54 protein-coding genes (2 of these 54 only partly in view) are annotated in these 55,746 nt (G+C 58.4%); 22 read left to right on the forward strand and 32 right to left on the reverse strand.

Going from position 1 to position 55,746, the window contains the following annotated elements; all coding sequences use genetic code 11:
- From MMW58_RS26085 to nrdG, 3 genes are all read left to right on the forward strand, one after another.
- Positions 1-569 carry the 3' portion of a MurR/RpiR family transcriptional regulator gene (locus tag MMW58_RS26085; RefSeq protein WP_045853313.1) on the forward strand. 175 nt of this gene lie to the left of the window's left edge, so 569 of the gene's 744 nt are visible here — the last part of the coding sequence; its start codon lies beyond the left edge, outside the window; its stop codon occupies positions 567-569.
- 367 nt (positions 570-936) lie between these two features.
- Positions 937-3,075, forward strand: coding sequence for an anaerobic ribonucleoside-triphosphate reductase (nrdD, locus tag MMW58_RS26090; RefSeq protein ID WP_133601063.1), 2,139 nt, complete (start codon positions 937-939; stop codon positions 3,073-3,075).
- Between the two features lie 264 nt (positions 3,076-3,339).
- Positions 3,340-3,804 (forward strand): anaerobic ribonucleoside-triphosphate reductase-activating protein, encoded by a 465-nt coding sequence (nrdG, locus tag MMW58_RS26095; protein WP_159237522.1) that lies wholly within the window; start codon positions 3,340-3,342, stop codon positions 3,802-3,804.
- Positions 3,805-3,810: 6 nt separating this feature from the next.
- On the opposite strand, the gene MMW58_RS26100 is transcribed toward nrdG, so the two are convergent.
- The 12 genes from MMW58_RS26100 to pmbA form a co-directional block, all read right to left on the reverse strand.
- Positions 3,811-5,721 (reverse strand): BglG family transcription antiterminator, encoded by a 1,911-nt coding sequence (locus MMW58_RS26100; RefSeq protein WP_241722415.1) that lies wholly within the window; start codon positions 5,719-5,721, stop codon positions 3,811-3,813.
- A 23-nt stretch (positions 5,722-5,744) separates the two neighbouring features.
- Positions 5,745-6,896 carry a lactonase family protein gene (locus MMW58_RS26105; protein ID WP_241722416.1) on the reverse strand — a complete coding sequence of 384 codons (1,152 nt, stop codon included), beginning with the start codon at positions 6,894-6,896 and terminating at the stop codon, positions 5,745-5,747.
- Positions 6,897-6,982: 86 nt separating this feature from the next.
- Entirely contained in the window at positions 6,983-7,723 is a 741-nt protein-coding gene (gene dagF / locus MMW58_RS26110) for a 2-dehydro-3-deoxy-phosphogluconate aldolase (RefSeq protein WP_041143765.1), read from the reverse strand.
- Positions 7,720-8,838 (reverse strand): DgaE family pyridoxal phosphate-dependent ammonia lyase, encoded by a 1,119-nt coding sequence (locus MMW58_RS26115; protein ID WP_133601065.1) that lies wholly within the window; start codon positions 8,836-8,838, stop codon positions 7,720-7,722. The genes dagF and MMW58_RS26115 overlap by 4 nt, the downstream gene beginning before the upstream one ends.
- Positions 8,822-9,955, reverse strand: coding sequence for an amidohydrolase/deacetylase family metallohydrolase (locus tag MMW58_RS26120; RefSeq protein WP_241722417.1), 1,134 nt, complete (start codon positions 9,953-9,955; stop codon positions 8,822-8,824). The genes MMW58_RS26115 and MMW58_RS26120 overlap by 17 nt, the downstream gene beginning before the upstream one ends.
- 42 nt (positions 9,956-9,997) lie before the next feature.
- Positions 9,998-10,642 carry a DUF4310 family protein gene (locus MMW58_RS26125; RefSeq protein ID WP_032689791.1) on the reverse strand — a complete coding sequence of 215 codons (645 nt, stop codon included), beginning with the start codon at positions 10,640-10,642 and terminating at the stop codon, positions 9,998-10,000.
- A 13-nt stretch (positions 10,643-10,655) separates the two neighbouring features.
- Positions 10,656-11,432 carry a DUF4311 domain-containing protein gene (locus MMW58_RS26130; protein WP_041143762.1) on the reverse strand — a complete coding sequence of 259 codons (777 nt, stop codon included), beginning with the start codon at positions 11,430-11,432 and terminating at the stop codon, positions 10,656-10,658.
- A gap of 21 nt (positions 11,433-11,453) precedes the next feature.
- A complete protein-coding gene (locus MMW58_RS26135; protein WP_041143761.1) occupies positions 11,454-11,753 on the reverse strand; it encodes a DUF4312 family protein in 300 nt (99 codons plus the stop codon).
- A 2-nt stretch (positions 11,754-11,755) separates the two neighbouring features.
- The gene (locus tag MMW58_RS26140; protein WP_045853321.1) at positions 11,756-12,118 is read right to left on the reverse strand and encodes an SFCGS family glycine-rich protein; all 363 of its coding nucleotides are present in this window, start codon (positions 12,116-12,118) and stop codon (positions 11,756-11,758) included.
- 11 nt (positions 12,119-12,129) lie between these two features.
- A complete protein-coding gene (locus MMW58_RS26145; protein WP_041143759.1) occupies positions 12,130-12,468 on the reverse strand; it encodes a glycine dehydrogenase in 339 nt (112 codons plus the stop codon).
- Between the two features lie 301 nt (positions 12,469-12,769).
- A complete protein-coding gene (cybC, locus tag MMW58_RS26150; RefSeq protein WP_045853322.1) occupies positions 12,770-13,159 on the reverse strand; it encodes a cytochrome b562 in 390 nt (129 codons plus the stop codon).
- A 111-nt stretch (positions 13,160-13,270) separates the two neighbouring features.
- Positions 13,271-14,623, reverse strand: a complete 1,353-nt coding sequence (pmbA, locus tag MMW58_RS26155) for a metalloprotease PmbA (RefSeq protein WP_041143757.1) — start codon at positions 14,621-14,623, stop codon at positions 13,271-13,273.
- A 94-nt stretch (positions 14,624-14,717) separates the two neighbouring features.
- Between pmbA and yjgA the strand changes: the two genes are divergently transcribed.
- The gene (gene yjgA, locus MMW58_RS26160; protein WP_041143756.1) at positions 14,718-15,269 is read left to right on the forward strand and encodes a ribosome biogenesis factor YjgA; all 552 of its coding nucleotides are present in this window, start codon (positions 14,718-14,720) and stop codon (positions 15,267-15,269) included.
- Between the two features lie 575 nt (positions 15,270-15,844).
- Positions 15,845-17,053 carry an aldose 1-epimerase family protein gene (locus MMW58_RS26165; protein WP_241722418.1) on the forward strand — a complete coding sequence of 403 codons (1,209 nt, stop codon included), beginning with the start codon at positions 15,845-15,847 and terminating at the stop codon, positions 17,051-17,053.
- A gap of 89 nt (positions 17,054-17,142) precedes the next feature.
- Here MMW58_RS26165 and MMW58_RS26170 read toward each other — a convergent pair whose 3' ends face one another.
- Both MMW58_RS26170 and mpl read right to left on the reverse strand, forming a co-directional pair.
- Complete coding sequence (locus tag MMW58_RS26170; protein ID WP_241722419.1) at positions 17,143-17,664, reverse strand: GNAT family N-acetyltransferase; 522 nt, start codon at positions 17,662-17,664, stop codon at positions 17,143-17,145.
- Positions 17,665-17,727: 63 nt separating this feature from the next.
- Positions 17,728-19,101: a UDP-N-acetylmuramate:L-alanyl-gamma-D-glutamyl-meso-diaminopimelate ligase gene (gene mpl, locus MMW58_RS26175; protein WP_241722420.1), complete on the reverse strand. Its 1,374-nt coding sequence runs from the start codon at positions 19,099-19,101 to the stop codon at positions 17,728-17,730.
- Positions 19,102-19,276: 175 nt separating this feature from the next.
- Here mpl and fbp point away from each other — a divergent pair, with 175 nt between their 5' ends.
- On the forward strand, positions 19,277-20,275 hold the full coding sequence (gene fbp / locus MMW58_RS26180) for a class 1 fructose-bisphosphatase (protein WP_128879238.1): 999 nt from the start codon (positions 19,277-19,279) through the stop codon (positions 20,273-20,275).
- 43 nt (positions 20,276-20,318) lie between these two features.
- On the opposite strand, the gene yjfF is transcribed toward fbp, so the two are convergent.
- The 4 genes from yjfF to ytfQ form a co-directional block, all read right to left on the reverse strand.
- A complete protein-coding gene (gene yjfF, locus MMW58_RS26185) occupies positions 20,319-21,317 on the reverse strand; it encodes a galactofuranose ABC transporter, permease protein YjfF (RefSeq protein ID WP_041143751.1) in 999 nt (332 codons plus the stop codon).
- A complete protein-coding gene (gene ytfT, locus MMW58_RS26190) occupies positions 21,304-22,329 on the reverse strand; it encodes a galactofuranose ABC transporter, ATP-binding protein YtfT (protein ID WP_095104341.1) in 1,026 nt (341 codons plus the stop codon). Before ytfT ends, yjfF begins: the two co-directional genes overlap by 14 nt.
- A 9-nt stretch (positions 22,330-22,338) precedes the next feature.
- Positions 22,339-23,841 (reverse strand): galactofuranose ABC transporter, ATP-binding protein YtfR, encoded by a 1,503-nt coding sequence (gene ytfR / locus MMW58_RS26195; RefSeq protein WP_133601071.1) that lies wholly within the window; start codon positions 23,839-23,841, stop codon positions 22,339-22,341.
- Positions 23,842-23,915: 74 nt separating this feature from the next.
- Positions 23,916-24,872 carry a galactofuranose ABC transporter, galactofuranose-binding protein YtfQ gene (ytfQ, locus tag MMW58_RS26200; protein WP_133601072.1) on the reverse strand — a complete coding sequence of 319 codons (957 nt, stop codon included), beginning with the start codon at positions 24,870-24,872 and terminating at the stop codon, positions 23,916-23,918.
- A 391-nt stretch (positions 24,873-25,263) separates the two neighbouring features.
- Here ytfQ and ppa point away from each other — a divergent pair, with 391 nt between their 5' ends.
- The 3 genes from ppa (at position 25,264) to MMW58_RS26215 (ending at position 29,184) form a co-directional block, all read left to right on the forward strand.
- Positions 25,264-25,794 carry an inorganic diphosphatase gene (ppa, locus tag MMW58_RS26205; RefSeq protein WP_041143747.1) on the forward strand — a complete coding sequence of 177 codons (531 nt, stop codon included), beginning with the start codon at positions 25,264-25,266 and terminating at the stop codon, positions 25,792-25,794.
- Between the two features lie 224 nt (positions 25,795-26,018).
- A complete protein-coding gene (gene yncE, locus MMW58_RS26210) occupies positions 26,019-27,089 on the forward strand; it encodes a 7-bladed beta-propeller protein YncE (RefSeq protein WP_133601073.1) in 1,071 nt (356 codons plus the stop codon).
- A gap of 85 nt (positions 27,090-27,174) precedes the next feature.
- A complete protein-coding gene (locus MMW58_RS26215) occupies positions 27,175-29,184 on the forward strand; it encodes a TonB-dependent receptor domain-containing protein (protein ID WP_241722422.1) in 2,010 nt (669 codons plus the stop codon).
- Between the two features lie 47 nt (positions 29,185-29,231).
- Here MMW58_RS26215 and MMW58_RS26220 read toward each other — a convergent pair whose 3' ends face one another.
- From MMW58_RS26220 to tamA, 3 genes are read right to left on the reverse strand one after another with little or no spacing between them, the layout of a single operon-like run.
- On the reverse strand, positions 29,232-29,576 hold the full coding sequence (locus MMW58_RS26220) for a gamma-glutamylcyclotransferase family protein (protein ID WP_133601075.1): 345 nt from the start codon (positions 29,574-29,576) through the stop codon (positions 29,232-29,234).
- 2 nt (positions 29,577-29,578) lie between these two features.
- On the reverse strand, positions 29,579-33,355 hold the full coding sequence (gene tamB / locus MMW58_RS26225) for an autotransporter assembly complex protein TamB (RefSeq protein WP_241722423.1): 3,777 nt from the start codon (positions 33,353-33,355) through the stop codon (positions 29,579-29,581).
- A complete protein-coding gene (gene tamA / locus MMW58_RS26230; RefSeq protein ID WP_159237512.1) occupies positions 33,352-35,085 on the reverse strand; it encodes an autotransporter assembly complex protein TamA in 1,734 nt (577 codons plus the stop codon). Before tamA ends, tamB begins: the two co-directional genes overlap by 4 nt.
- Before the next feature lie 210 nt (positions 35,086-35,295).
- On the opposite strand from tamA, the gene msrA reads away from it, so the two are divergent.
- Positions 35,296-35,934, forward strand: coding sequence for a peptide-methionine (S)-S-oxide reductase MsrA (msrA, locus tag MMW58_RS26235; RefSeq protein WP_045853335.1), 639 nt, complete (start codon positions 35,296-35,298; stop codon positions 35,932-35,934).
- A 172-nt stretch (positions 35,935-36,106) separates the two neighbouring features.
- Positions 36,107-37,450 carry a polyamine export protein PaeA gene (gene paeA, locus MMW58_RS26240; protein WP_133601078.1) on the forward strand — a complete coding sequence of 448 codons (1,344 nt, stop codon included), beginning with the start codon at positions 36,107-36,109 and terminating at the stop codon, positions 37,448-37,450.
- 75 nt (positions 37,451-37,525) lie between these two features.
- Here the strand turns inward: paeA and MMW58_RS26245 are convergent, their stop codons facing one another.
- Complete coding sequence (locus MMW58_RS26245) at positions 37,526-37,732, reverse strand: DUF1107 domain-containing protein (protein ID WP_041143739.1); 207 nt, start codon at positions 37,730-37,732, stop codon at positions 37,526-37,528.
- A gap of 318 nt (positions 37,733-38,050) precedes the next feature.
- Here MMW58_RS26245 and MMW58_RS26250 point away from each other — a divergent pair, with 318 nt between their 5' ends.
- On the forward strand, positions 38,051-38,608 hold the full coding sequence (locus tag MMW58_RS26250) for a YtfJ family protein (RefSeq protein ID WP_133601079.1): 558 nt from the start codon (positions 38,051-38,053) through the stop codon (positions 38,606-38,608).
- Here the strand turns inward: MMW58_RS26250 and cysQ are convergent.
- Entirely contained in the window at positions 38,598-39,341 is a 744-nt protein-coding gene (cysQ, locus tag MMW58_RS26255) for a 3'(2'),5'-bisphosphate nucleotidase CysQ (protein ID WP_045853338.1), read from the reverse strand. The genes MMW58_RS26250 and cysQ overlap by 11 nt on opposite strands.
- A 191-nt stretch (positions 39,342-39,532) precedes the next feature.
- On the opposite strand from cysQ, the gene MMW58_RS26260 reads away from it, so the two are divergent.
- The gene (locus tag MMW58_RS26260) at positions 39,533-41,476 is read left to right on the forward strand and encodes a bifunctional 2',3'-cyclic-nucleotide 2'-phosphodiesterase/3'-nucleotidase (protein ID WP_241722424.1); all 1,944 of its coding nucleotides are present in this window, start codon (positions 39,533-39,535) and stop codon (positions 41,474-41,476) included.
- 8 nt (positions 41,477-41,484) lie between these two features.
- Here the strand turns inward: MMW58_RS26260 and MMW58_RS26265 are convergent, their stop codons facing one another.
- The gene (locus MMW58_RS26265; RefSeq protein ID WP_041143735.1) at positions 41,485-41,865 is read right to left on the reverse strand and encodes a winged helix-turn-helix transcriptional regulator; all 381 of its coding nucleotides are present in this window, start codon (positions 41,863-41,865) and stop codon (positions 41,485-41,487) included.
- A gap of 89 nt (positions 41,866-41,954) precedes the next feature.
- Between MMW58_RS26265 and MMW58_RS26270 the strand changes: the two genes are divergently transcribed.
- From MMW58_RS26270 to ytfE, 4 genes are all read left to right on the forward strand, one after another.
- Positions 41,955-42,803 carry an SDR family oxidoreductase gene (locus MMW58_RS26270; RefSeq protein ID WP_241722425.1) on the forward strand — a complete coding sequence of 283 codons (849 nt, stop codon included), beginning with the start codon at positions 41,955-41,957 and terminating at the stop codon, positions 42,801-42,803.
- A gap of 80 nt (positions 42,804-42,883) precedes the next feature.
- A complete protein-coding gene (locus MMW58_RS26275) occupies positions 42,884-43,708 on the forward strand; it encodes an AraC family transcriptional regulator (protein ID WP_241722426.1) in 825 nt (274 codons plus the stop codon).
- Positions 43,709-43,783: 75 nt separating this feature from the next.
- Positions 43,784-44,758, forward strand: a complete 975-nt coding sequence (locus MMW58_RS26280) for a DMT family transporter (RefSeq protein WP_241723782.1) — start codon at positions 43,784-43,786, stop codon at positions 44,756-44,758.
- Positions 44,759-44,840: 82 nt separating this feature from the next.
- Positions 44,841-45,503 carry an iron-sulfur cluster repair protein YtfE gene (gene ytfE / locus MMW58_RS26285; RefSeq protein WP_045853343.1) on the forward strand — a complete coding sequence of 221 codons (663 nt, stop codon included), beginning with the start codon at positions 44,841-44,843 and terminating at the stop codon, positions 45,501-45,503.
- 140 nt (positions 45,504-45,643) lie between these two features.
- Here the strand turns inward: ytfE and cycA are convergent, their stop codons facing one another.
- Both cycA and fklB read right to left on the reverse strand, forming a co-directional pair.
- Positions 45,644-47,047 carry a D-serine/D-alanine/glycine transporter gene (gene cycA / locus MMW58_RS26290; protein WP_133601083.1) on the reverse strand — a complete coding sequence of 468 codons (1,404 nt, stop codon included), beginning with the start codon at positions 47,045-47,047 and terminating at the stop codon, positions 45,644-45,646.
- Positions 47,048-47,353: 306 nt separating this feature from the next.
- Positions 47,354-47,974 carry an FKBP-type peptidyl-prolyl cis-trans isomerase gene (gene fklB, locus MMW58_RS26295; protein ID WP_041143729.1) on the reverse strand — a complete coding sequence of 207 codons (621 nt, stop codon included), beginning with the start codon at positions 47,972-47,974 and terminating at the stop codon, positions 47,354-47,356.
- Between the two features lie 347 nt (positions 47,975-48,321).
- On the opposite strand from fklB, the gene MMW58_RS26300 reads away from it, so the two are divergent.
- Entirely contained in the window at positions 48,322-48,984 is a 663-nt protein-coding gene (locus tag MMW58_RS26300) for a LysM-like peptidoglycan-binding domain-containing protein (protein WP_159237508.1), read from the forward strand.
- A gap of 86 nt (positions 48,985-49,070) precedes the next feature.
- Here MMW58_RS26300 and rplI read toward each other — a convergent pair whose 3' ends face one another.
- From rplI to rpsF, 4 genes are read right to left on the reverse strand one after another with little or no spacing between them, the layout of a single operon-like run.
- Positions 49,071-49,520, reverse strand: a complete 450-nt coding sequence (gene rplI, locus MMW58_RS26305) for a 50S ribosomal protein L9 (RefSeq protein WP_041143727.1) — start codon at positions 49,518-49,520, stop codon at positions 49,071-49,073.
- A 39-nt stretch (positions 49,521-49,559) separates the two neighbouring features.
- A complete protein-coding gene (gene rpsR / locus MMW58_RS26310) occupies positions 49,560-49,787 on the reverse strand; it encodes a 30S ribosomal protein S18 (RefSeq protein ID WP_002210155.1) in 228 nt (75 codons plus the stop codon).
- Between the two features lie 4 nt (positions 49,788-49,791).
- Positions 49,792-50,106, reverse strand: coding sequence for a primosomal replication protein N (gene priB / locus MMW58_RS26315; protein WP_041143726.1), 315 nt, complete (start codon positions 50,104-50,106; stop codon positions 49,792-49,794).
- Between the two features lie 5 nt (positions 50,107-50,111).
- The gene (rpsF, locus tag MMW58_RS26320) at positions 50,112-50,507 is read right to left on the reverse strand and encodes a 30S ribosomal protein S6 (RefSeq protein WP_095104382.1); all 396 of its coding nucleotides are present in this window, start codon (positions 50,505-50,507) and stop codon (positions 50,112-50,114) included.
- A 340-nt stretch (positions 50,508-50,847) separates the two neighbouring features.
- On the opposite strand from rpsF, the gene MMW58_RS26325 reads away from it, so the two are divergent.
- Complete coding sequence (locus MMW58_RS26325) at positions 50,848-51,123, forward strand: YdgH/BhsA/McbA family protein (protein ID WP_041143725.1); 276 nt, start codon at positions 50,848-50,850, stop codon at positions 51,121-51,123.
- Positions 51,124-51,185: 62 nt separating this feature from the next.
- Here MMW58_RS26325 and yjfP read toward each other — a convergent pair whose 3' ends face one another.
- Positions 51,186-51,902 carry an esterase gene (gene yjfP, locus MMW58_RS26330; protein ID WP_241722427.1) on the reverse strand — a complete coding sequence of 239 codons (717 nt, stop codon included), beginning with the start codon at positions 51,900-51,902 and terminating at the stop codon, positions 51,186-51,188.
- A gap of 209 nt (positions 51,903-52,111) precedes the next feature.
- Here yjfP and bsmA point away from each other — a divergent pair, with 209 nt between their 5' ends.
- Positions 52,112-52,420, forward strand: a complete 309-nt coding sequence (bsmA, locus tag MMW58_RS26335) for a biofilm peroxide resistance protein BsmA (RefSeq protein WP_041143723.1) — start codon at positions 52,112-52,114, stop codon at positions 52,418-52,420.
- Between the two features lie 138 nt (positions 52,421-52,558).
- Positions 52,559-52,834 carry a DUF1471 family protease activator YjfN gene (yjfN, locus tag MMW58_RS26340; RefSeq protein WP_041147507.1) on the forward strand — a complete coding sequence of 92 codons (276 nt, stop codon included), beginning with the start codon at positions 52,559-52,561 and terminating at the stop codon, positions 52,832-52,834.
- Here the strand turns inward: yjfN and MMW58_RS26345 are convergent.
- Positions 52,825-54,462, reverse strand: coding sequence for an isovaleryl-CoA dehydrogenase (locus MMW58_RS26345; RefSeq protein WP_241722428.1), 1,638 nt, complete (start codon positions 54,460-54,462; stop codon positions 52,825-52,827). The genes yjfN and MMW58_RS26345 overlap by 10 nt on opposite strands.
- Positions 54,463-54,657: 195 nt before the next feature.
- Between MMW58_RS26345 and MMW58_RS26350 the strand changes: the two genes are divergently transcribed.
- A protein-coding gene (locus MMW58_RS26350) for an MFS transporter (protein ID WP_241722429.1) crosses the window boundary here: on the forward strand, positions 54,658-55,746 show its 5' portion. The gene runs 207 nt beyond the window's last position; the window shows 1,089 of its 1,296 coding nt (coding positions 1-1,089); its start codon is at positions 54,658-54,660; the stop codon falls past the right edge of the window.

The raw sequence follows: 55,746 nt of genomic DNA on the forward strand, positions 1-55,746 counted from the left end.
GCTGCGAGGATATTCGCGATCTGCGCAAGCAGCTGGCGCAGGCCAGCGAGCGTCGGACCAGCTGGGTGAGCCCGAACAGCCACGCCCTGCCCGCCGCCTGGCGCGACAGGCTGAGCTATCTTGGCGATACGCTGACCCGGCAGCTGGCGCAGACCTCGGAGGCGGCGGTCGAGAAGCTCAAATCCCGCCTGCTGACCGCGCGCGCCGTGCACTGCTTCGCGCTCGGCGCCCAGGATGTTGCTCTCGCCACGCTGCTGCAGCACCAGCTGCTGCCCTCCGGCATCGCCATCAACCTGTGCCAGGACAGCGCCCTGATGCGCATGACGGCTTCGACGCTGAGCGACGATCACCTGCTGCTGGTGCTGGTCACCGCCGGCGCGGACAATATTTTGCAAAGCGCGACCCTACAGGCGCGAACCCAGGGGGTAACCATCATCGCCCTGGCGCCGGAAAACCACGCCCTGGCCAACATGGCCGCCGGGATTATTCCGCTCCCCGATAGCCCGCAGCTGGCCCGCTACGCCCTGCTGCTGCTGGTCGATCTGCTGAACGATACGCTGATTGCCTGAACCACGCCGCCTGCCGCCCGCCAGGGCGGCATCGCGACATTTTTATGCTTGTTTTTTAGGCAGATAAATTTACATTTAGCGCAAGCGCCCACCATCCGTACTCTCACCTTTTTACTTTGTCCTGCATCAATAAAATCGCAAACATCTTTGATGCAAATCACTACATATAGAACTTAAAATGCGTCCCGGCCCTACATATTGTATTAATCGTCTATTATGTCGACACAGCCCATCGTAATCAGGCGGTGGTGGGATGTGGATAAAACGGGCCGGAACCGCAGGAAAACGGCGGCAGCTATAGCCCCTCGCGACCTCGGTATACCTTCCGCCTCTGTGGATAACCTGTTCTATAAAGTATGGAGTGATCATGACACCGCATGTGATGAAAAGAGATGGCTGCAAAATGCCGTTTAAGTCAGAGCGCATTAAAGAAGCAATTCTGCGTGCAGCTAAAGCAGCGGGAGTCGATGACGCAGACTATTGCGCCACCGTCGCAGAAGTCGTTAGCCAGCAAATGCAGAATCGGGCTCAGGTCGATATTAACGAAATCCAGACCGCCGTTGAGAACCAGCTGATGTCCGGTCCGTGGAAGCAGCTGGCTCGCGCCTATATTGAATATCGCCACGATCGCGATATCGAGCGTGAAAAACGCGGCCGCCTGAACCAGGAGATCCGCGGCCTGGTAGAGCAAACCAACTCGTCCCTGCTTAACGAAAACGCAAACAAAGACAGTAAGGTGATCCCCACCCAGCGAGACCTGCTGGCCGGGATTGTCGCCAAACACTACGCTCGCCAGCACCTGCTGCCGCGCGACGTGGTTCAGGCGCACGAACGCGGCGAGATCCACTATCACGATCTCGACTACTCGCCGTTCTTCCCGATGTTTAACTGCATGCTGATTGACCTCAAGGGCATGCTGACCCACGGCTTTAAAATGGGCAACGCCGAGATCGAGCCGCCGAAATCTATCTCTACCGCCACGGCGGTTACGGCGCAGATCATCGCCCAGGTCGCCAGCCATATTTACGGCGGGACCACCATCAACCGGATTGACGAAGTGCTGGCACCGTTCGTGGCCGAGAGCTGCAAGAAGCATCGTAAAATCGCCGAAGAGTGGCAGATCCCGAACGCCGAAGAGTACGCCCGCTCGCGTACCGAGAAAGAGTGCTACGACGCCTTCCAGTCGCTGGAATACGAAGTGAATACCCTGCACACCGCCAACGGCCAGACGCCGTTCGTCACCTTTGGCTTTGGCCTCGGCACCAGCTGGGAATCGCGTCTGATTCAGCAATCGATTCTGCGCAACCGCATTGCCGGTCTGGGTAAAAACCGCAAAACCGCGGTGTTCCCGAAGCTGGTCTTCGCCATTCGCGACGGCCTGAACCACCGCTTCGGCGACGCCAACTACGACATCAAGCAGCTGGCGCTGGAGTGCGCGAGCAAGCGCATGTATCCGGATATCCTCAACTACGATCAGGTGGTGAAGGTCACCGGCTCGTTTAAAACGCCGATGGGCTGCCGCAGCTTCCTCGGGGTGTGGGAAAACGAGGACGGCGAGCAGGTTCACGACGGCCGCAACAACCTCGGCGTCATCAGCCTCAACCTGCCGCGGATCGCGCTGGAAGCTAAGGGCGACGAAGCCGCCTTCTGGAAACTGCTCGACAGCCGCCTGGAGCTGGCGCGTAAGGCCCTGATGACGCGCATTGCGCGCCTCGAAGGGGTGAAGGCCCGCGTCGCGCCGATCCTCTATATGGAAGGCGCCTGCGGCGTGCGCCTGAAGGCGGACGACGACGTGGCGGATATCTTTAAAAACGGCCGCGCGTCGATTTCGCTGGGCTATATCGGCATTCACGAAACCATCAACGCGCTCTCCGGCAACCAGCATATGTACGATAGCGACGCGCTGCGTGAGAAAGGCATCGCCATCGTCAAGCGCATGCGCGACGCCGTAGAGCAGTGGAAGGAGGAGACCGGCTACGGCTTCAGCCTCTACAGCACGCCGAGTGAAAACCTGTGCGATCGCTTCTGTCGCCTCGATACCGCCGAATTTGGCGTCATCAGCGGCGTGACCGATAAGGGCTACTACACCAACAGCTTCCACCTCGACGTCGAGAAGAAGGTCAATCCTTACGATAAGATCGACTTCGAAGCGCCTTACCCGCCGCTGGCCAACGGGGGCTTCATTTGCTACGGCGAATACCCGAACATTCAGCACAACCTGAAAGCGCTGGAAGACGTCTGGGACTACAGCTACCAGCACGTGCCGTACTACGGGACCAACACGCCCATCGACGAGTGCTACGAGTGCGGCTTTACCGGCGAGTTCGAGTGCACCAGCAAAGGGTTTACCTGCCCGAAATGCGGCAACCACGACGCGGCCCGCGTCTCGGTCACCCGCCGCGTGTGCGGCTATCTCGGCAGCCCGGACGCCCGTCCGTTCAACGCCGGCAAGCAGGAAGAAGTTAAACGCCGCATTAAGCACCTTGGCAACGGGCAAATCGGTTAATTCCGAGCGGTTTAGCCCCTCCCCCTCTCCCCAACGAGGAGAGGGGATCAATCAGTAGTCGATTGACCATTCAGGAGCCGCTCGCGGATCGCGCCGCAAAGCGCTTTTTATCCAGGGCTACCGCCACTATATGGGTTTCCTCAAATCAGTTGGCGTTGTAGCAAGGCGGCAAGCGAGCTAGTCCCGGGGAGCTTACTGTAGTAAGTGACCTGGGCGCACGAGCGCAGCCAACGCCGCTACAGCGTCAAATGAGAAGAGGAAACAATGAATTACCATCAGTACTACCCGGTAGATATCGTCAACGGTCCCGGCACCCGCTGCACCCTGTTCGTCTCAGGCTGCGTCCACGAATGCCCCGGCTGCTATAACAAGAGCACGTGGCGGCTCAACTCCGGTCTGCCGTTCACCACCGAAATGGCCGACCGCATCATCGCCGACCTCAACGACGCGCGCATTCAGCGCCAGGGGATCACCCTCTCCGGCGGCGATCCCCTGCATCCGCAGAACGTATCGGAGATCCTCGCGCTGGTGCAGCGCATTCGCGCCGAGTGCCCCGGGAAGGATATCTGGATGTGGACGGGCTACAGGCTTGCGGAGCTCAACGACGCGCAGATGGCGGTGGTCGACCTGATTAACGTGCTGGTCGACGGCAAGTTCGTGCAGGATCTAAAAGACCCGATGCTTATCTGGCGCGGCAGCAGCAACCAGGTGGTGCACCATCTGCGCTAGCCGCGCTTAAAAGCGGCTGACGCACTCCATTGCCACGGTTTTAAATTCGTCAAAGCTGCCGGTGGCGGCAAGGCGGGTCATCGCGCGTTCGCGCAGGAAAGTCACGAAAATATCGTAGATCGCCATCGCCTCTTCATACTCGCTTTTGCTGATGGCCAGCAGGAAGATGATATGGGCGGTTTCGTCGCCCCAGACTATGCCGTTCGGGGCAATCACGGTGTAGACCACCGTTTTTTTCGCCAGCAGACCAAGGGCGTGCGGCAGCGCAATGCCGTCGCCGAGCATGGTGCTGACGATAGCCTCACGCTCGACAACGGAGTCATAGAACCCGGCGTCGACAAAACCCTCCTCCTGCAGCTGCTGGCACAGTTCGGCAAACAGCGTCTGGCGATCGATGGGGGTGTCGATTACCCGGAAATGGGCCTCGTCGAAATACTTATCCAGCATCCACGGACGGGTTCTGTCCACCAGCACCAGCTTGCCGATCTGATCCAGCTGATAATCCGTCGGGAACGGGGCGATGGTGACCACCGGCTTATCCTTTTCGCCGATGCGCACCGTGGAAATGACGAAATCCTCGGCAACGGCCGCAAGCTGCTCGTACTCGCGCTGCGACAGGGTGGCGGCAATTTCCAGCTGCGGATATTTGCGCTGCAGGGTCGCCTCGATCATCCGCACCATCGCGTTGCTGGTATCGCACACCAGCAGCACGCGCGGCTGGCGCTGGTAGCCGATATTGTAATGACGCTCGAGGCCGACGCCGATATGCAGCACCAGGAAGCCGATCTCGTTTTCGCTGATCGCATAGGGGGTGTACTTCCCCCAGCTGGAGACGGCCGCCAGGGTCATATCCCACGCCATCGGGTAGTGCTGCTTGATGTTATCCAGCAGCGGATTGGGGATCATTATCTGGTAGCGCACCCGGGTGATCATGGTCTTAATATGGGTCAGCAGATCGGCGTGCAGCTGAGCGTCATCGAGCAGGTTGTAGTTATACTGGGTGTTGATATAGCGCAGGATGTAGTTCACCAGCGCTTCGTCGTCATCGGCGCTGATGGTGCCCGGATCGACGTCCTGCACCTGGCGGGCGGCAAGGTGCACGCACAGCCACTCCTCTTCCGCCGCGGAGAGCGCCTTCCCCGCCAGCTGCTGCAGCATCCCGACCAGCTCCCTTGCGGCATCGCGCACGTTCTGCGCCACGTCCTCAGCGCTAAATTCCGCCAGCGGATAGCCCTCGCTGGCGCGACTCACCACCACCGCGCTGTAGAGGCGGATAAAGCGCTCGCCCTCATCCGTCAGACGGACGTGGTGGCGGGTGAGGATCTCCTGCAGCTCGCGCGCCAGCCGGGCGGAACCCTCGGCGCTCAGCCCACCTTTATCGACCGGCAGCGGCAGTCCGCCCTGCTGCGCATGCTCCCACAGGAGATCGGTCAGGCAGGCGCGAATCGACACTTCGCTGCCGAACAGCTTCATGCCGTGGCGCGGGCGCGTCTCGAGGGTCAGCTGGTAGCGCTGGAAACGTTCGCGCACGTCCACCATATCGCTCTGCAGCGTGGCGCGGCTGACGAACCACTCGTCGGCAAGGTCTTCGAGCTTGAGCGAAAAGGCCGAGGTCAAAAAGCGTATCAGCAAAAAGTTGATGCGATCCTGCGCGGTTCGTGGAATATGCTGCGCCTTCGGCGCCGTCTCCGCCAGCGTCTGATACAGCGTCGGGTCGTCGACGTTGAGCCGATAGCCGCTGCCGCGGATAAGCATAAACTGCGCCCCGTAGGGCAGCAGCAGCGCGTTAAGCGCCGTGATATCGGCGCGTACGGTACGGGTAGAAACTGACAGCCGCTGCGCCAGTTCATCCTGCGGCAGCGTTTCGTTTTGCAGCAGGCTAAACAGCTGCGCTAAACGTTGGTTGGGAAATCGCATGTCAGTTCCTTCATCTTTACGGCTCAAGGTTGAGCGGATATCACCATCTGTGACGGGCTGCCTACCGGAGTATAGTCCGGGGCAAAGGTCAGCCTGCCGCTTTTGGGCGCCACGCTGAAACGGGTGATATTATCGCTACGCTGGTTCATGACGTACAGCCACTGCCCCTGATTATCCAGCGTGAGCGTTCGTGGGTAGTCCCCGCGCGTCCAGATATCCTCCTGATGGCTCAGGCTACCGTCCGCCATCACGCTAAAGTGCGCGATGCTGTTGTGCAGGCGGTTCGCCACGTACAGCTGCCTGCCGTCGGCGCTCAGCGCCAGGCCGGCGGCAAAGCTGGTGCCTTTATAGCCCTTCGGCAGCGCGGAGATCGTTTTGCCCTCGCGCAGCAGGCCGCTGGTCTTATCAAGATGATAGAAGGTTAGCGTCGAGGACTCTTCGTTAATCAGCCACAGCCCGTCGCCCTTCGGCGTGAAGACAAAGTGACGCGGCCCGGCTCCCGGCGAAGACGCGGCGATAAACGGCGGATCGTTGGGCGTCAGCTTGCCGCTGGCGCCGTCCATCCGGTACTGATAGATCCGATCCAGCCCCAGATCGGTGGAGTAAACGTATTTCCCGCTGGGATCGGCCGAGATCATATGGGCGTGGGGGCCGTTATGGTCGCTAATGGCAAAGCTGCCCTCAACCGCCGCCGCAGGGCGCGCCGCGCCTGCCGGACCCTGGTCCTGATGCACGTCCACCGCCTCGCCAAGGCGACCGTCTTCCTGCACCGGCAGCACGGCGGTGGTGCCGCTGACGTAGTTTGCCACCAGCAGATGGCGACCGTCCGGCGTCAGGGAGAGATAAACCGGCCCGGCCCCGCCGGAAGAGACCTGGTTTAGCTCGCTCAGCTCGCCGTTAGCCCCCACGCGCCACGCCTGCACCGCGCCCTTTTCCACTTCGCTGGCGGCGTACAGGGTTTTGCCATCGCGCGAAACGGTGAGCTGCGCGACGTTGGGCAGGGAGCTGACCAGCGTTCTGTTGCTCAACGTGCCGGTTTTCGCCTCGACGGTAAAGCGATACAGTCCTTCACCGTTGGGGTTGTAGGTGCCGACCCAGGCGTACTGCGCCTGGGCGCAGGTGCTGGCGGCGAGCAGGGAAAGTGAAGCAACAAGCAGGTGACGAGCGGCAGGCATAGTGACTCCTTGATGGTTCGGTAGGGTAAGGTGGCCGTCCCCCGCCCCGCCCTTGCGGCGGGGTTCGGGGGACGGCAGGGCAATGACTATTTAACCAGCGCCCTGGTCATCTCCAGCAGCTGACGCACGTCCGCCGGACGGGTGTTGCCGCTCTCTTTATCGATAATAGAGCTGTAGATGTGAGGGATGATTTTGCTGACGCCGGCGTCCAGCGCGATCTGCAGGATCTCGCCGTAGTTTTGCAGATCGATCCCACCGGTCGGCTCCAGCCAGAAATCGTGGCGGGCGCAGGCCTGAGCGACGGCGAGGTACTCATCGCGATGCTTCAGGCCGCCCATCGGGAAGTATTTTATCGAGCTGCCGCCCATGTCTTTTAGCAACGCAATGGCGGTTTCCAGCGGCACGATCCCGTCCGCCGCGCCGCTGCTCAGCGGGCCGGTGGAGATCTTCACCATCCCCGGCGTGCCGGTCGGCGACACCAGGCCGTTGACGACGGTTTCGCTCTGCCCCAGCAGCGCGCGGCTGGTGCCGACGCCGGTAAAGACCTGGTTGACGTGCTGCGGCTGCACCTGGCGGGAGATCTCACTGACCATCGCCGACTGGTTTGGATCCCCCGCGCCGAGGCCCACCGACAGCGCGTTATCGATAAGCCGGGCGTATTCACGCATATCGGCCACCGCGCTCGCCACGTCCGGATAGTTTTTAGAGAGCACGCCGACCAGAACATGACCTTCCGCCGCTTCGTAGATGTCGCGGGCGTTGTCTTTGCTGCCCGCCAGGACGTTCAGGCACACGCGATCGCGGTAAAAATTCGGGGTCAGTTTCATGCTTTCTTCTCCATGTTCAGAACTTCGCCGATGCGGCGGGAGACGATCTCCAGCTGCTGTGCGGTAACGCTGCGCACGTCGGCCTCAATAATGCCTTCGTTGGCCTTATAGCCGCGGAAGTAGATGGCGTATTCGCCCTGTTTCAGCGCCTCAACCAGCTCGCCGGTGGCGATGCCGGTCACGGCTTCAGTAAACTTAATTTCCGCGCGCGCGATATCGCGGCCGGCGCTATCCCAGACCACCCGCGCGCTCACCCCGGTGAGGGCGTTGAGCTGGTCAATGAACGGCGTCATCTTCGCCACCATCTCATCGCCGCTCTCCTTGCGCGCCGTCAGGTAGTGTTCAATGGCGCAGGTCAGGCCCAGAATGCCCTCTTTACCGACCTTCATCGCCCGGCCAATGCCGCCTGACTGGCGTTTGACCCACTCGACGTACTGCGTTTTACCGATCACCAGGCCGCTGGTTGGGCCCTCAATCGCTTTGGCGCCGCTGTAAATCACCAGGTCGGCACCGGCGCTGTAGTAGCACTGCAGATCTTCTTCCGCCGCCGCGTCGACGATCAGCGGCAGGTTGTGCTTACGCGCCACCACCACCGCCTGCTCAACGCTGAGCATGCTTTTCTGCACGCAGTGGTGCGATTTGATGTAGAGGATCGCCGCGGTGCGCGGGGTGATCGCCGCCGCCAGCTGATCGGCGGAGCATTCGTTGGCGTAGCCGGCTTCCACTAGCCTGCCGCCGCCCAGCGCCACCATCGTGCCCACCGGCGCGCCGAAGTTAACGTTATGGCCTTTCGGCAGCACGATTTCGTTGTTTTCGATTGGCGTGACGTGGAGGTTCTCCAGCAGCCAGCTGCTGTCTTTCACCAGCACCGCCGCCACCGACTGGGCGATCCCCGCGGAGGCGCAGGAGACAACGGTGGCCCCTTCGACGTCCAGCAGGTTGGCGATGTACTCACCGGTTTTATTGACCAGGTCTTTCATTTCGAAGTAGTGGTTCATACCGCTCATGACGGCGTCGACCACTTCCGGGCGCGGCGTGGATACGCCCAGCGCCGTCATGCGGCCTGATGTATTAATAACCTGTTTTAAATTGTACTTTTCAAAAATCGAAGGCATTTTCCGCGCTCCCTTGTTCGGTCAGATAGCCCTTGCCCGCGCGAATCGCGGCAAGCGGCACCAGAATATTGTCAGCCTGCAGGCTCTCTTTTTCGGCGTCGACCAGTAGCGTCGGCGCATGCTGCAGGGTAAAGAGGGTTAAATCTGCGTCGTAGCCCACGGCCAGGCGCCCTTTTCGCGTCAGGCGCAGCCCGTCGGCGGCGCTGGCGGTAACGCACTCCACCACCTGCGGTAGCGACATGCCGATGGCGAGAAACTTCGACATCACCAGCGCCAGCGAACGTACCGGGCCGTCAATACGGTTGCGGCAGTAGATATCGGAGCTGATGGTCTGCGGCAGGATGCCCAGCGCTATCGCCCGGCGCGCCACCTCAAAGCTGAAGCTGGCGGTGCCGTGGCCGACGTCAAGGCGCACGCCGCGCTTCAGGGCGCGGGTCACGGAGGCGCGCAGCTCGCCGGACGCGGTCAGAATGCGGTTCGGCTTGCCGTTATAGCAGTGGGTGATGATGTCTCCCGCGCTCAGCAGGTCGGCAATTTCATCGAGGTTCGGCGGATTGTTGCCGATGTGCACCATCAGCGGCAGGTCGCCGTTTTCGCGCTGCATCGCCTTCGCCCGTTCCAGCGGGGTAATGCCGTTGTCGCCAACCACGCTGCTGCTCATGCGCGCCTTCAGGCCGACGATAAAGTCTGGGTGGCGCTTCACCGCCTGGCTTACCGCATCGGCATCGACGTTGGCCATATTGGCCAGCTCGTTCTGGGCGATCAGCCCGACGCGGGAGATGTTGAGCAGCGCAAAGACCTCGGTGGCCGCGCTGCGGGTCAGCTGATAAAAGTCGTCGATATCGTCCGCGCCAGTGCTGCCCGCGTCGATGACGGTGGTCACGCCGGTGGCGATGCCCACGCTGTCCGGCTGGTCGTGATAAATCGGCGAGTTCGGGTAGCAGTGAACGTGGGAGTCAATCCAGCCGGCGCTGGCGTAATAGCTGCCGTCCAGCTCAATGGTTTTGCGCGCAGGCGCGCTAATCTCGCCCAGCGCCGCAATCTTCCCGTCCTGAATGGCGATATCGGTCAGGGTATCGTCGACGAGGCGCGCACGGCGCAGGAGTAAATCAAACATGGGTCTCTCCTGTTAAAGCGGGCGCTCGCGCGCCCGCAGGACTTAACCAATTGCAATCGGGAAAAGGGAGCCGAGGATCATCGCGCCAAGGATGGCGCCGCCGGTGATCGGCTTCTGCCAGATGTAAAACAGCAGGGCGCCCACCAGAGAACCGATACCGATAGGAATCGATGCGGTCATCGCGCTGAGGATAATCAGCGGCCCAAGGAAGCGGCCGGAGGCGTTGCCCGCCCCCATCATGACGTCGGCACCGTAGGTGGAGTCGCTCTGATTGATGGTGAACTTACGCGCCAGGATGATGATGTAGCCGACGGCGAGACCCAGCGCCAGGCCGGTAGCCAGCGAGGCGGCAAAGTTAGCCACCGGGAAGACGAAGCCCGCGCCCAGCAGCAGCGCCGGCACGCCGAGGCCGATACCGGTCTGAATCGCGCCGCCGATATCAAGGATCCCCACCAGCGAACCTTCAATGATGCGCGCAAACAGGAAGCTGGCGCCAAACGCCGCGACCGCCCCGTAGGCGCCGGTATCAATGCCCGCTTTCAGCATGGCCACGAAGGCCACTTCGTTAAACGCGCCGATGCCGTAGAGGTAGTACATGTGTGTCCCGGCGAAGACGCCGGAGGAGAGCAGGCCAACGAAGATCGGGAACGACCAGTCGGCATACCAAAAACCTTTATTCTGTTCCATTTAGAGGCTCCTGTTATTTGCCGCTGAGCGAGTTGTGAATCAGATCCAGCCAGTTCGGTACGCCCAGGTGGAAGGACTCCAGGGTCTTAATATCGAAGCCGCGGAAGAAGGCGCTCAGCACGAACAGCGCAACAATGGCGGACATCATCACTTTGGTGACGCGGTGCCAGCCGCTCTCTTCGACGCCCTTACCGATCAGGATGCCCAGCACCAGACCCGGAACGGCGTTACCCATAATCAGCTGCGCGGCGCCGCCGAAAATGGTGGCCCAGAAGCCCGACTTTTTCCCGGCATCGATAGCCGCCAGCCAGAAGATAACCGGCATCACCGTGTTAACCAGCAGGTTAGCCGCGGGAACCAGGACCTTAACGGCGGTAACCTGCAGCGCTTCCGGCACGGAAGAGGCGGTCAGGTTAAGGAAGGAGACTACGAACATGCCGATAACGCCGCAGGCAATCGCCATCTTCTTCGGATCGTGCAGCGTCTCGCCGACGTTGCGGTTTTTCAGCATCAGCGCCGCGGCGCCCCAGTTAGGGATGATGCGGTGATCGACGTCCTGGGTGAAGGAGCCTGCTGCGACGGAAGAAGCCCAGGCGTTAAAGAAGAAGCCGAGGCCAAAGGAGAAGTGGGAAGCCGGATCGCCTTCACAGGAGTTCAGCTCGCCCAACGTACGAAATGCGCCCATCCCTTGCGTGGTGGGCGCATGAAACATACGTGCCGCTCCGGCGCCCACACCGACGCCGACCAGGCCGCCGATAATGAGCGATTTTATTAAAATTATCAGGAACATAGTTTAACCCTATGGTGAGAATCAGGTTTGCGTGACGAAATCCACTTTATCGAGATTAATGGCGGTCACGTTGACGGTGACGTTCAGCTCCACGCTGTAGGTCCGTCGTTCACGGCGCAAAAAGAAGAATAAAAACGCTTCTTTACGCACCGCTTCACGCGCATGAACAACCTCCACATCCTGTGGCTCAATACGCAGTAAGATGTGCGGCGAGGTTTTCATCACCGCCGCCTGCACGTGGTTCAGGGCATCGGCGAACGCCCTTGTCTTGCTCTCGCCTTTGCCCGTAACGCTCACCGTGGTGGTGAATTGCTCTTTCATACTCAGGCGCCGTATTTCTTTTTCCAGGCTTCTACCAGGCGCTCGCCCAGCTCTTCTTTATCCATAAAGCCGAAGCCCAGAACGTTGTAGCCTTCGTTGATAGCGGTGACGCCTTCATCAACGGAACGCATGCCGTATTTCGCTTTGTAGCCATGTTTGTTTTGCGCGGTGATGGCGCCTGCGCCGCCGCTGCCGCAGAAGGAGATACCAAAGGTGGCGTTCTCTGCTTTCATCACGTCGCCCAGCTTCATATCAGCGGCAACGCCCGGTACCACGACTGCACGAGCTCCGGCTTTTTCCGCGCCGGCGGCAACTTTCTGTCCTTTACCCAGGCGATCGCCAATTACTACGGTGATTTGTTCCATTTTTTAGCTCCTTACAGGTTTTCTTTTGCGACTTCGAAGTGGACGGACAGCAGCCAGGACTCTTCTTCTGGCAGGTTGCCGAATTGCGCGACCACTTCGCGGGCCAGCATCATTGAATCTTGTGAAATCTCTTCAAACAGGCTGGCATCCACTTCCGGCAGCGGCTCGCCGCTAATTGACCGGTGGGCCATAGCCCGCACGTGGGAGGTCAGCATCTGCTCCTGGACGGCGTTGGGGATGATGTTACGGCGACCTAGCAGGGTATAAACCTGCTGCAGCATCTTCTCAGCCAGCTGCTCGGTTTGCGTTGCCTGCTCCCCTACGTCGTGTGTTACCGCTCCGTTATTCACTTGTCTTACCCCGTTGATGTCTCTGGGGACAAAACTAACGCCGGGGGTGAGGAGTTTGTAGCGAGTTGTTTTCCACTTCGAAGTGGAAAGGCCGCCGGACGATGCGATCCATTGCACAGAATTGGCCTAAATCTGCCGTTTTCGGCAAAACAGCGTGAGGAGAGTCACAAGAACGTCATTAAATTAGCGTGCGCAAGCGGCCGAAACGGCGGCAGAGAAGAGCGGGAAAATGTGACAGGGATTGGGTTTTATGCGAAGACGACGTGCAGGAGGTATCGGCTGATACCTCCTGGAAAAGATCTTAACGGTACTTCTGGTGGTAGGTATTACGGGTGGTTTTGAACGCTTCCGCAGCGGCCTGCGCCTCTTTGACCTTGCCTTCATTGGCCAGCTTCAGGGCGCCGTCAATCTGGCCAATCAGGATATCGAGGCCGTGGCGATAGTCCTTCATCTCCGCGCTGTCCGCCGCTTTGCCTTCCAGCTTCGGCGGGGTCTCTTTCTGCGCATCGGCCGCGGCGTCACGCATCTTCGTCAGCGCCGCTTTCAGCTCGCCGGCATCCGCGGTCTTCTGCACCACCTGCAGGTTCTGCGCGATGGTATCCATATCCTCGCCCAGATCGGCGGCAAACGCCGACGCTGAACCCATCGCCAGGGCTGAGACAGCCAGCGCTGCTAACAGTTTTTTACGCATTGCTCACTTCCTTTTTTATTATTTAAGCACAAGGAAAAGGCGCCACCTGGGCGCCCTTCTATACCCGTTATTCCTCAGGCCGAGGCCTGAATAATCCGGTATAACACGCCGTTATTGCCCGGCGATTTTCATCTCTGGCAGCAGCACGGAACCACACTGGATGTTGCTGCGCATTTCGATATCGTCGGCGACGGTCACGATATTACGCCACATATCTTTCAGATTTCCGGCGATGGTGATTTCGCTTACCGGATACTGAATTTCGCCATTCTCAACCCAGAAGCCGGATGCGCCGCGCGAGTAATCGCCGGTCACGCCGCTGACACCCTGCCCCATCAGTTCGGTGACGACAAGTCCGGTGCCCATCTCTTTAAGCAACTTTTCAAAACTCAGGCCGCGGCCGTTGATTCGCCAGTTGTGGATGCCGCCCGCGTGTCCGGTGCTCTTCATGCCCAGCTTGCGCGCCGAGTAGTTGGTCAGCAGCCACTGCGTCAGAATGCCGTCCTTAATGATGTCGCGACGCTCCGTACGCACGCCTTCGCTGTCGAACGGCGTTGACGCCAGCCCTTTCAGCAGGTGCGGATGCTCCTCAATGGTCAGCCAGTCCGGCAGGATCTGGGTGCCGAGGGCGTCAAGCAGGAAGGTCGATTTACGGTACACCGCGCCGCCGGCAATCGCGCCGACCAGGTGACCAAACAGCCCGGTAGCCACTTCATTGGCAAAAATCACCGGTGCCTTCATGGTCGAGAGCTTGCGCGGCGCCAGGCGCGAAAGGGTGCGGCGGGCGCACTCGTCACCCACCCACTCCGGCGACGCTAAATCTTCGATCGCGCGGCCGATGGTATAGGCGTAATCACGCTCCATATCGCCGTTTTCTTCCGCGATAACGCAGCTGGACAGCGAATGGCGGGTTGAGCAGTAGCCCTGCAGCATGCCGTGGCTGTTGCCGAAGACCTTGATACCGTAGTGGCTGTTGAAGCTGCCGCCTTCGGTATTGGTGATGCGTTTATCGGCCTGCAGCGCCACCTGTTCAGCGCGGGCGGCCAGCTCGATGGCCCGATCCGGCGTCACTTCCGCCGGGTGGAACAGGTCAAGATCCGGGGCGTCAAAGGCCAGCAGCTCTTTATCGGCAACGCCGGCAAACGGGTCCGGCGAGGTATAGCGGGCAATATCCAGCGCCGCCTGCACCGTGCGGGCTATCGCCTGCGGGCTAAGATCGGTTGAGGAGGCGCTGCCCTTGCGATGCTGATGATAAACGGTGATGCCTAAGGCACCATCGCTGTTGAATTCTACGTTCTCCACCTCGCCGTAGCGGGTGCTGACGCTGATGCCGGTGGTTTTGCTGACGGAGACTTCAGCCCCGTCTGATTTACCTGCCGCCAGTTCCAGCGCCGTGGTCACGGCCTCTTCCAGCGCCTTACGCTGCTGTGCAACTTGAGAGATGACTTTCATCGCTAATGCCATAATGTAGGAAGGAGTTAATTGAAGTCTAACAGAGAACCGTTTTTCAGTGCGCGCCTTAACTGGTAACATTAGCCTCTTTTTTAAGGAGCCTGAGATGACAAAGCAGCCCGATGACTGGCTCGACGACGTTCCCGGTGATGACGTCGAAGATGAAGACGATGAAATTATCTGGGTCAGTAAAAGTGAAATTAAGCGTGACGCCGAAGAACTGAAGCGTCTTGGCGCGGAACTGGTAGAGCTGGGGAAAAACGCGCTGGATAAGATCCCGCTCGATACCGACCTGCGCGACGCCATTGAACTTGCCCAACGGATCAAGAAAGAGGGCCGCCGCCGCCAGATGCAGCTGATTGGCAAAATGCTGCGCAGCCGCGACGTTGACCCGATTCGCCAGGCGCTGGACAAGCTGAAGAACCGCCACAACCAGCAGGTTGCGCTGTTCCATAAGCTGGAGATGATCCGCGACCGCCTGATTGCCGATGGCGATGACGCGGTGCCGGAAGTGCTGAACCTGTGGCCAGAAGCTGACCGTCAGCAGCTGCGTTCGCTTATCCGTAACGCGCAAAAAGAGAAAGAAGGCAACAAGCCGCCGAAGTCCGCGCGCCTGATCTTCCAGTATCTGCGTGAGCTGGCCGAAGGCGAAAGCTAATTTAGCTCCCGCCCGCCTGGCTTTCCCGCAGGCGGCACGCCTGTCCGGGCTACCTGATAACGTTTAACCTGTAGCCCGGCATGCGTGCGCATTGCCGGGAAGGCTGGCTTTCCCCCGCCGCCCGCAGGGGCTCTCCCGCTATCGCCGCCGTCAGGCCGTCCTGAGGCTTATGTTCAGCGCCTTTCAGCTTTTTTTGCGCCTGTTTCGCCCCTATTTTGCCCCTATTTTGCTTCTCTTTGCTTTCTCTTTGCCTTCTCTTTGCCTTCTCTTTTGATCCCTGCTGCTTGCCTGCGTTTTTATCCTACCTGTACGCCGTTTTGCCGATCGTCAGCAGACGTGACTTTTTGCTGCCTCAGCCGGCAATAAAAGCTGAATCGTTAAAGCTAACTATGTTTAAATTCACATTTTTTCGGCAAAAATAATAAAACATTGCATTAAAGCAGGACTAAAGTCGCAGTTAAAAACAGAAAATCGCGCATATTCTCACCAGGTGAGGCGCTTCACATTTTCATCAGCCGCTAGCTATTAGATTTCCCTCATTGATAACAATATCGATTCAGCAAAAAGGGACGAAAATGAAAAAAATAGTAGCATTGACCGCAGTAGCGATGATGATCTCTGGGCAAGTCGCGGCAAAAACCTGGGTGCTGACAAGCGCTGAAAGCAGCATAGAGAAAGGAAACTGGCAGGTAAGCAGTGACCAGCTGAAGATAAAAGATCGCCATTTCAGCATCGAGCAAAAAGTCCTTCATGGCGGCAAGCAGGAGGGGAGTAAAGTTATCGTGATTCGCAGCCAGGACGGGCTGACTATCGCGCTCAGCCCGACTCGCGGGATGAATTTACTCAAAATCGAAGGTTTCGGCACGCGGATGGGCTGGGATTCGCCGGTCAAAGAGGTGGTTAACCCGGCCTTTATTAATCTGGAAAGCCGCAACGGGCTGGGCTGGCTGGAAGGTTTCAATGAGATGATGGTGCGCTGCGGCTACGAATGGACCGGTCATCCGGTCACCGCCGACGGGCAGATTTATACCCTGCACGGCAAAGCCGGGAACACGCCGGCCTCGCAGGTTGAGGTCGAGGTTGCCGATAGCGCGCCGTATGAAATTCGCATTCGCGGGCTGGTGAAGGAGAGCACCTTCAAGAAGGCCGATCTGCAGACCATGACCGAGCTGCGCTACGTGCCCGGCAGCAACAGCTTCAGCCTGCACGATGTCTTAACCAACCATGCCGATTATCCGCATGATTATCAGATAATCTACCACAGCAATTTCGGTACGCCGATTCTCGAAGAAGGCGCGCGTTTCCTTGCGCCGATGGCCAGCATCAGCCCGTTCAACGACTATGCCAAAGCCGGTTTGAAAACGTGGCAAACCTATGCCGGCCCGACCAAAGACTTTGACGAGATGGTGTTTAACATTCAGCCGCTCGCCGATGACCATCACCAAACGCTGGCGGCAGTGGTTAACAAGGCTGGCGATAAAGGCGCGTCAATTCAGTTTGATACCCGCCAGCTGCCGGTCCTGACGCTGTGGAAAAACACCGATAGCCAAAAACAGGGCTATGTTACCGGCATCGAGCCAGGCACCAGCTATGCCTATCCGGTGACAATTGAGCGCGAGCAGAAACGCGTGAAGCAGCTGCAGCCGGGCGCCAGCGCGCAGTTTGATCTGACCTACACTCTGCTGCACAACAATAAACAGGTTGCCGAGGTTGAGCAGAGGATTGCGGCAATCCAGGGCGACGCGAAGGTTGCGGAAAACGACGCGCCGATCGCCAAAGAGTAACCTCCCGGCCGGCGCGGCCCCCGGGCTTACCGCAGAGGCAGCGCCGACACCGCACATCCCCTTCCCGGCGCCAGCGCCGGGATATCGGTTTAGGCCATCACCACCTGGCGCAGCTGCTGCGCAAAGCGCTGGTACTGCGCCTCGTCAATCGCCTGCGGGTAGCTCAGCACCATCAGCGCATGATCGGCGATGCCGCAATGATAGGTCGGGTGACGATGCGGCCACGGGTTGTCGCTAAAGCCCATCGCGGCGTAAAACTGCAGCCGCCGGCGGGCAATTCCCGTGGTGAGCGGATCGATCTCGAGGATGGTCAGCGGCGCACGCTTAATTATTTCCGCCAGCAGGCGCTTGCCGTAGCCGCGCGAGCGCAGGCCGTCGTCAATCGCCAGATGCTCAATGTAGCCATAGCCCGCAAACTGCCAGCTGCCGCTCAGCCCGATAAACTCGCCGTCATCAAACCACGCCTCCAGCGCGTAGTGCGGGTCGCGCAGCGCGCGCTGTTTAGCCTGCGGCTCGCGCTGCTCGTGCCAGGGAAAAGCCTTGACGTACAGCGCGTCGAGGGCGGGAAAGTGCGGAGAATCGGTCGAGGTCAGTTTTTCAGAAGTGAGCATGACAAAATCCAGGATGGCAAAAAGTCTGCCCTCGCGCGGAGGGCAGAGAGACGATAGTCGGAACTACTCTGCCGCAGCCGCCTTGCTGGCCAGCTTATCCAGCAGCTTCTGATGAATGCCGCCGAAGCCGCCATTGCTCATCACCAGAATGTGGTCGCCCGGGTGGGCGGTTTTGATGATCATATCCACCAGCACGTCGACATCGGCGCTCCAGTGGGCGGGCTGCACGCAGGCTTCAGCCACCTCGGCGACCTGCCACGGAATATGCTGCGGCTGGAGCAGGAACACTTCATCCGCGCGGCCCAGCGACGGCGCCAGATCGTCTTTGCAGACGCCCATTTTCATGGTGTTCGAGCGCGGTTCGAGCACCGCCAGAATGCGGGCGGTGCCGCCAACTTTGCCGCGCAGCGCCTGCAGCGTCGCCAGGATCGCCGTCGGGTGATGGGCAAAATCGTCGTACACGGTGACGCCGTTCGCTTCGCCGCGCAGCTCAAGGCGGCGGCGGGCGTTGATAAAGCTGCCCAGCGCGTTGGCGGCGTCCGCCGGCACCACGCCGACGTGGCGGGCGGCGGCAATCGCCATCAGGCCGTTGTGCATATTATGCTCGCCGACCAGCGCCCACTTCACTTCCCCGACCTTCTCGCCGTCAAGCCAGACTTCCCACTGCGAGGCGTCGGTGTTGAGCTTTTTCGCCTGCCAGTGGCCCTGCTCGCCGACCAGCTCCTGCTCGCTCCAGCAGCCCATCGCCATAGTCTGTTTCAGGTTGATGTCGTTTTCCGGCAGAATAATTTTGCCCTGACCCGGGACAATGCGCACCAGATGATGGAACTGCTTCTGGATAGCCTTCAGGTCATCAAAGATATCCGCGTGATCGAACTCAAGGTTATTGAGGATCAGGGTTCGCGGGCAGTAGTGAACAAATTTCGAACGCTTATCAAAGAAAGCGCAGTCATATTCATCCGCTTCGATAACAAAGAACGGGCTGTCGCCCAGACGCGCGGAGACCTCGAAATTACCCGGCACGCCGCCAATCACAAAGCCGGGCTTATAGCCGCAGGCTTCGAGGATCCAGGTCGCCATGCCGGCGGTCGTCGTTTTGCCGTGGGTGCCCGCCACCGCCACAACCCAGCGATCGCGCAGGACGAAATCATGCAGCCACTGCGGGCCGGACATGTACGGAATGTTGTTTTCCAGCACCGCTTCGACGCACGGATTGCCGCGGGTCATCGCGTTACCGATGATCACCAGATCCGGCCGAGGCTCCAGCTGGCTGGCGTCATACCCTTGAATAAGATCGATCCCCTGGCTTTCCAGCAGAGTGCTCATTGGCGGATAGACGTTAGCATCCGACCCCGTTACCTCATGACCGAGGGAACGCGCCAGCATCGCCAGCCCCCCCATAAACGTGCCACAGATACCTAAAATATGAATGCGCATTCGTCACTTCCCTCTTTAATCTGGCGCACATTTTACCCTTATGTTCGGCATCAGAGAAATGCATTTCAGGCGAATCCGTTTTTTGCTGGCGCGATTCACCTGTGCGTATTTTTTTTATTCTTTGTTAAGATTGTTGCGTTCGTTTTACTTCACATAAACATGCAGGGAACGGGTTATGAAAACGTTAGGTGAATTTATTGTCGAAAAGCAGCACGAGTTCTCCCACGCAACCGGCGAGCTAACTGCTTTGTTGTCGGCGATAAAACTAGGCGCCAAGATCATCCACCGCGATATCAACAAGGCCGGTCTGGTCGATATCCTGGGTGCCAGCGGTGCTGAAAACGTGCAGGGCGAGGTGCAGCAAAAACTCGATCTGTTCGCCAATGAAAAATTGAAGGCCGCACTGCGAGCGCGCGATATTGTTGCCGGGATCGCCTCTGAAGAAGAAGACGAAATCGTCGTCTTTGAAGGCTGCGAACACGCAAAATACGTGGTGCTCATGGACCCGCTGGATGGTTCCTCTAACATCGACGTTAACGTCTCTGTCGGGACTATCTTCTCCATCTACCGTCGCATAACCCCGGTCGGCACGCCAGTCACCGTCGAAGATTTCCTGCAGCCGGGCAGTAAACAGGTCGCCGCAGGCTACGTGGTTTACGGCTCCTCCACGATGCTGGTTTATACCACCGGCTGCGGCGTGCACGCCTTCACCTACGATCCTTCTCTTGGCGTATTCTGCCTCTCCCAGGAGCGCATGCGCTTCCCGGAGAAAGGCAATACCTACTCCATCAACGAAGGCAACTACATCAAATTCCCGATGGGCGTGAAGAAGTACATTAAGTTTTGCCAGGAAGAGGATATCGGCACCCAGCGCCCCTACACCTCGCGCTATATCGGCTCACTGGTAGCGGATTTCCACCGCAATCTGCTGAAGGGCGGCATTTATCTCTACCCAAGCACCGCCAGCCACCCGGACGGCAAGCTGCGCCTGCTGTACGAATGCAACCCGATGGCGTTCCTCGCCGAGCAGGCGGGCGGTAAGGCCAGCGACGGTAAAGAGCGTATTCTCGATATCGTCCCGGTTAGCCTGCACCAGCGCCGCTCCTTCTTCGTCGGCAACAACCATATGGTTGAAGACGTTGAAAACCTGATTAAAGAGTTCCCGGACGCGTAACGCTTCTGACTTCCCCTCTCGCCCGGCGAGAGGGGAATTTACGCTAGCGATTCGCCGCCCCGCTCACCCGCGATACCGGCGAGTTCTGGCGGTTTTCCCACAGCACCGTCAGCCCGCGCTGCAGCGCAATAAAGATAAACAGCAGAATGCCGATCGCAATTTTCGTCCACCACGAGCTGAGCGTGCCGTCGAAGTTGATATAGGTCTGAATCAGCCCCTGAATCGCCACGCCGAACAGCGTGCCTAATACCGTGCCGACGCCGCCGCTGAGCAGCGTGCCGCCAATCACCACCGACGCAATCGCGTCCAGCTCAACGCCAACCCCGGCCAGCGCGTAACCGGCCTGGGTGTAGATAGAAAAAACGATCCCCGCCAGCGTCGCCAGCCCGGTCGAGAGCATGTAGATGCGGATGGTGGTCCCACGCGTCGAAATCCCCATCAGGTTCGCCGAGACGGCGCTGCCGCCAATGGCGTACACCTGATTGCCAAAGCGGGTGCGGTGGGCCATAAAAATGCCCGCCACCACCACCAGCAGCATCAGCAGCCCCATCGCGCTCAGGCGACCGCCGCCGGGAATGGTCCACGCCAGCCCGGAGAGCGTGTCATACACCGGATGATCGATAGGGATGGACTCTTCAGAGACCAGGTAGCTCACGCCGCGCAGGAAGAACATCCCGGCGAGGGTAATAATAAACGCCGGGATCTTCAGCGTATCGATAAGCCAGCCCATCAGCGCGCCAAACGCGCAGCCCATTACCAGCACCAGCGGGAACGCCAGCAGCGGCGTAATTCCCCAGACGCCAATCGCTTTTGCGAGGAACACGCCGGTGAAGGCGATCACCGACCCGACCGACAGGTCGATGCCGCCGGAGAGGATGACGAAGGTCATCCCCACGGCAATAATGCCAAGAAAAGCGTTATCGGTGAGGATATTGCAGATCACCCGCGTCGAGGCGAAGCCGGGAAACTGGGTCAGGCAATAGAGGTAGCCCAGCACGAATACGGCAAGGGTAATCATCAACGGCAAGTTACGTTTTATCACGGCCGCGTACTCCTTTCAGTAAGCTGATAAAGCGCGGCGACTGCACGATCAGTACGCACAGCACCACCACCGCTTTCACTACCTGGTTAAGCTCCGGCGGGAAGCCCGACAGCAGGATCCCGGTGTTCATCCCCTGGATAATCAGCGCGCCGACTACCGAGAGCAGAAGGTTAAAGCGCCCGCCCATCAGCGAGCCGCCGCCGATCACCACCGCGAGGATGGCGTCCAGCTCCAGCCAGAGTCCGGCGTTGTTGGCATCGGCGCCGCGGATGTCCGCCGCAACGATGATCCCGGCGATCGCCGCGCACACGCCGCTCAGCACGTAGGCCAGCATCACGACGATGCGGGTGTTGACCCCGGCATTTTTCGCCGCCCGAATGTTAATCCCTACCGCTTCAATGAACATCCCCAGCGCAGTTTTGCGGGTGAACAGCCAGAACAGCAGCAGCGTTGCGGCAGCAATCAGCACCGGCGTCGGCAGCAGCAGCAGCGAGCCGCTGCCGAGCCACGCCAGAGGCGGCGAGTCGAAGGTAACAATCTGCCCGGAGGTGATCAGCTGCGCGACGCCGCGCCCGGCCACCATCAGGATCAGCGTGGCCACGAACGGCTGAATCTTCAGCACCGCCACCAGGATGCCGTTCCATAGCCCGGCCAGCGCGCCCGCCCCCAGCGATACCAGCAGCACCACCGGCAGGCTGTGCCCGGCAACGGTCATCGAGGCGGCGGTCGCGCCGGCAATCGCCATCACCGCGCCGACCGACAGGTCAATCCCGCCGGTGGCGATAACCAGCGTCATGCCAATCGCCAGCAGCGCGACCGGCGCCGCGCGGTTAAGAATATCAATCGGGCTACCGAACAGACGCCCTTCCTGGAGAACAATCTGGAAAAAGTGCGGCGCCACCAGGCTGTCGACGGCCAGCACCAGCAGCAGCGCAATGATTTGCGGCATACCCTTCGGCCAGCTGAAGCGACGCTTCGTTTGGCCGGTTTGCGGAAGAGATCCTGGCATCATGATTTACTCCTATGCCGCAATTGCGTTCATGATCGCCGGAACGGAGAGCTCCCCGAGCGGGATCTCCGCCACCTGTTTGCGATCGCGCATGATAATGACCCGATCGGCATAGCCCACCAGCTCTTCCAGCTCTGACGAAATGACCAGCAGCGCCAGGCCATCGGCGCACAGGGTTTCAATCAGGCGGATGATCTCGGCATGCGCGCCGACGTCTATCCCGCGGGTCGGCTCATCGAGGATCAAAAATTGAGGTTTGGTGAGCAGCCAGCGGGAAAGCAGCACCTTCTGCTGATTGCCGCCGGAAAGAAACTCGATCGGCTGCTCGGCGCTGGGGGTTCGAATCCCCAGCTGGCGGATAAAGCGTTCGGCAATCTCATTTTGCTCGCGTCGCGGAATCGGACGCAGCCAGCCGCGCTGCGCCTGCAGGGCCAGCACGATGTTCTCCCGTACCGACGCCGCGGCGATAATGCCGTCGGTTTTTCGGTCTTCCGGGCAAAAGCCGATCCCGAGGCTGGAGGCCTGATGCGGCGAGCGTAGCGTCTGCGGCTTGCCTTTAATCCACGCTTTGCCGCTATCGGCCGGCTTGATGCCAAAAATCACCTCCGCCGTTTCGGTGCGTCCGGAGCCCAGCAGTCCCGCCAGGCCGACGATTTCGCCGGGGCGGACCTCGAGGTCGAACGGCGCGATGGTGCCCTTTTTACCAAAGCCTTCAAAGGCGGCGATCGGCTTGTCGCTCAGCAGGGTGCGGCCCGCGCGCTGTAAAGCGTTATGCTCCAGCTCGCGCCCCAGCATCATTTTCACCAGCTCAATCTGCGGCAGTTCGCGTGTTTCCCGGCAGCCGACGAAGCCGCCGTTGCGCAGCACGGTGATCCGATCGCTCACGGCGTACACCTGATCGAGAAAGTGGGTAACAAAAATCAGGCTGACGCCGCTGTCGCGCAGCTGGCGCATCAGGGTGAAGAGCATCTCCACCTCCTGGGTATCCAGGCTGGCGGTAGGTTCATCGAGGATCAGCACCTTAGCCGACAGGTCGATGGCGCGGCAGATAGCAACAATCTGCTGCATCGCCACGGAAAAGCGGTTAAGCGGTTCACGAACGTCAAGGGAGAAGCCGTAGGAGGCCATCAGATCGGTGGCGCGCTTTTCCATCTCTTTGCGCCGCAGCAGGCCAAAACGGCGGGGCTCGCGGCCGATAAACAGATTGTCCGCCACCGACATATTCGGCAGCAGGTTCACTTCCTGATAGACGGTACCGATGCCCAGCTGCTGCGCGTGGGCGGTATTTTTCGGCGCAATGGCCTGGCCCTCAAGCCAGATAGTGCCGCGATCCGCGTGATAAACGCCGGTGAGCGCTTTGATCAGGGTCGATTTCCCCGCGCCGTTTTCACCCAGCAGGGCCATGATCTCACCGCGCCGCAGGCTGAAATCGACGTTATCCAGCGCCTTAACGCCGGGGAAAAATTTGCTCAGTCCCTCGGTACGAAGGATCTCCTGGTGTACTTCGCCGTTCATGGTTTCCCCTCCCCTAACCCTCTCCCCACCGGGGAGAGGGAACTAAACCGAGCGTCCTGATGGCCTACGCTCACTCAATAGCCCATGTTTTTCTTCTTCTCCAACTGCTCTTTCGCCGTATCCGGCAGGAAGAGCGTCGATTTGGTGATGGTCAGCTTCTCAGGCAGGGTGCCGTCTTTCTTGAATTTCTCCAGCGCATCAAACGCCGGCCCTGCCATATTTGGCGTCAGCTCAACGTTAGCGTTCGCTTCGCCGGCGATCATCGCTTTGTAGATATCCGGTACGCCGTCTATCGAGCCGGTCAGAATATCTTTGCCCGGCTTCAGCCCGGCCTCTTTAATCGCCTGGATGGCGCCGATGGCCATGTCGTCGTTATGGGCGTAAACCATGCAGATGTTCTTGCCGTTGTTTTCCGCTTTGATAAAGCTCTCCATAACCTCTTTCCCCTTACTGCGGGTAAAGTCGCCGGACTGGGAGCGAATAATCTTGATGTTCGAGGCCTTAGCGATGGCCTCAGCGAAGCCTTTTTTGCGGTCAATGGCGACGCTGGCCCCGACGGTGCCCTGCAGCTCAACGACGTTGCACGGCTTGCCGTCAACGGTTTTCACCAGCCAGTCACCAATCAGCTGGCCTTCCAGCACGTTATTGGCGGTGACGGTGGTCATGTAGAGATCTTTGTCTTTTACATCAATAGAGCGGTCGAGCAGGAAGACCGGGATTTTGGCCTCTTTGGCCTCCTTCAGCACCGGCTCCCAGCCCGTCGCCACGACCGGGGCGATAAAGATGGCGTCGACGCCCTGCGCAATGAAGGAGCGTACGGCTTTAATCTGGTTTTCCTGTTTTTGCTGACCGTCGGCAATCTTCAGAGTAATACCGCGCTTAGCGGCCTCCTCCTTCGCGACGTTGGTTTCTGCCGCACGCCAGCCGGATTCAGACCCGACCTGCGAAAATCCTACGGTCAGAGGGGCAGCTATTGCCATAGATGACATAGCTGCGGAAACTGCTGTGACAAGAAGTAAGCGCTTCCACATAAGGCGATCCTCGTAGGGTTATTGTTAGTGAAATCGTTATCTGCGGAATTACTATAGACAATCAGAAATGTAACTGGATGAGTTACATCACACTTCAGAAAAGTAAATTTTATGTTGATTAAAGCCATTTACTGCGTCTTACAGCCGATAAGACGATCGGCATATCAGCAGGTGGTTAAATTTAAAGCTCCTTATCAGCACCGGAAGATTTAGTGTAATCGCTTACATAAAAGTATGAAAAATGTGGCTATATTTATGGATTTTAGGCTCGTTTAGCAGGGAAAAATTACGCTATCTTTCCGCCCCCCTGAATGAAAAGAAGCGAAGACATTCGATGTGAGTTGGCTATAATACCGGGCACTTGTTTGCTATACATTTTAAAGGAACAGACATGAGCTTACTCAACGTACCTGCGGGTAAAGATCTGCCGGAAGACATCTACGTCGTTATCGAGATCCCGGCGAACGCAGACCCAATCAAATACGAAGTCGACAAAGAGAGCGGTGCACTGTTCGTTGACCGCTTCATGTCCACCGCGATGTTCTATCCGTGCAACTACGGCTACATCAACCACACCCTGTCTCTGGACGGTGACCCGGTTGACGTGCTGGTCCCGACTCCGTATCCGCTGGAGCCAGGCTCAGTGATCCGCTGCCGTCCGGTTGGCGTACTGAAGATGACCGACGAATCCGGTGAAGATGCCAAGCTGGTTGCGGTACCGCACACCAAGCTGAGCAAAGAGTACGATCACATCAACGACGTGAACGACCTGCCGGAACTGCTGAAAGCCCAGATCACCCACTTCTTCGAGCACTACAAAGATCTGGAAAAAGGCAAGTGGGTTAAAGTTGACGGTTGGGACAATGCTGCTGCGGCGAAAGCTGAAATCATTGCTTCCTTCGAGCGCGCTGCGAAGAACTAAGTTCGCCTCTGCGTGAAGCCAGACCCTGAACGCCGGCTGCCGGCTAGTAAGGGTTTTTTTATGTCCGCTGTTCACCCCTGCCCGTTTATTTCCCCCCTGCGGACAAACCTGCGGCCAGACTTGCGCCTACCAGAATAGGAAGTCGGCCGGCTACATTTGCAATTGCGAATGAAATTAAAAATCATTATCATTTTCAGTTCGTAAATAAATGTGAATAAACGTCAATGAACCTCCACAATGTGAAGACCCTAAAGCTCTGTTCCGGCATGGCGCTGACCGCGGCCCTGCTACTGACCGGCCTGACCGCAACGGCCGCCGCGCTTCCTGAGAAAGATTTCCTGACTCGTGAAGTGGGTCATGGCGTCTATGAGCTGGCGGTAGACGCACAGCAGCATGCGCTGTTCGCCGCCTCCGCCCCTTCGTTTGATAAAGACAAAACGACGGGGCAGATTTACAAGCTGGACCTGGAAAGCCTCACCACCGTTGAAGTCATTAAAACCAGCCGGCGGGCGTTTGCCACCGCTCTGGACGACGCAAATCATGTCCTGTACGTCGGCAATACCCTCGAAGGCTCGGTCACGCTAGTCGATACCCGCAGCGGCAAGGAGCTGGCGGTGCTGCAGCTCAGCGAGGCGAGCGACCCGAAAGCGATTATCCATACGCGTGAAATGGTCCTCGATAAGCAGAACCATCGCCTGTACGTCTCCGGCGTCGCGGAGAAGGGCGTTGTCTGGGTGGTCGATACCGCCAAGCGGGCGAAGATTGCGACCATCAGCGAGATGGGCGAATACCCAACCGGCATGGCGGTCGATCCGCTAAAAAACCGGCTCTACGTGGTGAACGGCAGAAATGGCCTGATCGTCATCGATACCACCAGCAATAAAATTATCGACCGCTTTACCGTCGCCGCGGATAAAAAGCGCTTTTTCCTTAATATCGCCGTGGATGCCAAAAATAGCCGCGCCTTTATTACCGACCCGGATTTACCCAATGTATTAGTGGTCGATATTCGTAACGGTAACGTCCTTTCTAAAATTGACGTGATTAACTCCCTGGCCGTTATTTATAACGAGAAGCGTCAGGAAGTTTATATTACCCACCGCAACGCCAAACTGATAACCATCGCCGACAGCGAAACCGGCAAGGTAAAACAGAGTATTCAAACTACCGCCCTGCCCAACAGTCTTGCACTTTCCGCCGATGCGAACACGCTGTACGTCAGCATTAAACAGCCCGAAGAGCTGATAGGTAAAAAGCCTGACTACGTGATGAAAATCGACCTGACTCAATACTAATCCTCATCACGCGTTATTTTTCACCTTGTGGCGGCGTACCGTCACGAGGTGATGTCGTTATTTTCTCTTTGCAGGTGTCTATATTATGAAAACGCGTCAACTGATTACCCTTACGGGGATCGTCGCCCTATCCGGCGGAGTTATTTTGCCCTCTCAGGCGGAAGAACTCAGCGAAACCTCGCGCAGCGGCGAAGATCAAATGGTGGTGACCGCCACCGGCTTTGCGCAGGAAAAGCGTGAAGCACCGGCGACCATCTCGACAATCGATCGCCAAACGCTGGATATTCAGCCCGACCGCAACGTCGGCGAGGCGATAAAAAACCTCCCCGGCGTGTCGGTGTCGAGCGGCAGCGAAATATCCTCGGGCAGCATCATGATGCGCGGCATGGATCCTTCCTACACCGCCTTCATGGTGAACAGCGTCAAGCAGAATACCGGCGAATCTCGCCCCTATGGCCAGGACCTCGGCACCGAAGCCAGCTTCCTGCCGCCGATGGAGGCGATTGAGCGTATTGAGGTGATTCGCGGCCCGATGTCCTCCCTCTACGGCTCAGATGCCATCGGCGGGGTGGTGAACGTCATTACCAAAAAGCCTTACGGCGTGAAGGAGTGGACCGGCGCCCTTGCCGCCAACACCTGGCTCCAGGAGCACCGTGATTTTGGCAATACCAGCCAGATGAATCTGTTCACCATGGGTCCGCTGATCCCCGACGTCCTCGGCCTGAGCCTCGCGGCCGACTGGCTGGATCGTCGCGATGACGAACGCGAAAACTACTTCGGCAAGCACAACCGCAAGTCCCTCGATATGACGCTCGGCCTGGCCGCCAGCGAGAACAACCTCTTTGACCTGAACGTGGTCACCGGCGAGCAGGAGAAAAATCGGACCTGGCAGCGCGGCACGCCCTGGACGTGGCGCTTCGACCGCGACGCCTTAACCCTGACGCACTCCGGCTGGTATGCCGACGATACCGTCGCCACCACCAACTACATTAATTATGAAAAGGGCCGCTCAAAGTACGTCTATGACGGGCAAACGCCGCAATACGTGCAGACGGAAAACTACGTTGCCAACAGCCAGACAACCCTGAGCCTGGATAACCACAAGCTGACCGTGGGCGCGAACTTTACCCGCGAAGAGCTGAATGACCGCTTTGATATCGCCAACAAAACCCTGCCGGGATCCACCCCGGTTACCAAAGTGAGCCGCAACGGCTGGGCGCTGTTTGCCGAAGACGGCTGGACCCTCGGCGATTTCATCCTGACCACCTCAGGGCGCCTCGATCGCGATGATAACTTTGGTACCCACGTCACGCCTAAGCTGTACGGCAACTGGGCGTTTAGCGACGCATGGGCGCTGAAGGGCGGGGTCTCTGCAGGCTATAAAAAGCCGGAGCTGCGCGCGACCTCCAGCGACTTTATTACGCCGCACGGCTCAACGGTACCCTATCCCTTCCTGACGGTCGGCAACGACGACCTGAAGCCGGAGAAAAGCGTTAACTCCGAGCTCGGCCTGTACTGGACGGGCAGCGCCCTGGCGCTTGACGGCACGGTCTTCTATACCCAGTTCAAAGATAAAATTACCGAGCAGAACATCTGCGAAACCTCGGCCACCAGCCAGTGCTCCGTTAACGGCTACAAAGCAGACTCAATCGACAAGTACTTTAACGTCAGCAAAGCGGACGTCTACGGCGTCGAGCTCAACGCTGACTGGCAGATTAGTGCCGATATCAAGGCTAACGCCAACTACACCTACAACCACAGCGAGCAGAAAAGCGGGGCGGAAAAAGGCTATGCCCTGAACGACTACCCGCGCCATATGGCCAATCTGTCGCTCAGCTGGGCGGCAACGCAGAGCCTGGACGCCTGGAGTACAGTGAACTATCGCAGCAGCAACCGCGATAGCGGCAGCCACAATGAGTATGAGGCCTATACGATGGTGGATGTCGGCCTGCGCTATCGCGTGAACAAAAACGCGCAGCTGCTGGCAGGGATCTATAACCTGTTTGATGCCGACCCTAAACGCACCACCTCGTGGGGCGAGTACGGTCAGATAGAGGGTCGACGCTATAACCTCGGCGCGCGCGTCGAGTTCTGATTAGCGCCCGCAAAAAACAGCGCCACCCGAGGGTGGCGTTGTCGTTTTTAATACTGGTCTCTGTCTAACCAGTTACCGCTCTCTATCAGCGTAAACCCCTCAACCGGGCGCTGATAGACATACATCCATGCGCCGCCATACGGCGTCTGGATAAGATGGCGCGCGTATTCGCCGCCTTTGGTACGCAGAGCATCCAGTTCGGCCAGCGTCGATGCGTCAATACGATAGACTTCACCATGTACCGTGCCTTCACCGGGCACCGCGCCTGGATAGTGGCCCAGGCTGTACAGCTGATAATCGTTGACACTATGAGCGCCCAGCCACTGAGCGTTGGTCATCCAGTGGCTGTTGCCTTGTTTGCGTCGTAAACTGCCGTAAACAAATATTCGCATTGCTAAAACTCAAACTGATAGAGCAAATCGAGAGCCTGGTCTACGCCAGACACCGCTTCCATATATAGCTTAGGCATCAGGCGATAGCGTAATGTCAGCGTCGCCAGAGAGTCGAAGATACCGACCCCGTATTTTACCTGCAGACCCGGCAGCACATAGCCGCTGACTACCACCTGGGAAGAGTCGCCTACCCCTTCGGTATCCAGCGCCAGATTGCTTACGCCAAACGTCTCGCCGATTTTACCCACAACCTGACCACTTTGTGCAACCCCCAGTCCAATAAGCATTGACGTCATTGCGGCGCTATCGCTCTGCCCGCTGCTCAATCCCTGGCCGCGCAGCAGATAAGAAAGCGCTTCCTGCTGCGACATGACCGGGTCGGAGAAGATCTCCGCCCGCGGCTGGTCGGCCGAGCCGGTGACGCGAACGCCGGCAATTACGTCGTCTTCTGTGGCATCCGGGTTGCGAATGGCTTCGATATTCAGCGAAGGCTGATCCGGCGGACCGGAGAACAGCAGCTCGCCTTTACGGACGATCAGATCCTGACCGTAGGCGTGGAAGCGCCCTTCAGGAATATTGATCTGCCCGTTGAGGCCCAGACCCTGTTTATCCTGAGCAACTTTTAAATCGCCGGTCAGGCGCGCCTTCAAGCCAAACGCGCTGAGGCGAACGTTGTTACCGACATGGATAGTCAGGTTGCTGTTGATCGGGATACCGGCGCTCTGCGGCTTAATCGGCTGCAGGGAGTCGTTCAGCATAACCTCATCGGAAGAGACGCCGACCGCGCTCTCCGGCACGTCGTTAACCACAATGCGCGCCCACGGAATATCGACGCTACCGTCAAGATTAAACAAGCTTGGCGTCGCGGTAAAGACCACGTCCGGCGAAACGTCCAGGCGCACCATCGGCGGTACCGTAATACGCACCCGGCTGCCCTTCGCCGCAATCTGCGCGCGCCAGTTGTCTATCTGGGTCCAGTCGGCGTTACCGTTCAGGCTAATCTGCCCCTGGCGCGTATTCACCGTTCCCTGCAGCGTCGAACGGGTGCCGTTGAAGTTCATCGCCAGCTGGCTCGGCTGCATATCGAACGGCATAAAGTTACCGTCAATATCCACGCCGTTGAGCTGCATCTGACCAAACAGCTGCGGATTTTTCACATCGCCGCCGAGGCGCAGGTTGGCGTTAAGCCGCCCTTCCGCCTTTTCCCCGCGCGAGAAGATCGGATTAATCATCGCCAGCGAGAAGTTATTGATGTTGATATTGCCGCCGAGATTGCGTCGGCCCTGCGGGTCGGTGACCTGAACCTGCCCGTCAAGCTGACCGTTATTGGTCAGGCGGATCAGCCAGCCGAGCTGCGCGCGGTTGTTGTGCAGATCGGCGGTGAGGTTCAGAGTATCGAAAGCCACCGGCAGCGGCGCATCGTTGACCGTCTGGGTTACCTTCACGTTACGTCCGTTCAGCGTCACCTTGCCCTGCGGCAGCCCCTCTTTGGTGGTGTCCCAGCTCACGTCGGCGTTGCCGCTAAATACGCCGCTGGCCTGGGTGGCTTCCGGCATAAACGGCTTGAGCATCGCGAGGTCGAAACGGTTGAGGTTGACGACCGCCCGTCCGCTCGCGCCCGCATCGATCGCCTGCGGCACGCAGAGCTCGGCGTTCGGGTTGGCCCAGCAGTGCGGCCCAATGCTGATTTTCTGCTCGCGGTTACGGTAGTCCAGCGCGATATTACGCGTCAGCGAAACCGGGCCCACCGGCGTCTGGAAGCGGGTATTGCTCAGCGTTCCTCTCCAGCGCTCCTCTTTGCGGTCAAAGCTCCCCGCCAGAGACAGCTGGCCGGAGACCGGCTCCCCCTGCACTTTAAGCTGCAGGTCATGCTGCTTCTCATTCCCCTTCGCATTGAGCTGCACCAGGCTGATATTGACGCCCGGCTGGCTGATACGATCGATACGCACGTCGAGATTGCCGGCAATCTGATCGCTGGATTTAACGTCGCCTTTGACGTTAACCTGGGCAATCGATAGCTCCTGCCAGCGCAGGGCGCGGGCGGTGATATCCGCCAGCAGCTGCGGCGCCTCCACGGTGCCGCGCACCTTCACCAGCCCTTTCGCCGTTCCGCCAAGGCCCGGCAGGGCGTTGTCGAGATGCGGGGCATCGATGGTGGCGTCGAGATTCAGATCCTTAACCCCCAGCTCGCCTTTCACGTCGGCGCTGTTGGGGCCTAACGCCAGGTGCAGGCCGGGGATTTTCCACTGCATATAGCTATTGCCCTGCAGGGAACCGCTGACATCAACCTTATTCTGCTTCACGTTACCGGTGATTTTCAGCTCCGGCACCGACATCTGCCAGCTGCCGCCGTAGAGGCTGCCCTGGGTTTTGATCAGACCGTTGAGCTTCGAAGGCCAGTCCGGGACCTCTTTGGCCGTATTAATGCCGTCAAGAGTCAGCTCGCCGCGCCAGCTGATCGCCTGCTGCCAGTCGAGCAGCGCCTTCAGCTCGGTTTTCCCTTCCAGCGCGGCAACGGTCAGCTTATCAATATTCACCTGCTGCTCGTTGCCCTTAGCATTGAGGCTGATTTTCGCCGGCGGCAGAGATTGCCCCTTCACCGCGGTGCTCAGCGCCAGGGCGTAGTCGGTCATTTTGCCGCTGAATTTCAGCTGCAAATCGTCGGCCTGGAACTGCTTTTCGCCGCTAAACGGCCAGTAGAGCTGCTTGCTTTTCAGCTCCATATTGAGCGGCAGCCCGGCTTCCGCCAGCTGCGTTTCGGCGCGCAGCGTCATCGCCACCGGGCCGGCTAAATCAACGCCAACCGTCAGCTTTTTACGCATCTCGCCGCCGACCTTCAGCTGCACCTTCTCGCCCTTGAGCGGGTCAATATTCAGCGTACCGTCGAGGGTAATATCCACCGGCCAGCTGTCCTGCAGCTGCGCGCTGCCCGAGGCGGTGACTTTGCCCTGGTCGGAATCAACATCCAGGGTATCGAGCTTCATCTGCCCGTCAATGCTGCTGACCTTCAGCAGCAGGCTGTAGATGGTCATATCGGTATCGCCGGTGATCCGCAGCTGCTCGCCGCGGAACTCCTCGATATTGAGGTTGAGCGGCAGGTGGACATCGGCCATTTCCGGCAGCACCGGCTTCTCAAACAGCGCCTTCATCGTCTCGCCGAGCGGTTTCTCTTCCGGCTGCGGATTCTCTATCTTCGGCTCAACGATCTGCTCCTGCGCCACCTTCGCGACTTTCGGCAGCGCGATAAGCAGCCCCTGCAGCGACGTCGGCGTCAGGGTCAGGTTTTTCTCCTGCCAGCGCAGGCCGGTGGAGAAATCCCGCACCGACACGGCGGTATCATCAATTTTGACGTTAACGTTTTGCAGCGCGACGCGGCTCAGGGTGATGGGATACGGCGTGGAGAGATTCAGCGGCCCTGAATCTTCCTCTTCTGGCGGCGCGGAAGGCGGCATTTTTGCGGTATCGATAGCGACGTAGATATCGCGCAGCGAAATATCGTTGACGCACAGGCTGCTGTCCCACAGGCAGCGTAATTTGACCGCAAGGTGGAACTGACCGGCGGTCACCGCCACGCCCGGCTGGGCAAAGCGCACGTTCTCCAGCGTCAGGTCACGCCAGCCGCCGGTAACCTTGCCGATCTCCAGGCCAGGTACCCAGCGGTCCGCCGCCTTCAGTACGAGGTGCAGGCCGCTGGTAGTGCCGACCAGGAAGCCAACCGTGCCCAGCAGCAGGACCAGAAAGAGCACGACCCCGAGGCTTATCTTCTTCCATAAACTCATAATTCAGGCCCCAGACCGATGTAAAACTGTAAACCGTGTTCGTCTTTGTCGCCGACCGGCGCGGCGATATCCAGCTTGATAGGACCGACCGGCGACTGCCAGCGAACGCCAACGCCGGCGCCGGTTTTGAAGTCGCTTTTGCGGATATCGCTTACTGCCTCACCGCCGTCGATAAACATCGCCCCCCACCACTTTCCGCTGACGTTGTACTGGTACTCCAGCGAGCCGGTGGCCAGCTTCGATGCACCGATCAGCTTGCCATCGTCGTCTTTTGGCGAGATAGATTTGTATTTGTAGCCGCGAATGCTGCGGTCGCCCCCGGCGAAGAAGCGCAGATCCGGCGGGACCTTGTCGAAATTGTCGGCCTCAATCCAGCCGAGGTTACCGCGCACCACAAAACGGTGACGATCGTAGAGGGTGCGGATCCACACGTCCTGCGCCTGGGCGACGACGAAGTTAATATCCGAGCCCCACATGGTGTTGGAGTAATCCACCGAATAGCGCTGGGAATCGCCCCAGGTCGGCATCAGGCCGCCCCGCGAGCGGGTGCGGTTAACCGATACCCCGGGATAAATCAGCATGGTGGTATTGGTGACGTTAGCCTGGGTAAAGTGATCGAGGCTCCAGCGCAGGTTGATAGCGCGCTGCCAGCCGCTCGACATCTCCCAGTAACGCGATGCCGCGAGGGTGGTGGAGTCGGCTTTGGTATCGTTGAGATCCGTGCGCTTAAAGCCGCCCTGCATCAGGTAATACTGTTCCAGCGGGCTCTTCAGCAGCGGGACCTTATAGCTGAAATCAAGCTGCTGCTCCGGTGCGGAGAGGCTGACGCTGGAGGTCAGGCTGTGGCCATAGGAGTTCATCCACGGCTTTTTCCAGGTCGCCTTCACCCGCGGCCCGACGTCGGTAGAATAGCCGATACCGGTTTCGACGGTATTCTCTTTGCGCGGCGCGACCACGCCCTTCAGAGGCAGCACTTTCGTTTTTCTGGATTTTTCAAACTCCGGTGCGACCACCACCGAGCTGAACCAGCCGGTGGCCGCCAGGCGGCGGTTTAGCTCCGCCAGATCCTCGGAGGTATACTCATCCCCCTGCTTAAACGGCACCAGATTTTGCAGGTACTCGTCGCGGATCTGCGACCCGCTGAAGGTCACGGCGCCGAAGCGATAGCGCTCGCCGCTGTCGTAATCGATATCCCAGAAGGCCTGATGACGATCGAGAGAGACCCCGAGCTGGCTTTTATTGAATTCACTATCAAAGTAGCCTTTGCGCAGCGCTACGCGGGTCAAGGAGCTTTTAAAACCGTCGTAATCGCCGTGATTCAGCACGGTGCCGATTGCCGGACGCGTTTTTAACAAATCCAGATAGTCACGGTCGGTTCGCGCACCGCCGCGCAGAATAACGTCGGTGCCGCCAATACGCACCGGTTCGCCGGGCGTCACTTTGGCAATCAGCACCTGCCGCCCTTTTGCCGGCGGCGGACGTAAATCAAAATCGATCGTCGGTTCGTAGTAACCTAGCGCTTTCAGGCCTTCACGGATGGCATCATCAACGCGCGCGCGAAAGCGGCGATCCGGCGTGACTTCATCGCTTTGGATCGTCGATAGCTGGGCACGGACGTTTTTTTGCAGCTCCCCGGATAGCCCCTCAACCTGCAAACGCACGCTCGCGGCGCTAGCGACCCCGCTGACCAGCAAAAGGCTGGTGACACATAACTGGCGGATTTGTAGCACGTTTTCTCCTGAATATCCTTGTTTCCCCCCGAAGGAAACGAAAGCGCCGATCCCCGGCTTAACAAAACCCTAACAGCTAAGGGTTGAAAAAATGACGATAACCCAAATAATTCTTATGTTTAAATCCAGACGTACCGATCGTGTTTATTGTGTAAAAAGACACGCATCGTTACAACCTTAACTACGACTTATGTTTCAGAGAGGCCAACCGTGAGTCTATTTGATAAAACGCATCTTGTCGCCCAGGCGGATGCGCTACCCGGACGCAACACCCCTATGCCGGTGGCAACGCTCCACGCCGTCAATGGCCACTCCATGACTAACGTTCCTGCGGGAATGGAAGTCGCGCTGCTGGCGATGGGCTGCTTTTGGGGAGTTGAGCGCCTGTTCTGGCAGCTGCCCGGCGTTTACAGCACCGCCGCAGGCTACACCGGCGGCTACACCCCTAACCCCACCTACCGCGAAGTCTGTTCCGGTGATACCGGCCACGCCGAGGCCGTACGCATCGTGTATGACCCGCAGGTCGTCAGCTATGAGCAGCTGCTGCAGGTATTCTGGGAAAACCACGACCCGGCTCAGGGAATGCAGCAGGGCAACGATCGTGGTACCCAGTATCGTTCGGCCATCTATCCGCTGACGCCAGAGCAGGATGCGGCCGCCAAAGCGAGCCTGGCGCGTTTTCAGGCGGCGATGCGCGACGCCAACGACCCGCGACAGATCACCACCGAGATAGCCACGGCGAAGCCGTTCTACTATGCTGAAGACGACCACCAGCAGTATCTGCATAAAAATCCGTACGGATACTGCGGGATCGGCGGGATCGGCGTATGCCTGCCGCCACAGGCCTGATAGTGAATATTACCGGGGCGCACAATTAACGCTCTGGCGGCTTTACAGTACCTTACGCTATACTAGGCTGTGTTGTAGCCGGTCCAGTGCCTTCGGACCGGTTTTTTATGTATTCCACATTAGAGTTATCAACTTCCCTTCCGAGGATCTGGCCTCAACGGCTAGATAAACTATGTTAAACAGTATTTTAGTAATACTTTGTCTGATTGCCGTCAGCGCATTTTTTTCGATATCCGAAATCTCGCTGGCCGCCTCACGTAAAATCAAACTCAAACTGCTGGCCGATGATGGCAACCTGAACGCTCAGCGCGTTCTCAAAATGCAGGAAAACCCCGGGATGTTCTTCACCGTTGTGCAAATCGGTCTGAACGCGGTGGCGATTCTCGGCGGTATCGTCGGCGATGCGGCATTCTCCCCGGCCTTCAACGGCCTGCTAAGCCGCTATATGTCCTCGGAACTCTCCGAGCAGCTCAGCTTTATTATCTCCTTTACGCTGGTCACCAGCCTGTTCATCCTGTTTGCTGACCTGACCCCGAAACGCATCGGTATGATTGCGCCAGAAGCCGTGGCTTTGCGCATCATCAACCCGATGCGCTTCTGCCTGATGGTGTTCCGCCCGCTGGTGTGGCTGTTCAACGGCATGGCCAACAATATTTTCCGCCTGTTCAAAATACCGATGGTGCGTAAAGACGACATCACCTCCGACGATATTTACGCGGTCGTTGAGGCCGGCGCGCTGGCCGGCGTGCTGCGTAAGCAGGAGCATGAGCTGATTGAGAACGTGTTCGAGCTGGAATCGCGTACCGTTCCGTCGTCGATGACCTCGCGTGAAAACGTTATCTGGTTCGATCTCCACGAAGACGAGCAGAGCCTGAAGAACAAGGTTGCGGAGCATCCGCACTCCAAGTTCCTGGTCTGTAACGAAGATATCGACCATATCATCGGCTACGTGGACTCCAAGGATCTGCTGAATCGCGTGCTGGCGAATCAAAGCCTGGTGCTGACCGGCGGCGTGCAGATCCGCAATACGCTGATTGTCCCCGATACCCTGACGCTCTCCGAAGCGCTGGAAAGCTTCAAAACCGCCGGCGAAGACTTTGCGGTCATCATGAACGAATATGCGCTGGTGGTGGGGATTATTACCCTGAACGACGTCATGACCACCCTGATGGGCGATCTGGTTGGCCAGGGGCTGGAGGAGCAGATCGTCGCCCGCGATGAGAACTCGTGGCTGATTGACGGCGGTACGCCGATTGATGATGTGATGCGCGTGCTCGATATCGACGATTTCCCGCAGTCCGGCAACTATGAAACCATCGGCGGCTTTATGATGTTTATGCTGCGTAAAATCCCCAAGCGCACCGACGCGGTGAAATTCTCAGGCTACAAGTTTGAGGTGGTGGACATCGATAACTACCGCATCGATCAGCTGCTGGTCACCCGCATCGATAACAAGCCGACGGTGCTGGTACCGAAGCAGTCGGAAACGATGACAGGCGAAAAAGAGTCGGCATAATCGCCGCCTTCAGAAACACTAACGGCTCCCATCAGGAGCCGTTTTTCTTACCGTACAGCTATACCACTTTTCAGATTAAGCCATCTCTGTTTGCAGACGCAGAACCTGACGATTGACCTCGGACATCACAGAAAAATGCTGCTTGTCCTTTACCTTCGGGATAAGGATTTTGCCCTTATCAAACTCAAAAGCGCCAACATCCTTGATATATAACCGTCCACGGAACAGGATCTTCACGTACTTCGCCACTTGCAGCGGATTGTAGCGTTGGAAAATTTTCATTGTTGTCTCCTGCCAGGGTTACGCTCCTGTGGTGCCACACTTAGCCCACGAATCCAGAGCGCAAATTTTAATGCCCTGAAACTATAGTCCAGAACTTCTGTAATACCCAGCATGCATAAGTTTATTTACCTTTTGATGACACTAATTAAGAATTTTCTTTTCATACATACGTAGAAGTGAGTATAAGTCACCGATTTTATTCGGATATGTGCGTTAACACGCAATCTGGCACTCTGATTGCGTGTCATGCCGATAAATCGCACTTATGCTTAAGCCAGACCAAGTGGTCGGATCACCTGTACATAATAAGGAAACATCATGGCCCTACGTAAAATTCTGGCAGCCTCACTCCTTCTGCTTCCGCTGATCGCCTCAGCGCATAATTTTGTCGATGGACAGCGCGTCGCGCCGGTTGGCATCGCCGACCGGGGAGAACTCATTCTGGATAATGATAAGTTTAGCTATAAAAACTGGAATAGCTCGCAGCTGGCAGGAAAAGTGCGCGTGATACAGCACATCGCCGGACGCACGGCAGCAAAAGAGAAAAACGCCACGCTGATAGAGGCGATCAAGGCCGCGAAGCTGCCGCACGATCGCTATCAGACCACCACTATCGTCAATACCGATGACGCGATCCCGGGCTCCGGCGTGTTCGTGCGCAGCAGCATTGAGAGCAACAAGCAGCTCTACCCGTGGTCGCAGTTTATCGTCGATGATAACGGTCTGGCACGTAAGGCGTGGCAGCTGCAGGAGGAGAGCTCGGCCATCGTGGTGCTGGATAAGGACGGCCGCGTTCAGTGGGCTAAAGACGGTGCGCTAACCCAGGATGAAGTGCAGCAGGTTGTCGCCCTGCTGCACAAGCTGCTCAGTAAATAGATACCCGGAAGCCGGGGTTGAGGAAGGATTCACGCGGCGTGTAGTCGAGCGTTCTTCCCTGCCAGTCGTGAACGTGCGCCCCGGCGGCAACCGCGACCGCATGGCCTGCGGCGGTATCCCAGCTATTGGTCGGCCCGAAGCGCGGATAGAGCTGGGCCTGACCTTCCGCCACCAGGCAGAACTTCAGCGATGAGCCGATCGAAGTGGTTTGATGTTCACCGATCTGCTCCAGGTACTCCTCCAGCTCCGGATCGTTGCCGTGGGAGCGGCTGATGACCACCAGCGGAGGCCGGGCGTCGCGAACCTGAATTTGCTTACGCCTGCCGCACTCCTCTTTCCAGGCCTTGCCGTTTTCCGCGCAGTACAGCACCTTCATCACCGGCGCATAGACCACGCCAAGCACCGGTTTACCCTTCTCAATCAAGGCGATATTGACCGTGAACTCACCGTTGCGCTTGATAAACTCTTTGGTGCCGTCCAGCGGGTCCACCAGCCAGTAGCGCTGCCAGTGCTGGCGCACCTGCCACTCCTGAGGGTCTTCTTCAGACAGGATCGGGATATCGGGGGTCAGCGCCAGCAGGCCGCTCATAATGACTTTATGCGCAGCAATATCCGCCGCGGTGACCGGAGAATCATCCTTCTTGCTGGCGACGTCCATCGGCTGATTTCCATCATAGACTTCCATAATGGCATCGCCGGCGATCCGTGCAAGCTGACATACTTGTTCTAACATTCTCCACCTCATCTGGTTGCAGTGGCGTTAACTCGTTGTTTTATTTATATCGCATCGCTGCGAGTTCCGCTATCTGTGATAGCGATGACGGTTTCAATTGTCGTTTTTCTGGCATGATTCACAATTCTGTAAGCAACAGAATGTAAATACATTTTCTTCTGTGCCATTGCTCATAAAAAAGGACGCCTCTGATGATTAAGTTTAGCGCAACGCTCCTGGCCACGCTGGTCGCTGCCAGCGTAAACGCGGCGACGGTCGATTTGCGGATCATGGAAACCACCGATCTGCACGGTAATATGATGGATTTTGATTATTACAAAGACGCCGCTACGGAAAAATTTGGCCTCGTGCGCACCGCCACGCTGATTGAAAAAGCCCGCCAGGAGGTGAAAAACAGCGTGCTGGTCGATAACGGCGACGTTATTCAGGGTAGTCCACTGGGCGATTATATGGCGGCGAAAGGTCTCAAAAGCGGCGATATTCACCCGGTTTATAAGGCCATGAACACGCTGGATTACGCCGTGGGCAACCTCGGCAACCACGAGTTTAACTACGGCCTCGATTTTCTGCACAAGGCCCTCTTCGGCGCGAAATTCCCCTACGTCAACGCCAACATTATCGACGTAAAAACCGGCCAGCCGATGTTCACCCCGTACCTGATTCAGGATACTAAAGTCGAGGATAGCGAGGGCAAGACGCAGACCCTGCGCATCGGCTATATCGGCTTCGTGCCGCCGCAAATCATGACCTGGGATAAAGCCAATCTCGCCGGCAAAGTGACCGTTAACGACATCACCGAAACCGCGCGCAAATTTGTTCCGGAAATGCGCGAGAAAGGCGCGGACCTGGTGGTGGTTATCGCCCACTCGGGGCTCTCCGCCGATCCGTATCAGGCCATGGCGGAAAACTCGGTCTACTACCTCAGCCAGGTTCCGGGCGTTGATGCCATTATGTTCGGCCACGCGCACGCGGTATTCCCGGGGAAAGATTTCGCCAACATCAAGGGCGCGGATATCAAGCAGGGCACGCTTAACGGCGTTCCGGCCGTGATGCCAGGCATGTGGGGCGATCATCTGGGCATCGTCGATCTGGCCCTCAGCCACAGCGACGGCAGGTGGCAGGTCACCCGGGCGAAGGCCGAAGCCCGGCCAATCTACGATCCGGTGGCGAAGAAGTCGCTGGCCGCGGAAGATGGCAAGATGGTGACGGTGCTAAAAGCCGACCACGACGCGACGCGCGAATTCGTCAGCAAGCCTATCGGCCGCGCCTCCGACAATATGTACAGCTTCCTTGCGCTGGTGCAGGACGACCCGACCGTGCAGGTGGTCAATATGGCGCAGAAAGCCTACGTAGAGCACTTTATTCAGGGCGATCCTGACCTGGCGAAGCTGCCGGTGCTCTCCGCCGCCGCGCCGTTTAAGGTCGGCGGACGCAAGAACGATCCCGCCAGCTTCGTCGAAGTGGAGAAAGGTCAGCTCACCTTCCGCAACGCCGCCGATCTGTATCTCTATCCGAACACCCTGGTAGTAATGAAGGTAAGCGGCAAGGAGGTTAAAGAGTGGCTGGAGTGCTCTGCCGGACAGTTCAATCAGATAGACCCAAGCAGCAGCAGGCCGCAGTCATTAATCAACTGGGACGGTTTTCGCACCTATAACTTCGACGTGATTGACGGGGTCAATTACCAGATTGACGTCAGCCAGCCGGCACGCTACGACGGCGAGTGCCAGATGATTAACCCGCAGGCACAGCGCATTAAGGATCTGACCTTTAACGGCAAGGCCATCGACCCTGCGGCCACCTTCCTTGTCGCGACGAATAACTACCGCGCCTACGGCGGCAAGTTCGCCGGTACCGGCGATAGCCACATTGCTTTTGCTTCCCCGGATGAAAACCGTTCGGTGCTGGCGGCATGGATTAGCGCTGAGTCGAAAAAGGCGGGGGCCATCCACCCGGCGGCGGATAACAACTGGCGCCTGGCGCCGATCCACGGCAAGGTGCCGCTGGACATCCGCTTTGAAACCGCGCCAACCGAAAAAGCGGCGGCATTTATCAAAGAGCAGGCGCAGTACCCGATGCGTCAGGTTGCCACCGACGATATCGGCTTTGCCATCTATCAGCTGGACCTGAGCAAGTAGCTCTCTGCTCAGGCAACGGTCTGCTCGTGGTTCGCCAGAACCGCGGGCAGGTTCAGCTCAATCCAGTCGGCCAGCGCCGCCACCTTCTCGCTCACCTGCTCACCCAGAGGAGTCAGGCTATATTCAACGTGCGGCGGAACCACCGGATACGACACCCGGTCGATAAAGCCATCCTGCTCCAGCGCCTGCAGCGACTGGGCCAGCATCTTTTCACTCACTCCGCCCATCTTGCGACGCAGATCGCTGAAGCGATGGGTTCCCGCGCGCAGCGCCACGAGGATCAGCACGCCCCAGCGGCTGGTGACGTGCTTCAATACATCGCGGGACGGGCACTGCTCGGCAAACAGATTGCCGTCGCGCAGCTGTTCACTCAGCGTCGGATTCGCCATTTCATACTTACCTTTTTGTACGTACTTACTAAAAGTTAGCTAAGGTGTTAGCTTACCACAACAGTCAATAAACACGAAGGAGAAGACCCATGATCGCCATTACCGGTGCCACCGGCCAGCTAGGCCACCACGTTCTGCAAGAGCTGTTAAAAACCGTTCCCGCCAGCCAGATTGTGGCGATTGTCCGTAACCCGGCGAAGGCCGAATCCCTCAGCCAGCAGGGCCTCGTCGTCCGTCAGGCGGATTATACCGACCAGGCGGCGTTCACCGCCGCGCTGCAGGGCGTGGATAAGCTGCTGCTTATCTCATCCAGCGAAGTGGGCCAGCGTGCGTCCCAGCATCGCAACGTCATCCAGGCGGCCAAAGCCGTCGGGGTCAAATTTATCGCCTACACCAGCCTGCTGCACGCGGATCAATCTCCGCTTGGCCTGCACGCTGAGCACGTAGAAACCGAGAAGATGCTGGCCGAGTCCGGTATCGCCTATGCCCTTCTGCGCAACGGCTGGTATACCGAAAACTATCTCGCCAGCGCGCCGCCGGCTCTGGAGCATGGCGTCTTTATCGGCGCCGCCGGCGACGGTAAAATTGCCTCAGCAACCCGTGCCGACTATGCCGCCGCAGCCGCCCGCGTCATCGCCGAAGAGGGCCACGCCGGGAAGGTTTACGAGCTGGCGGGCGACGAGGCCTGGACCCTCAGCGAGCTGGCCGCCGAGCTGAGCAAACAGAGCGGTAAGAACGTGGTTTATCAGAACCTTAGCGAAGCCGACTTCGCCGCGGCGCTGAAGAGCGTGGGCCTGCCGGCAGGGCTGGCGGATATGCTGGCGGACTCCGATATCGGCGCCTCTCAGGGCGGCCTGTTTGACGATAGCCATACCCTGAGCCGCCTGATTGGCCGCCCGACCACCTCCCTGGCGGAGAGCGTCAAAGGCATTCTGTAACTGTTGCAAACTGGTTAATTTTTGTAGCATCCCCGCAGGTCATCTCCGATAATCAGGGATGGCCTACGGGGAGAAAGCAGATGCAGGGCGTACCGGAACAGTTCAGCGATGAGAGAGACAGCGCGCGCTTTCGCCATCTGGCGCAGGTGCCGGGCGTGGAGCTGTATCACGCCCATATCTCCCGCTACGCCTTCGAACCGCATACCCACGAAGCCTTCGGCATTGGCGCGATTGAGCTGGGCGCCGAGCGCTTCCGCTATCGCGGCAGCCAGTACGTCGCTGCGGTGAACTCCATCGTCACCATGAATCCCGACGAGCTGCATACCGGCGAAGCGGAAACCGCCGACGGCTGGCGCTATCGGATGGTTTATCTCGATCCCGCGCTGCTGGAAGAGGTGACCGGCGTGCGCCACTGGTGGTTCAGCGAAGTGGTGCGCCAGGATCCAAAGCGCTCGCGACAGCTCTGTCATCTCATATACGGCCTGTGGCACACCGACGATCCTCTGGCCCAGCAGGGCCTGCTGCTCGACCTTATCGACACCTTTCGCCCGTTTGCCCATCACGCGCCGGTGCTGACGGAAGCGGCCCATCGCTTCGAGCGCGTGCGCGAATATCTGCACGATAACTATATGCGCGCGGTCACCCTGGATGAGCTGGCGCAGGTTGCCGCCCTCAGCCCGTGGCACTTTCAGCGCCAGTTTAAAGCTCATTTCCACGTCACGCCCCATCAAATGCTGATGGCTATTCGCCTGTGGCGCGCCAAGGCCTTCCTGACGCACGGGATGCCCGCCGCCGAAGTTGCCGCCGCCGCCGGCCTTACCGACCAGTCGCATCTCACCCGCGCCTTTACCCGCCGCTACGGGATTACCCCGGTGCGCTATCAAAAGCAGGTCATCCGGCGCTAATGCGCAATCTCATACAATATTCCCGCGCCGGCCTCCCCTACACTTTGGCCAACGATAACGATGATGGATGGCAAGATGATTAGCGGCGTGCTGTATGCCCTGCTGGCAGGGTTGATGTGGGGACTGATTTTTGTCGGCCCTCAGGTAGTGCCGGAGTACCCGGCGGTATTGCAGTCAATGGGGCGCTATCTGGCGCTGGGGCTCATCGCCCTGCCGCTGGCGTGGCTCGGCCGCGTGAGGCTGCGCCAGCTTTCGGCACAGGACTGGTGGGTTGCCTGCGGGCTGACGATGATGGGCAACCTTATCTATTATGTTTGCCTGGCCAGCGCTATCCAGCGTACCGGCGCCCCGGTCGCCACCATGATCATCGGCACCCTGCCGGTGGTGCTGCCGGTGTTGGCTAACCTGCTCTACAGCCAGCGCGACGGCAAGCTGCCGTGGCGGCGCTTATTCCCGGCGCTGGCGTGCATTGCGCTCGGCCTGGCGTCCGTTAATATCGCCGAGCTGCGCCAGAACATGGAGGCGTTTAGCTTCTGGCGCTACGGCTCCGGGATCGCGCTGGCGCTAATCTCCGTTGCCTGCTGGGCGTGGTACGCGCTGCGCAACGCCCGCTGGCTGCGCGAAAATCCGGATAAGCATCCGATGATGTGGGCAACGGCGCAGGCGCTGGTGACGCTGCCGCTGTCGCTGGTGGGCTACATCGCCGCCTGCTGGTGGCTGCACGGCCAGCAGGTCAGCTTCCCCCTTCCCTTTGGCCCGCGTCCGCTGGTCTTCGTGACGCTGATGCTGGCCATCGCCGTGCTCTGCTCGTGGGTCGGGGCTTTATGCTGGAACATCGCCAGCCAGAAGCTGCCGACGGTGATCCTCGGGCCGCTTATCGTCTTCGAAACGCTTGCCGGCCTGCTGTATACCTTCCTGCTGCGCCAAAGCCTGCCGCCGCTGCTAACGCTTAGCGGTATCCTGCTGCTGGTATTAGGCGTTATCTCCGCCGTGCGCGCCAGACCGGAAAAGCCGCGGCTGGTGGCGCAGGTCAGCGCGAATAAAAAATAGCCTGGTATCCGAAAGGGGTATTTCCTTGCTGATAAGATGCATTTAAAATACATCTTATATTCTTGATGACGAGGTAATTGCTATGGCTTTCCGTGACCAACCTTTAGGCGAGCTGGCGCTGACGATCCCGCGCGCCTCCGCACTGTTCCGTAAATACGACATGGACTACTGCTGCGGCGGGAAACAAACGCTGGATCGCGCGGCATCGCGTAAAGAGCTGGACGTCGCGGTCATCGAAGCGGAGCTGATGAAGCTTGCGCAAGAGCCGGCAGAGCGCGACTGGCGCGTCGCACCCTACGCCGAGATCATCGACCACATTATCGTGCGCTATCATGACCGCCATCGCGAGCAGCTGCCGGAGCTTATTCTGCAGGCCACCAAAGTTGAGCGCGTGCATGCCGATAAGCCCAACGTGCCGAACGGCTTAACCAAGTACCTGACGATGCTGCACCAGGAGCTCTCCAGCCACATGATGAAAGAGGAGCAGATCCTGTTCCCGATGATTAAGCAGGGCATGGGGACCCAGGCCGCTGGCCCCATCAGCGTGATGGAAAGCGAGCACGACGAAGCGGGTGAGCTGCTGGAAGTGATCAAGCACATCACCCATAACGTGACGCCGCCGCCGGAAGCCTGCACCACCTGGAAAGCAATGTACAACGGCATCAATGAACTGATCGACGATCTGATGGAGCACATCAGCCTGGAAAATAACGTCCTGTTCCCGCGCGCCCTTGCCGGAAACTAAATAAAAAAAGGCGCCCGCGGGCGCCCTCGATACTGTCAGTCTTATTGGCCACTCCGGGTGGCCTTTTTTTATGACGGGCATCCTGCCCGTCCCCCTACGGGCCGTTGCAAGCAACGTTAAAAATCGCTCCCGGCGATTTTTTATTTCGCCAGACGTTTCTTACCGGCAAAGAACCAGCCCACCGCCAGCAGAACAAACCACAGCGGCGTGACGATCAGCGCCTGCCGCGTGTCGGTCTCCAGCGTCAGCAGCACCAGAACGAAGACGAAGAACGCCATACAAACCCAGCACATCAGCTTGCCCAGCGGCATCTTATACTTCGACTGCTCGTGCAGCTGCGGGCGCTTTTTGCGATAGACCAGATACGAGCACAGGATAATGGTCCAGACGAACATAAACAGGATCGCCGAAACCGTGGTGATCATGGTGAACGCGGAAATCACGCTCGGATTCACCATCAGCATCACCACGCCGCCCAGCAGGCACATGCAGGAGAAGGTCAGGCCCTTCGCCGGTACCGCACGTTTCGACAGTTTGGCGAACATCGACGGCGCCTGGCCATCCTGCGCCAGGCCAAACAGCATACGGCTGGTGGAGAATACGCCGCTGTTGGCCGAAGAGGCCGCGGAGGTCAGCACCACGAAGTTAATCAGGCTGGCCGCAGCCGGCAGGCCCACCAGCACAAAGAGTTCGACGAACGGGCTCTTGGTCGGAACCACCGAGCTCCACGGCGTCACCGACATAATCACGATCAGCGCGAAGACGTAGAACATAATGATGCGCAGCGGGATAGAGTTAATCGCGCGCGGCAGGGATTTCTCCGGATCTTTGGTTTCCGCAGCGGTGGTGCCCACCAGCTCAATCCCAACGAAGGCGAAGACCGCAATCTGGAAGCCGGCAAAGAATCCGCTGATCCCTTTCGGGAACCAGCCGCCGTCATTCCACAGATGAGCAAAAGAGGCTTCTACGCCGGTCGGCGATTTGAAGTGCATCATCACCATCACCAGGCCGACGACAATCAGCGCCACGATAGCGACGATCTTGACCATCGCAAACCAGAACTCCATTTCCCCGAACATTTTCACGGTGGCAAGGTTCAGGCTCAGCAGCAGCAGGATAACCGCCAGCGAGGCCACCCAGTCGGAGAGGCCCGGGAACCAGAACTGGGCGTAGGCGGTAATCGCCACGACGTCCGCCATCCCGGTCACCACCCAGCAGAACCAGTAGGTCCAGCCGGTAAAGTATCCGGCCCACGGCCCCAGAAGATCGGCGGCGAAATCGCTGAACGATTTATATTCCAGATTCGACAGCAGCAGTTCGCCCATCGCACGCATGACGAAAAACAGCATGAAGCCAATGATCATATAAACAAAAATGATGGATGGCCCGGCGAGACTGATGGTTTTACCGGACCCCATAAATAAGCCGGTACCGATAGCGCCGCCGATGGCAATAAGCTGAATATGCCGGTTTGTGAGATTTCGCCGCAGCGTTTGTTCCGTCGGAGCCTGCTCTTCAGCAGCGACTTTAACCTGATCTACCATGTGATATTTTCCTGTTGTACCTGTCTGTGTTGTTCAGGCTCTACTGGCCCGTCATTAGTCATCACCCCTGGAAAAGGGCTTATCGATATTAGGTAAGAATCGGAAGGATGAATACTATGATTTAGATATAATGTTAATTTTATGTTTAAAGTGAGTGTTATATCACTCCGGTCACGCGAAACAGCTCACAAAACTACGCCAAAAAATCATTTAAGCAATATTAAACTCTAACTAAATTCAAACTTAAGCGTTTTACGCTATTTTTATTTGCTTCCCCGCCCCTTGGGGAGAGGAAGCCACTACTGCTTAGATAATATCCAGCAGCTCTACTTCAAAAATCAGGGTGCTGAACGGAGGAATCGATGCGCCCGCGCCGCGCTCGCCGTAGGCCAGGTTGTGCGGAATGGTCAGCTCCCATTTTGAGCCAACCGGCATCAGGGTCAGCGCTTCAATCCAGCCGCCGATCACGCCGGTTACCGGGAATTCAGCCGGCTCGCCGCGCGCAACGGAGCTGTCAAAAACGGTACCGTCGATGAGCTTACCGGTGTAGTGCACGCGAACGTGGTCGGTACGCGCCGGGATAGCGCCTTCGCCCTGGGTCAGGACGCGGAACTGCAGGCCGGATTCGGTGCTGTTCACGCCTTCGCGCTCGCGGTTTTCATCGAGGTATTTCTGGCCATCTGCCGCCAGCTCCTGGAAACGTTCGCGGCGTACCGCATCGGCACGTTCGTGAATTTCACGCAGCGCGCGGTGAACGGCTTCTACCGGCACCTGCGGCTGATTGCCTTCCAGCGCATCAGCAATACCGGCTACCAGCGCCTCAGGCAGCAGCCCCTGCAGGCCAGATTCGCTCAGCTGTTGTCCAACCTGCAAGCCGATACCGTAACTTGCCTGCGCTTCGATAGTGTCAAAAGTCGGGGTTGCCATCTTTGTTCCTTTTTTGGGGGGAAAATTCATACTCTATAAACTTCGGCCTGCGGGAAGGCGGCAGGCTCCTGAGCCTTAGCGATATCAATAACGCCATAAGCGAAGCGAGCGGCACTGCCAGCGCACCGGCAACCCGAAAGACGACGAGTATAAAGTGGTGGGCAGCATATCAGCCACAGCACGATGGGTAAAACTTTGTCGCTGGATGATGACAAATCTGAGGGAAACAGAAACAATAGGCAATATCAGGCTAACCTCACGAAACATATCTTTGTCTCGTCCATCAGGAGGTTAGCCATCTATACTCTACGGAGCAGCATAAAAATATGCGGAGCAGGAGGAAAGCCATGCCCGGGCGCTTTGAAATGACACCTACCCTGGCGAAGATCTGGCACGCCCCGGATCATATTCGCATTATGGATCCGCTGCCGCCAATGCACCGTCGGGGCATTATCGCCGGAGCCCTGCTGGTGGTTATCGGCATACTGCTCCCCTCCGAGGACAGCAGCACGTCCGCCCAGGTCAGCCGCGACGCCAGCCTCGATATGCAGTCGCAGTCCCAGCCGCAATCGTCGTCGCAGGCGATGCCGCTGCCGCCCATTACCTCAACCCCTACGGTGAGCGACACCGATCAGATGGCGCCGGTGGCCCCAGAGCCGGTTCAGGACGAGCAGCCGACCGAGCAGCAGAATCAGACCTACTCTCCGCCTCAGCAGCAACAGCAGCAATCTGCGCCGGGCATCGAGCAGCAGTGGCGCACCTATCGCATCGAGTCAGGGAAAACCCTGGCCCAGCTGTTCCGCGACCATAATCTGCCGCCAACCGACGTTTACGCGATGGCCCAGGTCGAAGGTTCGGGAAAACCGCTCAGCTCGCTGCAAACCGGGCAAACGGTACAGATTAGGCAGAATGCGAATGGGGTGGTAACCGGCCTGACTATCGATATCGGCGGTGGGCAGCAGGTGCTGTTTACCCGTCAGGCAAACGGCAGCTTTATTCGTGCGCGATAGTCTATCGCGAATAGATTAGCGTGGGGGAAGGCAGAAAAGCAAAACGCCGGCACAAGGCCGGCGTCTCGACGCGAGCAGAGTAAAAATTACTCAGCTACAACGTTAACAACCAGTTTAGCGAAGACTTCGCTATGAACCTGGAAGTCCACTTCGTGCTCACCGGTGGTGCGCAGAACGCCGTTCGGCAGACGAACTTCGCTCTTAGCGACGGCAACGCCAGCTGCAGTTACAGCGTCAGCGATGTCGCGGGTACCGATGGAACCGAACAGTTTACCTTCGTCGCCTGATTTAGACGCGATGGTAACGTTGCCCAGCGCATTGATTGCTTCAGCACGTGCGTTAGCAGCTGCCAGAACGTCAGCCAGTTTGGCTTCCAGTTCAGCGCGACGCGCTTCGAAGAATTCAACGTTTTTCTTGGTAGCTGGAACAGCTTTACCCTGTGGAACCAGGAAGTTACGAGCATAGCCCGCTTTAACATTAACCTGATCACCCAGGCTGCCCAGGTTTGCTACTTTATCAAGCAGAATAACTTGCATTACCTTATCCTCTTAAAGTCGTTAATAGACAGCGGCCGATTACTGATGACGATCGGTATATGGCAGCAGGGACAGGTAGCGAGCGCGCTTGATGCAGCGAGCCAGCTGACGCTGGTATTTTGCGCGAGTACCGGTAATACGGCTCGGGACAATTTTACCGCTTTCGGTAATGTAGTTTTTCAGCGTAGCGATGTCTTTGTAATCAATCTCTACAACGCCTTCCGCGGTGAAACGGCAGAACTTGCGACGACGGAAATAACGTGCCATTTGGCTAGTCTCCAGAATCTATCAATTCAATCTGCTCGGCATGCAGAACCATTTTGCTCAGGCCGTTCTTTGCCTTGTGGCAAGAAATGAACCCCCGAACGATTACTGCACTACCGACCGTTATACTGTGAGTAATGGCCTGGTTTTGGTGTCCGCTAATGATAACGGGCATTTGGCACCATGCCTGCCGGTGAAAACCGGCTTCCTCCTGCACTGAACGATGCTCAAGCACGAACTGGCAGTGTGGAATTCCTGACGGGCTGACCTTACGAATTGGCGTCCTGCAGATAATGCCGGACAGCTCCAGACGGTTGGTCATCAGGATTACTCTTCAGAATCCCCAGCTTCGGAATCATCGGTGGTTTCATTTGCGAAATCTTCGCGACGCTCACGGCGCTCGTCTTTCGCTTTAACCATCGGAGATGCTTCGGTAACAGCGTGCTTAGTACGCATTACCATGCTGCGGATAACGGCGTCGTTGAAGCGGAAGTTTGTTTCCAGCTCATCGATCGCTTCCTGCGGGGCTTCAACGTTCAGCAGAACGTAGTGAGCTTTGTGCAGTTTGTTGATCGGGTAAGCCAGCTGACGGCGGCCCCAGTCTTCCAGACGGTGGATCGTACCTTCTGCTGCAGTGATTGCACCAGTGTAACGTTCGATCATACCCGGAACCTGTTCGCTCTGGTCAGGATGGACCATAAAAACGATTTCGTAATGACGCATCGAATTGCTCCTTACGGATTATTCAGCCTCCTGTCTGGGTCAGCCGCGGCCCATGGAGGCAAGGAACGTGGTTAAAGGGCGGCTGAAAAATTGACGCGTCATTCTAATTGCGAACCACCATAAACTCAAGCTGATTGCGCAAATAATTCGCACTAACGGCAAAGCCGCGCTAAGTCAGTGATTTAAAATTAATCAACGGCAGCAGCGACATTTTTTTGAACAACTTCATCAGAAATGGTCGCGATGCACCCGGCAGGGAGTGATTACACTTACAGCAAGAGCAATCTGTAGCCCAAGGGAGCCCGGGTTAACGTCAGGACAGTTATAAGGAGCGTAGATTATGAAATACATCCTCATTGCCGTAATGGCTGCGCTTTTACTGAGCGCCAACGCGCTGGCAGCCATCAAAATCGATGGACGTCAGGCACGTAACATGGACGATGTACAGAGCCTGGGCGTTATCTATATCAACCACAATATGGCCACTGAGCAAGAGGCCGATAAGGCCCTTAACCAGCTGAGCGACGAACAGGGGGCAAAATACTTCCAGCCGATACTGATCCACGAACCGGAAAGCAACGGCGCGATCCACGCCAGCGCCGCGCTCTATCGCTAACCACCCTTATCTAACCCCTTCGCCTCCGCTACGGGGACGAAGGGTCCAGCCCGTCGCTGCGCCTAAAGCGTGCGCTTAAAGAACTCAACCGTTTCGGCCAGCGCCTCTGGCGTAATGCGATGGCGCACGCCCTGCTGCCAGACGCAGGTCAGGTTTTCGGCCAGGCCGCTTTGCTGCAGGGCCTGCTGGAGGCGGAAGGTTTCACCCGGCGGCACCACATCGTCCTCATCGCCGTGCCAAAGCAGCAGCGGCCTGCTGGCGAGCGTCGCCAGCTGATGGCTGACGTCCCACTCCGTCAGCTGCTCCGCGTCCAGGGAGGGTGAGGGAAACAGGCTTTGCGCGAGGCTGCCGAAATAGCCGGATCCCATCAGACAGGCGACGCTTTTCAGCTGCGGATGATGGGTCATAATACCCAGCGCCGTCATTCCGCCCATCGATGCGCCGGCGACCGCCAGCCTGTCGTCCGCAATCCACCCCTGCGCGGCGATCGCATCGCGCAGCGCGCTGAATTCGGTGAAGTTCTGTAGCAAAATGGGCCAAAAGCGCTGCATTCGCCCTTTTTCATCGCCGAGGTAGCGCGCGCCATGCTCCGGCGCATCGGGCATAATAACCCGAAATCCCGCCTCCGCCAGCGCCACGGCGAAGTAGCTATAAACCAGCTTCGAAGAGGTGAATCCGTGATAAAAAACGATACACGGCAGAGGCCGGTCTGACGCATTTTGCGGACAGGCATGAAGCACCTCGCCGCCCGCAAGATTACGCACTTCCAGTACAATCATTTATCGTCTCCCGTCTCTAGAGTAGCGGTGTGCCATGGGCTAACATATAGCCAAAGGCGTGGGTTCAGCCACGATTTATAATGTTGAGAACTGGGTTACGCTTTCACAACATTTTCATTCGAAAATCGCGTCAGAGATAACAATTCGGGAACATTCCCCGGAAATGTCATTCAGGCTACCACTACACTGTGACTAACAGGAAACGAGATATGGTTATGCGTAGGTTTACACCGTGGTTACTGGCGATTGTTCTGAGCGGCTGTAGCGCCCTGCAGGGAACGCCTGAAGCCCCGCCGCCTGCGACCAGCCATCCGCAAGAGATTCACCGTAACCAGACCAGCGGGCTACAAAAAATGGGGACGGTGAGCGTGCTGATGTACGGTTCGCCGATGGATGTTGAAGCTGCGCTGAAGGTCAAAGCAGAAGCGGCTAAAGCGGATTACTACGTCATCATAATGATTGATGACACCCTGGTTCCCGGCCAGTGGTATTCGCAGGCAATTCTCTACCGTAAATAACGGTGCGACGCCTTTAACCCCGCTTTACATTGCTTTGCATCCGTTCACGTTCTCCTGTGCATAATAACGTTCAGCCAGTCAAACCCGGCAGAACGTTAGCAACGGACTGCCCTCGGGCCACGCGAAATGGAGCTGACGATGAAACGATCATTTACCCTACCCAGCCTGCTGTTTAACGCTACAACGGCGCATACTGCGGCACAGTCCGCAGAATTTGCCAGCGCGGACTGCGTCACTGGCCTGAATGAAATCGGCCTGATTTCCGTCAACAATATTGCCGGCAGCCAGCAGGACGTCGAGCATGCCATCGCCGTGAAGGCCGATGAGCAGGGCGCCTCCTGGTATCGCATCGTCCAGATGTACGAGGAACAGCAGCCGGACAGCTGGCGGGTACAGGCCATTCTCTACGCCTGAGGCGCCTGGCGCCCGCGTCCGGTGCCGCGCAGCAGCAGGTCATCGAGCGTTTGTGCGTCCAGCCGCATGCCGCCGCGCGGGTCGAGCATCATTCGACACCAGGCCTGAGCCAGCGGCGGCGAGGCGTAGCGCAGCATCTGCGCTCCCGCGCCGAGCCGGTACACCAGCCGGGTTATCTCCCGGCCCTGCTCTTCCGCTGGCCGCCTCAGCAGCTGCTGCAGCTGACGCCATGCGCGATCGAAATGGCGATTCTGCCCTTTAACTTCCGCACACTCTGTCGCCAGCAGCTCCAGCGCCACCGGCTGCTTGCCCAGCACCCGCATCACGTCGAGACACATAATATTCCCCGAACCTTCCCAGATACTGTTCACCGGCATCTCCCGGTACAGGCGCGGCAGCTCGCTCTCCTCGCAGTAGCCGATACCGCCCAGCACCTCCATCGCTTCGCCAACAAAGGGGATCCCGGATTTGCAGATAGCAAACTTCGCCGCCGGGGTAAACAGGCGGGCCCACAGCGCCTCCTGCCCGTCGTCGCGCCTGTCCCACGCGCGCGCCAGGCGGAATAAAAAGGCGGTTTGCCCCTCAAGCTGCAGCGCCATCTGGCCCAGCACCTGGCGCATCATCGGCTGCTCGACCAGGCTTTTGCCGAACGCCTGGCGCTGAAAGGCGTGATAGAAGGCGGCCGACCAGGCCCGACGCATTAAGGCATGGCTGCCCAACGCGCAGTCGAAGCGGGTCAGGCCGCCCATTTTAAGGATTTGCCGTACGCCGTCCCCCTCTTCGCCCACCAGCCAGCCGCAGGCGTCATAGAACTCCACCTCGCTGCTGGCGTTAGAGCGGTTGCCGAGCTTATCTTTGAGCCTTTCGAGGTGCAGCGCATTGCGCTGGCCGTCCGGCAGAAGGCGAGGCACAAAGAAACAGGAAAGCCCGCCGGGCGCCTGCGCCAGCACCAGGTGCGCATCGCTTTGCGGTACCGAGAAAAACCACTTGTGGCCCACCAGACGATAAAACCCGTCGGCGCTCTTCTCTGCGCGGGTGGTATTGCTCAGCACATCCGATCCCCCCTGCTTTTCCGTCATTCCCATGCCGATCAGCAGCCCGCGCTTCTGGCTGCCCGGCGCCAGGTGCGGATCGTAGCGATCGCTCAGCAGCGGCGTCAGCCAGTCGCTAAATGGCCCGGGGAGCGACTGCTGCAGCAGAGGCGTGGCGGCGAACGTCATGGTTATCGGGCATAGCGTTCCGGCCTCCACCTGCGCATGCAGCATAAAGCGCGCCGCCCGGGCCACGAAAGCGCCGGCGCGCGCGTCGTCCTGCCAGGCGAGATTATGCACCCGGTTAGCGCACAGACCCTGCATCAGCAGGTGCCAGGCGGGATGAAAGCGCACATCGTCAAGCCGCGTGCCGGTCGCGTCATAGCGCAGCAGCTCCGGCGGGTTAACGTTCGCCAGCCTCCCCAGCTCCAGCGACTCTGCCGTTCCCAGCTGCTGGCCAATACTGGCCAGCAGATCGCCATCCCAGGCGGCGCCCTCCCGAGCCACGGCTTCGCGCAGCGCGGTATCGGACAAGAATAAGTTGCTGTTCAGCAGCGGCGTCGGCTGATTAAACACGGTATGAGTTGGCCAGTGCATATTGCTTCCCTCCGTCAATGGCTTTGTACTCAGTATGGTCAGCCTGGCCCGGGAGCGCCCGCGAGCCGGGTCACAAAAAAACCATCCGCCCCTTCGTGAGGCGCATCACAGGCATAAGAATTTAAAATTTCACAAGGCTAAAGTTGTGGAATAATTTATTCACTTGTTATTTTTTTGTTGAAATCAGGATGGCCTATGCAGACCGCGACACGCCCTGCGGGCGCGCACAAGCGCGCCCTGATCGCCGGATCTATCGGCAACTTTATTGAATGGTATGAGTTTGCGGTCTATGGCTTTCTGGCGACGGTTATCGCGCGGAACTTCTTTCAGCTGGCCGGCGAAGCGCCGCTGACGGGCCTGATCCTGACCTACGCCTCCTTCGCCATCGCCTTTTTCTTCCGCCCGCTAGGCGCCATTATTTTTGGCCGCATCGGCGATCGAATCGGCCGCAAGCCGACGCTGATCGTCGTCCTGGTGATGATGACGCTCGCCACCACGGCAATTGGCCTTGTGCCGACGTATGCCAGCATCGGGGTAGCGGCCCCGCTGATTTTGACCGGGCTGCGCATTCTGCAGGGGCTGTTTGCCGGCGGGGAATATGGCGGCGCCGTCTCGCTGATGACCGAGTTTGCGCCTCGCGGCAGGCGCGGCCTGTATGGCGCATGGCAATCCTTCACCGTCGCCCTCGGCCTGCTGGCCGGCGCCGGGATCGTGGCCCTGATATCCGCGGTGCTGAGCCCGGAAGAGCTCCATGCCTGGGGCTGGCGAATTCCGTTCTTCCTCGCCATCCCGCTGGGGATCGTCGCGCTCTGGCTGCGGGTGAAAATGGAGGAGACGCCGGGCTTTCTCCGCCAGCAGCAGCAACCGCAGCATCCGCAGGCCAGCGCCGACCTGATCCATACCCTGAAAGCGATTGTCACCGGCATCGGTCGCCTGATGGTCTGGTCCGCCGCAGGCTATACCTACCTGGTGATTATGCCCGCCTACCTGCAGTCGTCGCTGCATACCGGCTTTAACCAGGCGCTGCTGATCGCGGTGATCTCCAATATTGGCTTTGCGCTCACCATTCTTCCTGCCGGGCTCCTCAGCGATAAGTGGGGTCGGCGTAACGTGATGGTGCTGGCCGCGGCGCTGCTGCTGATCCTGGCGCTGCCGCTGCTGAAAATTCTCCAGGCAGAATCCAGCACGCTGCTGATAAAAGGCGCGGTGGTGCTCGTTGCCGGCGGTCTGGTGGGGGTGCTGGCAGGGCCGGGACCGGCGATGCTGGCAGAGATGTTCCCGACA

Origin of the sequence: Klebsiella sp. HC6 (assembly GCF_022605325.1) — a bacterium.
Taxonomy (GTDB): Bacteria; Pseudomonadota; Gammaproteobacteria; order Enterobacterales; family Enterobacteriaceae; genus Klebsiella; species Klebsiella terrigena.

What these genes read in the sequence shown, in the direction of transcription:
- nrdD (WP_133601063.1), top strand. Translation starts at nt 937, where the DNA reads ATGACACCGCATGTGATGAAAAGAGATGGCTGCAAAATGCCGTTTAAG.
- nrdG (WP_159237522.1), top strand. Translation starts at nt 3,340, where the DNA reads ATGAATTACCATCAGTACTACCCGGTAGATATCGTCAACGGTCCCGGC.
- MMW58_RS26100 (WP_241722415.1), bottom strand. Translation starts at nt 5,721, where the DNA reads ATGCGATTTCCCAACCAACGTTTAGCGCAGCTGTTTAGCCTGCTGCAA.
- MMW58_RS26105 (WP_241722416.1), bottom strand. Translation starts at nt 6,896, where the DNA reads ATGCCTGCCGCTCGTCACCTGCTTGTTGCTTCACTTTCCCTGCTCGCC.
- dagF (WP_041143765.1), bottom strand. Translation starts at nt 7,723, where the DNA reads ATGAAACTGACCCCGAATTTTTACCGCGATCGCGTGTGCCTGAACGTC.
- MMW58_RS26115 (WP_133601065.1), bottom strand. Translation starts at nt 8,838, where the DNA reads ATGCCTTCGATTTTTGAAAAGTACAATTTAAAACAGGTTATTAATACA.
- MMW58_RS26120 (WP_241722417.1), bottom strand. Translation starts at nt 9,955, where the DNA reads ATGTTTGATTTACTCCTGCGCCGTGCGCGCCTCGTCGACGATACCCTG.
- MMW58_RS26125 (WP_032689791.1), bottom strand. Translation starts at nt 10,642, where the DNA reads ATGGAACAGAATAAAGGTTTTTGGTATGCCGACTGGTCGTTCCCGATC.
- MMW58_RS26130 (WP_041143762.1), bottom strand. Translation starts at nt 11,432, where the DNA reads ATGTTCCTGATAATTTTAATAAAATCGCTCATTATCGGCGGCCTGGTC.
- MMW58_RS26135 (WP_041143761.1), bottom strand. Translation starts at nt 11,753, where the DNA reads ATGAAAGAGCAATTCACCACCACGGTGAGCGTTACGGGCAAAGGCGAG.
- MMW58_RS26140 (WP_045853321.1), bottom strand. Translation starts at nt 12,118, where the DNA reads ATGGAACAAATCACCGTAGTAATTGGCGATCGCCTGGGTAAAGGACAG.
- cybC (WP_045853322.1), bottom strand. Translation starts at nt 13,159, where the DNA reads ATGCGTAAAAAACTGTTAGCAGCGCTGGCTGTCTCAGCCCTGGCGATG.
- pmbA (WP_041143757.1), bottom strand. Translation starts at nt 14,623, where the DNA reads ATGGCATTAGCGATGAAAGTCATCTCTCAAGTTGCACAGCAGCGTAAG.
- yjgA (WP_041143756.1), top strand. Translation starts at nt 14,718, where the DNA reads ATGACAAAGCAGCCCGATGACTGGCTCGACGACGTTCCCGGTGATGAC.
- MMW58_RS26165 (WP_241722418.1), top strand. Translation starts at nt 15,845, where the DNA reads ATGAAAAAAATAGTAGCATTGACCGCAGTAGCGATGATGATCTCTGGG.
- MMW58_RS26170 (WP_241722419.1), bottom strand. Translation starts at nt 17,664, where the DNA reads ATGCTCACTTCTGAAAAACTGACCTCGACCGATTCTCCGCACTTTCCC.
- mpl (WP_241722420.1), bottom strand. Translation starts at nt 19,101, where the DNA reads ATGCGCATTCATATTTTAGGTATCTGTGGCACGTTTATGGGGGGGCTG.
- fbp (WP_128879238.1), top strand. Translation starts at nt 19,277, where the DNA reads ATGAAAACGTTAGGTGAATTTATTGTCGAAAAGCAGCACGAGTTCTCC.
- ytfT (WP_095104341.1), bottom strand. Translation starts at nt 22,329, where the DNA reads ATGATGCCAGGATCTCTTCCGCAAACCGGCCAAACGAAGCGTCGCTTC.
- ytfR (WP_133601071.1), bottom strand. Translation starts at nt 23,841, where the DNA reads ATGAACGGCGAAGTACACCAGGAGATCCTTCGTACCGAGGGACTGAGC.
- ytfQ (WP_133601072.1), bottom strand. Translation starts at nt 24,872, where the DNA reads ATGTGGAAGCGCTTACTTCTTGTCACAGCAGTTTCCGCAGCTATGTCA.
- ppa (WP_041143747.1), top strand. Translation starts at nt 25,264, where the DNA reads ATGAGCTTACTCAACGTACCTGCGGGTAAAGATCTGCCGGAAGACATC.
- yncE (WP_133601073.1), top strand. Translation starts at nt 26,019, where the DNA reads ATGAACCTCCACAATGTGAAGACCCTAAAGCTCTGTTCCGGCATGGCG.
- MMW58_RS26215 (WP_241722422.1), top strand. Translation starts at nt 27,175, where the DNA reads ATGAAAACGCGTCAACTGATTACCCTTACGGGGATCGTCGCCCTATCC.
- MMW58_RS26220 (WP_133601075.1), bottom strand. Translation starts at nt 29,576, where the DNA reads ATGCGAATATTTGTTTACGGCAGTTTACGACGCAAACAAGGCAACAGC.
- tamB (WP_241722423.1), bottom strand. Translation starts at nt 33,355, where the DNA reads ATGAGTTTATGGAAGAAGATAAGCCTCGGGGTCGTGCTCTTTCTGGTC.
- paeA (WP_133601078.1), top strand. Translation starts at nt 36,107, where the DNA reads ATGTTAAACAGTATTTTAGTAATACTTTGTCTGATTGCCGTCAGCGCA.
- MMW58_RS26245 (WP_041143739.1), bottom strand. Translation starts at nt 37,732, where the DNA reads ATGAAAATTTTCCAACGCTACAATCCGCTGCAAGTGGCGAAGTACGTG.
- MMW58_RS26250 (WP_133601079.1), top strand. Translation starts at nt 38,051, where the DNA reads ATGGCCCTACGTAAAATTCTGGCAGCCTCACTCCTTCTGCTTCCGCTG.
- cysQ (WP_045853338.1), bottom strand. Translation starts at nt 39,341, where the DNA reads ATGTTAGAACAAGTATGTCAGCTTGCACGGATCGCCGGCGATGCCATT.
- MMW58_RS26260 (WP_241722424.1), top strand. Translation starts at nt 39,533, where the DNA reads ATGATTAAGTTTAGCGCAACGCTCCTGGCCACGCTGGTCGCTGCCAGC.
- MMW58_RS26265 (WP_041143735.1), bottom strand. Translation starts at nt 41,865, where the DNA reads ATGGCGAATCCGACGCTGAGTGAACAGCTGCGCGACGGCAATCTGTTT.
- MMW58_RS26270 (WP_241722425.1), top strand. Translation starts at nt 41,955, where the DNA reads ATGATCGCCATTACCGGTGCCACCGGCCAGCTAGGCCACCACGTTCTG.
- MMW58_RS26275 (WP_241722426.1), top strand. Translation starts at nt 42,884, where the DNA reads ATGCAGGGCGTACCGGAACAGTTCAGCGATGAGAGAGACAGCGCGCGC.
- MMW58_RS26280 (WP_241723782.1), top strand. Translation starts at nt 43,784, where the DNA reads ATGATTAGCGGCGTGCTGTATGCCCTGCTGGCAGGGTTGATGTGGGGA.
- ytfE (WP_045853343.1), top strand. Translation starts at nt 44,841, where the DNA reads ATGGCTTTCCGTGACCAACCTTTAGGCGAGCTGGCGCTGACGATCCCG.
- cycA (WP_133601083.1), bottom strand. Translation starts at nt 47,047, where the DNA reads ATGGTAGATCAGGTTAAAGTCGCTGCTGAAGAGCAGGCTCCGACGGAA.
- fklB (WP_041143729.1), bottom strand. Translation starts at nt 47,974, where the DNA reads ATGGCAACCCCGACTTTTGACACTATCGAAGCGCAGGCAAGTTACGGT.
- MMW58_RS26300 (WP_159237508.1), top strand. Translation starts at nt 48,322, where the DNA reads ATGCCCGGGCGCTTTGAAATGACACCTACCCTGGCGAAGATCTGGCAC.
- rplI (WP_041143727.1), bottom strand. Translation starts at nt 49,520, where the DNA reads ATGCAAGTTATTCTGCTTGATAAAGTAGCAAACCTGGGCAGCCTGGGT.
- rpsR (WP_002210155.1), bottom strand. Translation starts at nt 49,787, where the DNA reads ATGGCACGTTATTTCCGTCGTCGCAAGTTCTGCCGTTTCACCGCGGAA.
- priB (WP_041143726.1), bottom strand. Translation starts at nt 50,106, where the DNA reads ATGACCAACCGTCTGGAGCTGTCCGGCATTATCTGCAGGACGCCAATT.
- rpsF (WP_095104382.1), bottom strand. Translation starts at nt 50,507, where the DNA reads ATGCGTCATTACGAAATCGTTTTTATGGTCCATCCTGACCAGAGCGAA.
- MMW58_RS26325 (WP_041143725.1), top strand. Translation starts at nt 50,848, where the DNA reads ATGAAATACATCCTCATTGCCGTAATGGCTGCGCTTTTACTGAGCGCC.
- yjfP (WP_241722427.1), bottom strand. Translation starts at nt 51,902, where the DNA reads ATGATTGTACTGGAAGTGCGTAATCTTGCGGGCGGCGAGGTGCTTCAT.
- bsmA (WP_041143723.1), top strand. Translation starts at nt 52,112, where the DNA reads ATGGTTATGCGTAGGTTTACACCGTGGTTACTGGCGATTGTTCTGAGC.
- yjfN (WP_041147507.1), top strand. Translation starts at nt 52,559, where the DNA reads ATGAAACGATCATTTACCCTACCCAGCCTGCTGTTTAACGCTACAACG.
- MMW58_RS26345 (WP_241722428.1), bottom strand. Translation starts at nt 54,462, where the DNA reads ATGCACTGGCCAACTCATACCGTGTTTAATCAGCCGACGCCGCTGCTG.